Here is a 50,314-nt window from a genome sequence, read left to right as displayed (position 1 = left end):
ATTGCCAAATACGCCGGGCTGTATTGGCGTAAACATCAATCAGGACGATTCACGGCAGACGATACTTCCTTGTCGCGGAACGGGAACCAATATTTGAGATATTATCTGGTTGAAGCCGCCAACTCGATAAGAAGGCAAATTCCCGAATACAGTGCCTATTACGCGAGAAAGTATCAGGAAGTACCCAAACACCAACATAAAAGAGCACTCGCCCTAACCGCAAGAAAATTTGTGCGTTTGGTTGATGCGCTACTACGCAAAAACCAAATTTACACGCCAAAAGGAGCGTTGATAGATGAAGCATAAAAACTGCTTCTGCATCCTTTGAATATCTTCCAGTAAATCCCAAATATTTACTGGTCTAGCTTAGTACAGAACCTTTTCACCTCGAAAGTCGGATAATCTTACTGTTTCCCCACTGACTGTCTGTAACTCAAAGTCCGGTGCCAATTGTCCCGCATCCAAACCAACCTCAATCTCTGACTCGGAATCAGCTTCTTCAGATGTTGAATTATCGGAATTGCTGTTTGTAATAAAATCGGAAATGACCCAGGCAACTGCTCCCAGCAAAACAATAATAATCATCCATTTTTTCACGTTAATACCTCCAGTTGGATTCTCTTTTAACATTTCCAGGCTTTGTAATCATTTCACTGACCATGCATGTGAAAAAACCCCTTAAGTTGGAAATGAAAATTAAATTCCCTGCTCTATAAAATCGTTGTGAATCAGCTATTTTTTCCATCAGTTCCTATCATATTTGCCGAATGTGAAATTTTGATGAAACCATCTTTTTCTTTTTAAAAACAAGGCATATTATTTTTCCTTGTCTTTTAATACAGCAGGAAATCCTCTTATGAAAACTTAATGCCGGCTGTTTCAGGTGTTTTTTAATTTAATGTGGTTAAAAAAATGAGCTGGAAGAAATTCCTCCAACTCATTTCAGTTAAAATTTATTTAAATAAGAGCTTATTTATATGCTTCATTGGACAACTTCACTTGGATATGCATACAATACATAGCGGTCAGGCGCACTTCCGACCATCGAAAATGGATAACATGTTGAGACGGTCAAATATTCGTCTTTGCGGGATGGATCGATCACTGTCGTGTTATCTGCTTCAACGATTTCATGGTCTCTTATTTCATATATATACGTTCCATATTCCATCTTCACATGAAATTTGTCACCATGCTCCAGTTCGCCAAAATCCCTGAAAACAGTATCTCTGTGACCTGAAAGAAGAATTTGCCGGTTTTGACCGGGTAAACCAGTGTCATGATAATGGCCGACGCCCTGAGCAAGTTCCTCTTCGTCTGTCCCTTCAACAATCGGAATTTCACGATCCAATTTAGGTATATAAAGTAAGCCAATGGTTTCCCCATTTTCATACACTATGTCTTCCACGTTTTCTTTTTTAATTTCCCCGGATGCTTGATTATCTGTTGAAAGCATCGCATGTGCTTCAGCAAGTCTTTCTTCCTCTTTTTGCGAAGAACTCCACAGTTGATAGCCGCCAAATGCTAATAAGGAAACCCCCGCAATAATGAATAGGCGGGAAAAGAATTTTAGCACTGCACCACCTCATTACAATTAAATTATTAATTCTAATGTACACTTTTCTTTCTTTCTCTGCAATAATATTTTTATAAATCACACAATACAATATGAAATAGTCATATCAAGTTTTTTTCAAAAACCAGCACTTGTATTTTCAATCGCTTCATAGGTTTTTGATGCAAATATATTTATAAACCCCTGACAGTAATATAAAAAATATAAGGAAGCTATTTATTTGAAACAGACATAACCTACTGAAAATCCCAAAGAAGTAACATTTGTTTTTGGTGCTACTGAGCCCGATGATGCCTCTCTCTGTCTTTGTTTATCTTATTGCAACCATACTTGGAAGCTTTTCTTTTCTTCACATTCTTTTTTTTTGGCATTTTAATACTGGCAATTATCCTAAATTGCTTGAAATTATATGCATGTATTGACGTTGCAGGATAGACTGATTCTCCCTTTATTTATTAAAGTTTATTAAGAACATCTTCTGCGTTAAATAATAGTCCTGCTAAAATGTTCCAATAAGGAAAAAGGGAACCATTACGGTCCCCATTCCTTTAATTCTTTTTAACCCAAAATTTGAATACGCCGCCTTCATCTGTATCTTTGAGCAGCTCATGGCCGCTGGATTTTGCCCATGCAGCGATATCTGTCTTTGACCCTTGATCCGTTGCATGAATTTCCAGCACCTGTCCTGCTTCCATATCTGTGATTGCCTTTTTCGCTCTGACGATCGGCATCGGACATGCCAGACCTTTTGCATCCAATACTTTATCTGAATTCATCCTTACAGTCACCCCTTTCAAATTTAAAATAATTATCTTACCGCACAACGGTTAGGACCAATTTCCATTTCCCGTTGTGTATCCTCATCTGGAGTAATTTTGCCCATATTTGTCTGACGGATTTCTTTATAGGCATTTGGCTGCGGTGGCAGATTTTCCGTAACAATTTTACGAAACTTCTCTTCATCCTCTATATTTAACCCGTGGTTCTCAGCAAACAAGGTTCCGAGCTTCTCTGCTACGCTGCCATCATCATTTAACTCTTCAATAATCATGAAGTGGGCAGGAAGTACAATCAGTTCTTCCGAGAGCTCACGGTAACGCTTGTAAAGTGTTTCCCTCAGGTCACCAACCCAGTCATCAGCCAAACCTGCAAGGTCAGGTCTTCCGATGGAATCAATAAATAGAATATCTCCGGTCAGCAAATATTTTCCATCCACAACAAATGATGTTGAACCGATCGTGTGTCCCGGTGAATACAATGCATGAATGTTAATGGATATATTGCCAATCGTAATCTCATCATTATCGTTTAATGGCTGGTAATCAAAAACCACTTCCCCGGCATCTTTCGGTGGCAGCCAGTACGTTCCCCCAGTTTCTTTTGCAATGGCTCTACCGCCTGAAATATGATCGGCATGCAAATGCGTATCCAATACATGCGTGATTTTTACACCTTTTTCTTTTGCAAATCCTGTGAAAATATCTGTCATACGTGTAGCATCAATAACTGCAGCTTCTCCACCGGATACGACCATATAGGACAAGCAGCCTTTTCCAAGACGGACAAATTGGTACATTTCACCGCCATTGCTCAGTTCTCCAACTTTAACCGGCTCCATATGCTCGCTCCATGCCTTCATGCCACCTTCCAGATAGGACACGTCAAGACCTTTTTCGGCAAGCATTTCTGCCACCATGATAGATGACCCTTCTTTGGCACAAACGACCAATAATTCTTTATCGTCAGGAATCTGATCCATGATTCCATCCACCCCATCAAGCAGTTCAAAATACGGCACATTCAAATGCTGAAAATGATCCCCTTCAATTTTCCAATCCTCAAATTCATCCGCGTTGCGTACATCCAGTATAAAAAGTTCCTCTTTGTTCATCACTTTTTTTGCAACTTCTTTTGAGCTCATTGCTTTCATAGACATTTACTTTACCCCCTAAGGTATATTTTTAATTAAAAATTTTTATTTTCTTATGCTACTTTCCGATTAAATTACTTATCCCATTTATTTATTTATTTTAATTCCTCTTTTATACGTTCCGGATCAAACCCAATAACCCATGACCCGTTAACTTCTGTTTGCGGCACACCCATTTGACCTGTTTGGGAAACCACATATTTCATCATTTCCGGACTGTGCTCCACATTTATTTCTTTAAAAGGTATATTATTTTCGGATAAAAAGTTCTTCGTCATGACACAAAATGGACAGGTGGTTGTTGTATATACTGTAATCTCATTCAAGTTTTATCCCCCCTTTACTGATTATTTTCCCACTGACTCATCCCGGGAATGACATTTGTTACCTTTGAGAAACCTTTTTCAGCAAGCTTTTGTGCAGCTAAGTCACTTCGGTTGCCCGTACGGCAAACGACATATACATCATCCTCTTTATTCAGTTCTTCCAGACGGCTTTCCAGCTCCCCAAGAGGTATGGAAATCGCTCCTGGAATATGATGGAATGCATACTCTGCCTGCTCGCGGACGTCAACAACAACAATATCTTCTTTAGCATTCAATTTGTTCTGCAACTCATCATTTTTAATGACATGAGGATGTTTTATTTCCTCTTTTTCTTCTGCACTGCTTGCTTTTCTTACATAATGTTTTAATACGTTACCTTCCTCCACTGTTCCCAAATACTGATGTCCGGCGCTTTTGGCCCATGCCTGCAAATCTGCGGTGGATCCTTTATCTGTTGCCTGGACTTCCACTACCTGACCCGGCAGGAGTTCCTTCACCGCTTTCTTTGTTTTAACGATCGGCATCGGACATGCCAGACCTTTTGCATCCAGCACATTGTCTGTTTTAATCATTTTCTATAACCTCCCAAGTCTGAATTATTTTAAGGGACCCTGCCAATCCAACATCCCGCCAACCATATTTACCGCGTTATATCCTGCTGCATTCAGCAAGTGTGTGGCCAACCCACTGCGGTTACCAGATCTGCATACAATAATATATTCTGTGTTTTTATCCAGCTCCGGCATCCGTGTTTGCAATTCTCCCAAAGGAAGGTGTTTTGCTCCCGGGATCATGCCTGCCGCAACCTCATCTTTTTCACGAACGTCCAGGATTATTGCATCACTCGAGTTCTCTTTCAATAAATTCTCTGTCTCTCGTGCTGTTATTTCTTTCAAATTTTAATCCCCCTTCTTTCATTTGTTTATCTTTAAATAAACAGATTTACATTTCCGTTTTCCGCTTCTGACAAGTATGCCGCAACCCCTGCATATTCCACGCCTTCTATTAATTCTTCTTTTTGCAGACCCAATAGATCCATCGTCATCGTACAGGCGACGAGATTCACTTCCTGCTCTTTTGCCATATCAATTAAATCCGGCAATGGAACCGCGTTATGCTTTTTGATCACATTCTTTATCATCTTAGGTCCCATACCGCCAAAGTTCATATTGGAAAGACCCATGTTATCTGCACCTCGCGGCATCATTTTCTCAAACATTCTCTCCAGTTTCCCTTTTTTCGTAATCACCTGTTCATTCTTTCTGAAGGCGTTCAGCCCCCAAAATGTTGCAAAAACTGTCACATCATGATCATAAGCTGCAGCTCCATTTGCTATAATGAATGCTGCCATCGCTTTATCATAATCTCCGCTGAACAAAATAATATTAGTTGATTTCTTTTCTCCCATTTTGTACACCTCTCTGTTTTACATATCTAGTATTTATATTTCTTTATTTCCCCATACGCCTAAGGGTATGTTTCGGCTTAAAAAAATATAGTGAATGACTATATTTTATCTGCTTTTTACCAACAGGTTAACAGCTTCCTGTATATGATCTTCTGTACTTTCCCCTTTTTCTATCTGATCTCTTACACACTGCTCCAGATTTGAGCTTACAACAAGGCCGATGGCGCGATCCAGTGCATTTCTTGCAGCAGACATCTGTACGACAAGATCTTTGCATTCTTTATTTTCTTCCATCATTCTCAGGATTCCTTTCACCTGGCCTTCTACTCTTTTCATTCTATTCTTCATTTGTTCAGTATATTCCATGCTGTATCTCTCCTTTTTTAAACCAGCATTTTTCATTGTTTTTTTAGATTGGGGTTTAATATAATATCCATTGACGTTGAAACCCTTTTTAATAAGGAACCGTGCACTTAAATTGATACCCATCATCGTTGAAGCCATGAGATAAATTTCTTTGTTCTCCATTTCACCATGGTTTCTTCTTAAATAAGCATATGGGATATTTACTGTCCCTTCAACCGGTGACCGATGGGCTGCCTGATAATCTCTGACATCAAGTAAAATTTCATCTGTGTTCCTATATATCTTATCAAAATCAATGTAGGCAATTCCATAAACAGGTATATATCTTTTAAAAATGGAGTTGATTATTAATCAATAGCAAACCCAAGACGATCATGCTCATTTTAACACCCAGGTGCTCACCCGCCTTTTGTTTTTTGGCTAACATTAGCTTATACCCCATCGGGTATTTTGTCAAGGGTAAATTATTTTCTTTTTGCTGTCAAAATTTAAATCAATCTTTCCAATTCCCCTGACTCCACATGAAACAAACAGCCCCTTACTTCCACTTTCTTACCATAAGCTTGATAAACAGGATGATTTTTCAGATGTTCCACTTGCTTTAATACATTTATCTTTGAGAGTTCATTTGTAGAATTAACCACTTCACTTTTATCCGGCAAACTGCTCCGAATCTTCGAGACCCATCCCTGCAGCTCTTCGTCAGCCGTTTCCGACCAGGCTGCTTTAATTCCCCCACAGTCGGTATGCCCTTTAATGATAATTTTTTTCACCTTAAGATACTTCAATGCGTAATAAAGACTGGCAGAGAAACTTTCATCCCTCGTATCCACCTGATTCGCAATATTCCGGTGCACAAATATATTTCCCAGCGGCATCTGTGTTATTACGGAAGGGCTGACACGTGAATCACTGCAGGACAGCATAAAAAACTCCGGTGTTTGTCCTTTCTTTAATTCATCAAAATATAACGGATCTTCTTCTATTATTTTACGGACAAATGCCTCATTTCTTTTGCGCAATTCCTGTTTATCCAACTGTTCCGCCTCCCTTATTTGCCGATTGCTTTCAGGGTATTCCTCAGGGTTACATATTCTATTTGACCTTTAAATTTCTCATCCCATTCCGCTTTCTTCAAAAGATCCATCACGGGGCCCTTAATGCCGGAAAATAGAAATTGTACATTTCCCCTGCTGCATGTTTCCATCATTTCTTCCAGCGTTTGAATAGCAACTGCATCCATTGAATTGACGCCGGAGAAATCTAAAATGAACCATTTCAAATCCGTTTTTTCAGCTGCGCGCTGACATAATTTATCCTCTAAAAAAGTCATATTTGCAAAATAGAGAGAAGCATCCACCCTGAATATTAATACTTCCGGGTCCACTTCTGCTTCCGGATATCGTCGAATATTACGAAAGACATTTTTTTCCGGCAAATAACCTAATTCAGCTACATGCGGATAAGCACTTCTTGCAATAAAAACAATTAATGAAAAAGCCAATCCGATTAATATGCCCTGTTCAATGCCGATGAGAAGTGTCGCCAAAAAGGTAACTGCCCAGATCCATCCATCTGCACTGCGGACTTTAAATAAATGTCTGGCTTCTTTTAAATCTATTAAACCGTAAACAGCAACCATAATAATTGCTGCCAAAACTGCCTGGGGCAGATAGTAGAAAAATCCGGTAAAAAATATAAGAGTGAGTATGATTAATACCGCTGTAATAATGGAAGCAAGTGGTGTCCTTGCCCCTGATTCGTAATTAACTGCAGAACGGGAGAATCCACCTGTTACCGGATAGGCTGAAAAGAAGGATCCACCTACGTTGGCAAGCCCCAGACCAACCAGCTCTTTATTCGGCTCAATCTTGTATTTTTCCTTTGCAGCAATCGCTTTTCCCATGGCAATAGATTCCATGAAACCAACAAATGATATCGTTAAAGCAATCGGCAGTAATGCAATGACTGCATCGATGCTGAACGTCGGTATGGAAAATGCCGGCAAACCTTGAGGCACCTCTCCTACAATGGATAGACCGAACCTTTCAAGGTTTAATTGGGAAACAAGCAGAATACTCACTGCCACAACCACGATGGGGCCCGGAATTTTACGAACGTATTTTTTAAAGAGAATAAGAAGTGCAATACTCCCCAATCCTACCCCAAGTGTAACCAGGTTAATTTCCGATATGTTTGCCACAGCTTCCCAAAGCTGCATGATTGCATGGTCTGCTTCCAAATTAACACCAATTAAATCTTTTAATTGACTGATTCCGATGATGATCGCTGCAGCAGAGGTGAATCCGCTGATGACGGCATGGGATAAAAAGTTGACCAGAAAACCGAGGCGCAATACTCCCATCAGAAATTGTATCAATCCAATCATCAGCATAAGCAGCAGTGTTAAAGAAATATACTCACCGGACCCCGGTTCCGCCAAGGTAGATACCCCGGCCAGTACCAGTAAGGAAACCATTGCGACCGGCCCAACAGCAAGCTGGCGTGAAGTTCCAAATAATGCATAAATAATTAAGGGGATCGTGGAAGCATACAGACCAACCACTGGAGGCAATCCAGCCAACATCGCATAAGCCATTCCCTGTGGGATAAGCATTACTGCTACAATTAATCCAGCTGTTAAATCCCCGCTTAAATCAGACTTTTTATAAGAAAGCATCCAGTCCAGTGCAGGAAAAAATTTTTTCAGCATGCCTTCTCTCCCTTTCTTTTATTGACATAAAACTAACTCCTTCTCTATTTATCTTAAATTGAAATTCATTTATACCATTACCCCTATGGGTATAGTAACAAGTTGATATACAAATGTCAAGAACGGAAAATGGGTGGGAAATAGATCGATACAAGATTGTTGCCATATAACTGGTGCGTAATTTTACTTCAGCAAGTTCCTAATACTTTCCGAGCCAGTTTTTTTTACGTACCCATTTATAAACAATGATATTATTGTAAACAAAACCACCAGATAAAATGTTCCGGCATTTCCTGAACGAGACAGCTAGGTAAATGAAAAGGACAATCAGGCACATTTGACCTTAATTGCCCAATTAACTATAGCTACTTTATACTTTTATCAATCGCATGAATCAGTTTATTTTCCACATCCCGGGCAATGTCCATCAGTGCATCGTCTTCTGCCAATTCAATCAAAGCAGTAGGCTTAGGCATGCCGATTTTCACTTTTCCATCCGCTTCATAAACGACAATTTTACATGGCAGGAAATAGCCGACCATCTGATTTTTGGTTAATATTCTCTGAGCCTCTAGCGGATTACAAACTTCCAGTACCCTGTACGGCTGCTCAAACTCAAACCCTTTATTATTGAGTGTTTCTTTCAAGTCAAATTGCCATAGGACACCGAATTTATCTTCTTTTAAGCTTTTTTCCAGTGACTGTATCGCTTCCTCCATCGTTTGGTCTGTTTCCACTGTGTAATGAAACATATAAGTCAGCTCCTTTTTTATTTTAATTCTATTTTTTAAACAATAACTGCTTTTACACCATAGTTTTCAGGATTCAATGAGATAGCTTCTGCCCCAAAACCTTTTTTCTCCAATATCTTCACCATTTCATCTGAGGAAATTCTTATATGAACAGGTGGTCCGGATCCTGTTTCTACAGCTTCCCATTCTATGATAAGCATCGTGCCTCCCGGTTTTAGGATCCGCCTTATTTCACTTAATGTTTTATTTATATCGGGTACCTCATGCATGACAAAAGAGATCATTACCTTGCTTACAGAATGATCTTCAAGCTGAATAGGATCAAAGTCACTTTCCACATACGTAATGTTCTTCACTTGTTCTTTTCGGGCATTTTCTCTTAACATTTCAAGCATTTTCGGTTCGATATCAACGGCATACAGCGTATCCTTCGATTGTTTTGCCATGGGAATTGCAAAATAACCATTCCCTGCACCGAGATCTGCAATCGTATCGTCAGGTTCAATATTCAACAAACCCACGATTTTATCAGGAGGTAAAAGTTTTTTACGCTCCAAACCTATCAACATATCTGCCTTCTCAGGATTAAACCGCTTTTCAGACATCATTTTCACATCCCTTCTCTAGACCCAGGTACTCATGCCGCCTTTCACAATGGTCACTTTCTCAAAGTCCTGTCTCTTTAATATTTTTGCAGCTCGCATGCTTCTCATTCCTGTTTGGCAAATGATGACTACTTCTTTACTTTTGTCCAGTTTCTTCGTTTGATTCGCAAGCTGTGCCAGCGGAATATTTTTAAATGGCTTCCTGTGATTTGCTTTATATTCAACTGGAGTACACACATCGATAAACTGTATGTTTTTATCCTTCAATTTAGCTTTTGCATCCTGTACTGTAATATGACCCACTCCTTTTACAGGCATAAACCTGCTCATGACAAACCATATTACTGCAATAATGATCAATATTCGAATTATTGTCTACACTTCAGTAACCCCCTCTCCTCATACCCCACACCGTATTATATAGTTTAAAAAAATAAGCTTATAATAAAGCGACATCCATCCTATAATCTTCTGTTTGCGACTCAATAATATACCGGTATAGGTATTTTGTCAACTTATCATCCCGATGTCCTCCTGCCGAAATTCCAATACAGCAATATGAAGTTGTAATTGACTTGAAACAGGGTTACATTCCAGCTTTACTTTATAGTTTTTGGCAGCAACTCTGCATCAGGATGACGTAATCATACTACATGTTATTCACCAAATATGATTTTAAAAGAGGATTAAGTGATTTAATTGATCTTAGTTATTATATTCTATTTCTTAACAAACACGAAAAAAGGGACCCAAATTGACCCCCTTCATTTACTGTAGATTATAGTTCTGTTGTGAACCTTGCATCTTGTTGAAGTATTTGTCACCTATCTACGGGTGTTCCACTTCATGTCAATGCTTTTACTACTATAAAATGCTAAGTTATTACCAGAATCGGATTACTGTATTAAGATCCGGAGTTATGACATATTTCCAATACAGCAAGAACTGATTTTGCATGTTTTTCAACAATATCCTTTTTCTCCTCTTTTGTCAGTTTATTAAATGGCTGGCTGCCGGGCAAGGCAATATAGCTTAAAAAAATACCTGACAGCTGTCTGGCACAAAAATCTACATCCACTTTCTGCATATTAGATTGAAAATGATGTTCCAAACCCTCCTTTAAACTTGAAAAAATAATTTCCGGCAGATTTAATTTACCAGATAAATTTCCTCTTAAACTTTCCGATAAAAGCATTTTTACGAGCTGTTCGTTTTTCGATAATATTTCCAATCGGTTTTCAATAATCTTTCTAAAAAATATTTCCGTGTCGTCCTCTTTGGCCATTTCCAATACACGGGAATGAAACTTCTTCTCCAATACATTTTTGAGCGCAGTAACAAAAAGATTTTCTTTTGTGGAAAACTTCCGGTATAATGTTACCTCAGCAACATCAGCTTCTTCAGCTACTTCCTGCGTTGTTGCCTGCAATCCTTTTTTTATAAAAACAGCTATTGCTCCTTTAAATATCTGCTCTGTTTTGTCCCGCAAATTACTCACCTTCTGTCTTATTTGTAACCAGGGCTTTCCTCGAAATCCATAGTTGCATAAAAACTACTTTATATTCTTTATTTTTACAAATCGATCCAAAATAATCAAGACGGATGGCAAAATAACCACTGTAGAAAATAAAGCAAGGGATATATTAATCAATGTCATGATCCCAAAATTGTTCAGAATAACGAAGTCAGAGGCGAGCAGTGCACTAAATCCGCCAATCGTCGTTAAAGCGGAAGCAAAAACAGCTTTACCGATTGTTTTATTCGTTGTTTGAATCGCATGAATGCTTTTATGACCTTTCTTTTTCTCTTCATAAAACCGTTCCATGGACAATACCGTAAATTCTGTACCAATCCCGATGATTAACGCTCCCAATGTAGCAGTCAGCGGTGTGTAACTTATATCAAAACAGTACATGATCAATCCTGACCAGCCTACAATAAATAAAATAGGCAATAAAGGAATGAATGCCTTCACAGGATGCCTGTAAATAATGAATAAACTTAAAAATACTAATCCCATACCAAGTAAAGTCATTTGATACCTTCCCGTGGTAAGCCCCTGCATCATCTCCACATCCAAAACCGCTTTTCCTGTTATGGTTGTATCCACAGCATCCGTCTCATTTTCTTCCAGATAAATAGCTAATTCGTCGATGAATAATTCTAAATCCACTGCTTCCATCTTAATAATTCCTAAGGTGATGACCCCTTTTGTCTCGGATTCATTCAAAAAAAGTTTCAATTGATCTTCGGGTATATCAATCAGCTGTTCATAAAATTCCTCGCTTTCAGGCAGTTCCCCATCATTCATTTGTTTTACAATATCCGTAATGGACTTTGTGTCTGCAACAGTATCGGAAAATTCCTCGGGGAGCGATTCCGTCAGCTCATCCACCCATAAAAGTACTTCATCTGAAATAAATTCCTCCCCTTCATATACAATGGATAATTGCTCTGTGGTTCCGACAATATCCCGTAATTTATGAATATCTTCCAGCGCTTGTAAATCTTGAGGCATAAAACTTTCCACATCTGTCTCTGCGGCTGCATCAACATCGATCCAAATTCCAAATGCGGCTGTAAGCAGTGCGAGCGGAATGATGATCCAGCGTATGGTTATCGATTTTTTTGTAATCCAATCAAGCGTTTTGTTCATTCTTGAATCTGTTCTTTTTTCTTTTTGTTGTTTCTTTTTTCCTCCTTCGCTAAAGAAATAATCACTCGCGAACAATAATGTTATTGAAAGAAAAATACCAAGAATAAAACTAACAACCAATCCGATGGTTAACATTTTACCAAAGTCCTGAATCATAGGTACAGGTGAGGTGTATAAGGCTACAAAACCCAGGGCGGTAGCAATCATGGCGGTAAATACTGCAGGAACCATTTTTGTTATCGTTTTTGTTAATGCTTTTTTTACTCTGTTTTTATGATTATTCATGTGAATCCTCCTCAGTCGTCTCCTCAGCATACCTATTTTGGAACTGAATGGCATAATCAATTCCAAGCCCAATTAAAATGGGGAAAACAGCCATGGATACCATGGTAATTGGTATTTGCATCCAACCCATTAAACCGACTGTTACGATAACTGCAATAAGAACAGTTATTAATGGCAATAAACGCCAACGAACTTTAAAGACGAGAAATAATACAATGACCATGACTACTAGTGCTGTCGCCATCATTTTTTGTATGCTTTCCTGCATAGAAGACCGAATTTCATTATCGAGTACTGGCTTTCCTGAAACCAGTGTATCTGCAGTTTCAAGTTCTTCCGATTCAAAGTAGGCATTTATTTCATTGACGACTTCCCCTTTATCCGCATCATCTGTTTCTCCTTCCAGCCGGATCATCATAAGCATATATGATTCGTCAACAACCACTTCTTCAAACATTGGACGGAGTTCGTCATCATCGTCGTAAATCATATTATCCAATGTATCCTGGCTTTCAGGTAAGCCGGGAGTCATGATGTCGGAATAACCATACATCGTATCGATATTTTCACTAATCGATTGCAGGCTTTCTCCCATTTCAACGAGGCCGTCCCTAAGTGTACTTAACATCTCCGTCTGTTCTGCCTGTTTTTCTTCCATCTCATCTTGAAAATCTTGCATTTCTGCTTCCCTTTCAGCCTGTTGAACTTCCATTTCCTCTTGCATTTCTACCTGCTGTGCATCTTGCTGTTGTTGCATTTCCTCTCGCAATTCTTTTTTTTGGAACTCCTGCTGCGCCTCCATTTCACGCTGCAATTCCTCCTGCTGCGCTGCCTGCTGTTTTTGCATCTCCCGTTTCATTTGTTCCTGTTGTTCCTTCATTTCCTGCTGTACTTGTTCTTGTTGTGCCTGCTGCAGAGCTTGCATTTCTTCCTGTTTTTGCATATGAACCTGTAATTCTTTTTGCTTTTGCAGCTGTTCATTCAGGTTTTGTTGTATATTGTTTAAGCCTTCTATAGTTTGTACTGAGATTTGGGAAAGCTGACTTGTCTCTTCAGATATTTGGGACATTTGCTCTGATAGGACAATTAACTCCTGGCTTCGCTCTTGCAACTGTTCCCTTTCAGGGGAATCTTCCATATTCTCTGCCAGTTCATTCAGACTTTGACCTAATCCGTTTAATTGCCCGCTAAATGCGGCATACCCTTCAACAAGCCCTTCCGTACCATCCTCCAATTGTTGCTGAGCACCGATCATATTTGAGAATCCTTCATCTAACTCATCCATTTGATCTTCCATATCCGGCATTTCCATATCATCAAGTTCCGGGGGGCGAATCCCAATCCAGGAGGATCAAATTCTGCTAACTCAGGAAAATTGGGGTCATCCATGCCGGGAAATTCCACACCAAACTCCGGAAGTTCCGGACCTTCCACTTCAGGGAGTTCCGGTTCATTGAATGCAGGAAAATCCATTCCTGGGTCACTTTCCGTATTTTCTTTCAGCTCACTTCCAATGTCTTCTAATTGACTTCCCATTTCATTCAGTCCATCAATTATTTCCAATATGCCATTCTGAAACGTTTCAGATTGATGATTGGCTATTTCTTCTACGAGTGTGACCGGACTAATGATACTGTAAATGGCATCATTCATTTCAAGTATATTCTCCAGCCCTTTCATATGCTCTAAATGATCAGGTGTCAGCAGATCGTTCGATTCGTACAAAACCATAATCGTTTCGCCGCCAAATTCTTCTTCTAGCATTAAATTATCCTGATATACATCTGAACTGCTTTCCACCAACGTGTCATTACCGGTAGCCATGAAAATGTTTGATACACCAACTGCCGACATAATCACAATGGTAACCGTGATAAATATAGATTTTATAGGATATTTTCTTATTAAACTTGCAAGCCTTTCTAACACCCTCATATACATCCTCCTGTGAATACCTTTGTAATTTTAATAAATGTAAGTTATAACTAACATACATATTACCGTAAATAATTAATATGTAAAGTGGTAATATTTTTCTAAAACGATGGATGGTAATGCAGGAAGGTCATTTTGTTAGCAGAAACTGACTAGAATGGCTTTTGAATCCTGATAGTTTAACATTTCAAAGGGATCCTTTCATTAGCATTAAATTCATGATAATTAATACAAACCCAAACTGGTGGTAGTGGAATTTGTGTCTCTGCACGTAAATAACTAGTTAGCGAACCTTAGGAATTCCCGAGAGAAATCCTAAATGTTTAATCGCTACATTCTCTATTTCGCTTCTTCTTTTCGTATAACTACGCCAAAATTCCATATAATATCGAATATAGTTTGTCAATTGAGGTGTGAATGTTGTTTAAGCAGAATAAATCCCAAACAAAAATTCAAAAAAAATCATCCATAAATCAATCCGTTCTTTCTATAGAAAATATTAAAACTCAATTAAATCATTCTGACGATATAATGGAACGTGAATTACATAGTTATAAAAATCATTCATATATCATCCTTTACCTTAGCCCATTAGTAGATCAGGACATTCTCGAATCAAAAATAATTAAACCACTTATAAAAATGGAAAATAATGATATACAAAATGAAGTCCACAATGAGGAGATTATTCGCACCAATAGTAATGAAGAGGTAATTAAAAGGCTATTGGAAGGTTATTGCCTAATTTTAGAAAAGAGTGGAAAAAAAGAAGGGTTTCTGTTAAAAGCCCTAGCCGCATATGATAGGGAAGTTACCGAACCTAGTATCGAACAGACCATCCAAGGGGCAAATGTGGGTTTTGTTGAAAGTATCGATAAAAACATTTTTTTACTCCGGCAGAATACGCGAACTCCAAAGCTAACAGTTAAAAGCTATACATTTGGTACTGTAACAACAACAGATGTACGTATCGTTTATGTAGAAGGTTTGGCAAACCCGGAAGTCATTAAAAAACTTGAGAAGCGTTTAAAATATTTTAATGTTGACTCCATTCGTTCGCCAGGGGATATAACAGATTCCATTGAAGATCATACATTTACTCCTTTTCCGCAGCTTTTACTTACAGAACGGCCGGACCGAGCTTCAGCTAATTTAAAGGATGGCAAAGTTGTGTTATTAATAGATGGAAGTCCTGTCGCCATTGTTTTACCAGCAACGTTTATGAGTTTTTTTTCAACGCCGGATGACTATATAACCCGTTGGGAATTAGGTTCATTTTTTCGGTTTCTCCGATTATTCAGCTATATGAATGCACTTCTGCTGCCGTCCTTATACGTAGCTGTAGTGTCATTTCATTATGAAATGATTCCGTTGGAACTTGTATATTCTTTGCAAACGTCAATAAGCTACGTTCCATTTCCGCCAGTAATCGAGTTATTGATTTTACAGCTTTCCTTAGAGTTGCTGAGGGAGGCTTCTATTCGGCTGCCTCCTTCTGTAGCCACAACATTCGGTATCGTTGGAGCGGTAGTAGTAGGAACGGCGATGGTTGAAGCCGGAATTGTATCTTTTGGTGCACTGATCATTGTTTCTATAACTGCAGTTTCTTCCTTTGTGCAACCAAATATAGAAATGCGTAGTTCTATCCGTGTTTTAGGATTTCCCCTAATGATATATGCTGCAATATTTGGCTTTACGGGAATTTGGGTTGGATTATTAACTATCTTTATCCATTTGTCACGCATTCGTTCATTTGGTGAACCATATTTTGTGCCATTTGCCCCATTGAAGGTGAGGGATTTTAAAGATACCATTGTTCGAGTTCCATCATGGATGAGGAATAAAACTCATGCTTTCAAGAAAGTCAAAAAATCAAGGAAGTGGAAACTAGATGAAAGTGAAGAGCCGTATTAGTTCCTTCGAGTTATTTTTCGTCTTAGTACATACGATGGTAGGCGTAGGACTATTATCCTTACCATATAGAACAAATATTGCAGCTGGCAATGATGGATGGATTTCAGTTTTAATTACCGGGATAATGATTCAACTTATTGTACTCATCATATGGTTTTTGTGCAGAAAGTTTCCCAATCTCACCTTATATGATTTTTCCCAAGTAATTTTAGGAAAAACCCCTGGGTCGGTAGTCAATTTATTATATATTTTGTATACCTTAATAGTAGTTAGTTATGTTTTCGTTATATTTTTAGAAACACTGAAACGATGGATCCTTCCTGAAACTCCAGCCTGGATATTATTCTTGATGGGAGGCTTTTTACTAATTTATGGTGGTACAAGTACAATTAAACAAATGGTAGCTTTATTTTCATTTCTGTTCCTGTTTATATTACTTTTATGCTTTATTAAAGTTTTAGTTTTTCATGATTCCCCAAAGGATATACGCTATCTCTTGCCTATCGGTTCCAACGGGGCATGGACTATTCTTAAAAGTACAAGTTCTACATTTGTATCTTTCTTGGGATTTGAAACATTATTGATTTATTACGCTTTTATGAAGCAACCTAAAAAATTATCAGCAATGAAAGGGGCATTTTTGGCAGTATTATTTGTAATACTAGTTTATTTGTTCATCGTGATTTCAAGTACAATCTTACTTAGTCCTGACGAAATAAACCATACTCCTGAACCGGTTTTATATATATTAAGTGCAAGCGGTATGACTTTAATCAGCCGATTCGATTTAATATTTCTAGCTATTATGAGTTTAATCGTTGTTACTACTATAATTAGTTATACCTTTTCAGCAAGCATCGGAATAAGCAAATTAATTCATGTTAAACATAAAACTTCTGTGATTTTATTTGGTGTGTTCGTTTTAGCTGTATCAGCTGCATTTTACTACTTGGAACTTGCTATTCCCGGCCAATGGATAAACCTATTAATAATTATATTTGGTTTAATTATTCCAATCATTCTCCTTTTCATCACTATTATTTTTAAAAGAGAGGAGTCTTCTATCCATGAAAAAAACTAAACTCCTAATCATTCTCCTTATTCTTCCTTTAATTACAAGTTGCTGGGACGAAAGACTATTAAAGGATACTCGAATCGTGTATTTAGCGGGTTTTGATACAGCTGAGAATAATAATTATTTAACCACTACGATCATTAGAGATATAATTATTAGTGAATCCAACAGAGGACATACGTCCGTATCAGATGAACTCGTAATGGGAAAAGGTAGTACAATGAGTGAGACTGGGTTGAAAATTAATCGAAGTGTGACAGGTGATTTCGATCTTGCAAAAGCAAGAGTAATTATGTTTGGAAAGGAAGCTGCCGAAAAAGATATCTACAGATTGCTGGATGGCATTTATCGCAATCCAAGGGTAAATTTACATTCTAAGTTTGCATTAGCAGATAACACGGCAAATGAAATAATTACACATTTGGCCAATGATGAAATGCAAAAAGGAGAATTTTTATATGAAATGATTGCTTCTGGTGAAGAAAATACTGAGATTCAGGAAATTACACTCCGATCCATCCGAACTTATTTGTTTGATGACGGAAAAGATTTTACAGTACCTGTATTAAGTCTGGACGAAGAAGATAGCAAAGTTAAAGTAACAGGTGCTGCTCTTTTTCATGACCGAAGTTTTACTGGGGAAACCTTAAATCCTGATGAAATAACTATGTTGCTGCTTTTGATGGGTAGAAGATCTGAACAGGCAATATTAACAAAAAAATTGGATGGAGAAGATAATGTACAGGTGAGTTTTAATGTGAGAAACGTATCGAAAAAAAAGAATCTGGAAATAAAAGAAAAGATACATGTTGATATCGAACTGGAATTGGTTGTAGAAGTCGTTGATTATCCACCGGATCACTTAGAAAAGCAAGAAGCCATCGATCATTTAAATAAGCAATTATCAGAAATCCTTACGGAGAGAGCGGATGCTTTGTTTAAAAAACTACAAACGAATCAAAGTGATTTGCTTGGATTGGGAAGAGATTTAATGGCATATCATCCAGATATTTGGAAAGAAATTAAAGGAGAAAATTATTATGAGGAAATTGTCGTTAATCCAAAGGTAAAAGTTAAGGTTGGAAAAATTAATGTCGTGAATTAAACCGTCTTTACTCAGTTTAAATAAAAATAGCAGAAACAGTATCCAAGACACTCTTTCTGCTACTAAAAAACGATGTAATTTCCCATGTGAAATTGTTAAACTTTAGGATACGTAATCGGTCCGGCGGGTCCAAGAGGAATTCCGAGCAGCATCCAAATAACCAGCATAATCGTCCACCCGATCAGAAAGACAATGGAATACGGCAGCATCGTTGCAACCAATGTACCAATCCCCAGATTTTTATCATATTTCTGGCCGAATGCAATAATGACAGCAAAGTATGGCATCAATGGTGAAATGATATTTGTCGCTGAATCGGCCACACGATACGCCATTTGGGTTAATTCCGGCGAATAGCCCAGCTGCATCATGATCGGTACAAATATCGGCGCCATCATTGCCCATTTAGCTGATGCACTTCCAATAAACAGGTTGATAAATGCTGCAATAAGAATGAATAAAAGAATTAACGGTATGCCGGTGAGATTAATGCTATTTAAAAACTCTGCACCATATACACCTAATATAACTCCCATATTCGATTCATTAAAGTAAGCAACAAACTGACCCGCTGTAAATGCAAGAACGATAAACATTCCCATGGAAGCCATGGTATCCGACATTTGACCAGCGACATCCTTATCATTGCGGATACCCTTTGTCACTACACCGTACACCAAACCCGGGATAAAGAATAAAACAGCAATAATGGGTACAAGGGAATCCATAAAAGGTGATTGGACAATTTGATCCATCGTATTTCCTTCTGTTCCCCTTAAAGGCGCGTTTGGCGGGATAATCAAAAGAGAAATTAAAGCTAAACCAATCAGTAAACCTACACCTGAAGCAATAAGCCCTTTTCTCTCCACTGCAGTTAACCCTTCCAGGCCTTCTTCATTATATGCGCCTTTATACGTTCCCAAACGGGGCATGACAATTCTTTCTGTAACCCAAGTGCCTAGTATGGTAAGTACTAATACACTCACTGCAATAAACGCCCAGTTCATGGCTATGTTCATTCCCTCTGCATAGGCAGGGTCAATTGTTGCGGCAGAAGCAATGGTCAATTCACCCAATAACACGTCCGTACCAGAAAGCAGCAGGTTGGCACTATAGCCTCCGGAAACACCGGCAAACGCAGCTGCCAAACCGCCGAGCGGATGTCTGCCCATCGCAGCAAAAATTAATGCACCCAGCGGCGGGAGCACAACATAACCTGCATCAGAAGCAACACTGGACATAATAGCCGCAAACACAAGTCCAATCGTAATAAACCGATCCGGCACGGATAATACGAATCCCCGCAGGAGTGCACTGATCAGGCCGGTTCGTTCAGCAACACCAATCCCAAGCATCGTAACAAGTACCACGCCAAGTGGGGCGAAACCAATGAAATTATCCGTTACGCTGCCAAAAATATATTCAAGTCCCTCGGCAGTCAGGAGATTATTAATTTCTACTGTTTCTCCATCTCCGGGATGTTCGACACTTATTCCCAACGGTGACAGGGCGGCAGATAAAATCAGCACAAGCAGCGCCAAAATAGCAAACAAAGTAACGGGATGCGGTAAAAAATTTCCTATCCGCTCTACCCAGTCGAGCGCACGCTGAAATATGCTTTTGCGTTTTTTTGCCATAAAAAATGTAACCCCTTTCATGCTCTGAAACTAAAATGAAGTTTTATCTATAGAAACAGATATTAAAATTCCAAAACCCATTATAAAGGCATGGCCCACTTTTTAAAACCCTTCTTATACAAGTAAAAATACTAGAATTTTTCATAAGATTACTCATTTTAGCTGAAAAGGGACCGGTTTCCATGTAGACCGAAGCAGAAGCAGTGAACTCCTCTGCAGAAGCGCACCTGCTTCGCTATTCTCTACAATCCCTCAAAATAAGGATTTCCATTTATGCCAATCCATAGATCTGAACTCTCAAGATGACGCGCCAGCTGCAGAAGCCGATGCTCCTCACCTTTTCCTGCCATGACTTGCACCCCAATCGGCAATTTCTCCTCCGTAACATGAACCGGTACACTCATGGCAGGTTGTCCGGTCAAATTGGCGAGCTGTGAAAATGGAGTATATGTCAAACTCGGCAGAAACATTTCATAAATGAGTTCCTGCTGTTCTTTCTTCGCCAGTTTATCTATTTGGTCACACAATTTTTCTTTTTCATCCTCGGTATGTGTCAGCTCACCAATTTCTGGTGCAGCATAGGCAGTTGCCGGTGTAATATAAAAATCATAAGTTTGATGAAGCTCTGCCATCTGAGCAGCAGCTATGTCCCATGCAGATAGACTCGCTGAAAATTCCGCTGCAGAAACGGCTTTCCCTGCTTGATTCAACAGCCAAGTCTCCACTTCCACATCATCTTTTGTAATCGGACGTCCAAGCATATTTTCCATTCCGTGCATAACAGAAGCTATTTCCCCGCTGTTCATCAGATAATAATTTCGCATCAATTGTATACCATCTACCCCATTTTCCACTTCCTCAACCGTATGTCCTGCTTCCTCCAGCCAATGACTCACTTTCTCCACTGCGTGGACTGCTTCTCCGGAAACAGGCGTATCTACTGGCGATTGAACAGAAAATGCAATGCGCAATGGTTTCTTAAAATCTTTCATCACCGCCTCAGAATATATCCCGGAAAATAAAGGTGTCTGAAAAGCTGCCTCAGGCTGAAGCACTTGCAGCATATCCAGCATAGCAGCACTATCCCGAACGCTTTTGCTTAACATAAAATCAATGGCAGCGCCCTGCCACTGTCTGCCTGTCCCGGGTCCAACCGGTGTTCTGCCGCGAGTCGGTTTTAGTCCAAAAAGCCCTGTAAAGGAGGCAGGAATCCGGATGGAACCACCGCCATCACTTGCACCGGCAAGGGGTACAATTCCCGAGGCAACAGCCGCAGCAGCACCGCCGCTTGACCCTCCCGGAGAATGATCCGGATTCCACGGATTTCTTGCTGGTCCATGCAATACAGGCTCGGTAATATTCTTCAGCCCAAATTCCGGTGTATTTGTGTGACCCATAAATTGAAAACCTGCTTCACGCAATCGTTTCACAAAATGGGAATCTTGTTTAGCCATGTTTTCTTTTAATAGTCTGGCACCTGACGTAAGCAGCTCCCCTTGGATAGCCTGGGAAATATTTTTTAATAACAGAGGAACACCCGTAAAGGGCCGGCCCTTAACATTGACCTCCTTTACCTCCGCCAATGCTTTCTCTTTCCTCTCATGAACAACAGCATTCAGCAAAGGATTCACCTTCTCCAGCTGCTGAAAACCCAGTTCCAGAAACTCTGCCGGTTTTATCTCTTTACTCTGAATCATTTCGCTCATATCCGTTGCATCCAACTTTATAAAAGTCTCCAGTTTCATCTTTCCACCCCTTTGGGACACAGGGACAGGTACCGCGTCCCACTTATTATGGGACAGTTGACCTGTCCCTGTGTCCCTGTCTCAAGTGTAGCATTCCATGAAATGGGAAAAAAGAAATTATGTTTTTGCGGGTGACGATATGCAAAAAAATTGGACAAGTTGTCTATACCGTGGGTTGAGCCATCCTTAACCACGGGACGCTGGGACAGTTGACCTGTCCCTGTGTCCCTATTGTTCTCTTGTATCGGTTCCTTCTTTTTTCCATGGGGGGTCGCCTCTTTTGTGGAGTAACTGATTTATTTTGTAAGTCCCGTATGGAATGGCAAAAGCTAAAGCAGTACAAATTACAGTGATTTGATCAGGAAGGTTATTTAATATAAAATCCCACATTAGTTTATCTCTTCCCCTTCTTTGTCTATCACATCTGAAGCACCAACACGCTCTATTTTCACATCCGCGGAGACATTGATATCCATTTGACTGAAATAATTCTCTCCGTATTCCCAATTCCCTTCAATCTCTTTCCACAGTTCATAATGACTGCGATATAAAATGTCACTCATTCCCAATACATCTGCCTGCATCTCTCCCTGAACCCGGTCAACCGTAAGTTCCATAAGATCTTCTACTTTTTCTTTCGTATGCTCTTCAACTTTGACGGCATATTCTTCATTTAACAAAGTTTGACTGCTAAAGCTTTCCACAATATTACCGGTAATCTCCACTGCTACTTCAGCCTGCAGGTTTTCTTTATCTTCGCCTTTTATTTCCGTATTGCTTCGATAATCAATGATTTCGACCGTTGTTAATTCCCCATCTACTTCCAATTCAAGGGTGCCGCCTTCGATCTGCTGTGTGATAAAATTTAAACCTTTAGTTTCCTCCCCGTCCAATACACCAATCAGCTGATTCGTTTTTCCCTTAAACACGCCCACTTCTTCGTACTTAATATGCTCATCCATTAATTCGATTTTTGGTACAATAAAGCTCTTCTCCATCAGTAATTCACCGTGAAGATCTCCTATTATCACCGGTTTTACCGTGGCGTTATTCACAAAGCTTGTGTCCATTAAGTTATTAATATACATTGCCGGCAGCGGAGACTCTTGCTGTCCCGTTTCCAGAAGCTTTTTTGCTTTCCCTTCTGTAATCAATAATTTTACATTTCTGCGCATATCATGGTCGCGGATAAACACATCCATCATGTTTGTCATTAGATGCGGTTGCTTTACCACGTCCTCCGAAAGGATAATCACTTTTAAATGCTGATAAAAAGGCACGAGGTTTGTTGCTTTACGCATTTCTCTGTTTATGGAAAACAAACTTTTGCCAGTCTCCGAAAAGTTCATGTATGGAGATTGATCTTCTTTTCCTCCCTGGGTTGGCGCACCTATTCCTCCTGGAATTACAAATTGACTTGTAAGCTCAACCGTAGGATCATTATTATCCTTATCGACTAAATCAATGGCGACCCCGATCACAAAACCGCGCGCTTCGATTTCCAGCCGATCCCAGCATCCTGTCATGAAAAGCAGAAGGGGGAGTAAAACAGACAAATGAAAAAAAATGCGTTTAACCACGCTTCTTCACACCCTTTATTTTTAAAGCAACCGTTAGCAGAATCATAGTAGTCAGTACCAATGTTACTCCATAGTGGCTAATAAAAGAGCCGAACTTTTCCACCTCATAGTAGCTTGCCGGAAACATTGACAGAAAGAAGATTATTGGTGATAAGATGAAAATAAGCTTTATTTTTTTTACCGGAAAAACGGACTTTAACGAAAATACAGTGACATCAAACGCCATACACATCGTATTGAAGATGGCCATAATCCAAATAACAAAAAATATCGAATCAAACCGTTCAAAAAAACCACCGGGAACTTCAACCTCCTTTGCTATTTCAATGACCGGAAAGATTAAATTGGATGCAGTAATATTGCCAAATACTCCGATACTGATAATAAACGTAATTAAATAGATCAAAACTGTCATCCCCATACCCAGCGCGGCCATTTTCGGTGTCTTTTCCGGTTTCCTGACAAGTGCTATGTAAAAGAATAATATATAAAACCCGATATAAGAAAGTGTACTGGCCCTTATCCCTTGCACATAACCACTCATGTCTGTTTTTAAAACAGGGAAAAAATTATCCATCTCAAATAACCCGAATGAAAACACAGTAACCAAAAACATAATAAATGAAATAATCGGCAAAAACATCATATTCAAACGAAATAATCCTGCTCTTGACCCGGAAACAGCGTAAACGACAGTTAATAAAAAAGCTAATCCAATAACTTCTACCGGTGTCCGGTCAAATAAGTATTCTTCGGCAATGTCAGAAATAACTCTGACAACATAGGTACAGATAAAAACTCCCTCTAAAGAAAAAAGGATCGTTAACACAGTTGCAACCGGCTTTGTAACTAAGGCAGATGCATACGTAATAAATTCCTGGTTTGGGAAACTGGCAGCAACCTTTGAGATCAGCCAAACTACAAATATAATGAGAATTCCGCTGACAGCAATGGCGACCCAGCCATCTGCAGCAGTCGTATAACCTGCCAGTTCTGCAGGCAGAGAGAGGATTCCAATTCCAATTAAAGTGGAGGGGATTACAATCAGAATTTCTTTTTCTGAAATTTTTTCATCCGCATATTCAAAATGCTTCAAGTCGAGGATCCTCCTTTATTCCCTGCCCTGCTGTCTTTTGTTTGCATATGCTCCGGCCGCTTCGTCATCATTGGAACCGGAACGCGAAGCACAAGGTCCTTCCAATCATAGAGAAAGCCTGGTGCAAATGGTGCAGCATAAGGAACACCAACACTTTTCAAATTGACAATGTGAATATTAATCATGATATAGACAATCACAATACCATAGAGCCCCAAAAAAGCAGCAGCAAACATAAAACCGAAGCGGAGTATTCGAAATGAAATAGCAGCACTATAAGAGGGGATGGAAAAGGAGGATATAGCTGTTACTGCAGTAACAACTACCATAACGGGACTTACAATTCCTGCGGATACGGAAGCTTCTCCAATAACCAATCCTCCGACAATGCCAATTGTTTGACCGATGGCCTTAGGAAGCCTGGCACCCGCTTCACGCAGCAGTTCCATCGTTACCCCCATCGCTATTGCTTCCACAAAAGCAGGGAAAGGGACACCTTCCCTTGTTGCTGCAACAGAAAACGCCAATTCAGACGGAATCATTCCTTGGTGATACGAAATCAGTGCAATGTATAAAGAAGGTGCAAACATGGCGATAAAAGCAGCGATATAACGCAATACCCTTAGGAGCGTACCGATCAGCCAGCGCTCATAATAGTCTTCCGGCGACACCATATGATTCTCAAGTGTTGTAGGTGCAACTAATACGTACGGTGTTCCATCCAGCAAAATGGCAACCTTTCCCTGCAGAATAGCTGCTGCTACCTTATCCGGTCTCTCTGTATTATCCATTTGTGGAAAGGGGGATAAAAAGCTGTCTTCAATCCATTGTTCTATAAAACCGGATTCCGGAGCATCATCCATATCAATTGTTTCCAGCCGCCGATTTATTTCTTTCAAAATATCCGGATGAACGATTCCTTCCACATAAGTAACAGCCAGATTCTTTTTCGACCGTCTTCCCACTCTATGCATTTTAAAGCGAAGATTGGGGTCATTAATTTGTCTGCGCACAAGTACCATATTTGTTTGCAAACTCTCTACAAAGCCTTCCCTCGAACCGCGAATTAACGCCTCTGATTCGGGCTCTTCGATTGATCTCGTTTCAAATTCAACCGTATTCATGACCAGTGCTTCCGCAACCCCATCTATAAAGAGCACCGTGCTTCCACCTAGTAAATCTATCGTCATATCATCCCACTCTGCAGTTTTTTCTACACTGCTGACAGAAATGATATTATTTTTTATTTCATCAATCAGTTCTTTTTTATCAGCTGGCAGATCTTTTTTTTCCGAAATAATTTGCAGGTTTTTTATAATACCTTTATTTACCAGGTCCTTATCCACCATGCCATCCAGATATGCCAGCGCATAGTTATGTTTTTCCTCGTCAAGTGATAACTCCCGTATGTCGAGGTCGCCCGGCTCACCGAGCATTATTTTCAAGTTCTCTATATTCTTTTTCAGATTTATATCAAATTCAGCAGAGAAGGAATTCTCGTCTTTTTGTGTTTGCTTCTGTTTTTTTATAACACTGCGCCTTTTCAATTAATACACCTGCCTTTTGGGAATTTTAGAAAGGAGGGTGAAGCGGAAAACAGCAGGTATTATTCTCTAAACCTTTTACTTCCTTGGAAGCTTTGCAGCTTAAGCTAATTTTTAAACTGCCGGGATCCGCCACGTAATCTTTGTATTGTTGCATAAAAGCAACCATAGTTATTCAGGATGCAAATCATCATCTCCCTTCTTTTTCCCAAGTTGATATTTTTTATACAGTTTGAGCAATGTATATCCCATGTAATTTTCAGACAAACTAAAAGAAGCTAAAATTGAGGAGGGAAATAAATTGCCTATGGAAAATCAAAAAAGTTTAACTTCAGCAGAACTATCCCAATTGTGGGGGTCATATATGAATGCCAGTTTAATCAACACTGTTCTCACTTACTTTCTGGAAAAATCAGAAGACGAAGAAATAGTACAAGTGATTAAAGAAGCGCATACTCTTTCGGAATCAACCCTGCAGTCAATTGCAAATATATTCGAACAGGAAGGAGAGCCGCTGCCGGTGGCTTTTACGGATGAAGATGTGAATCCTGAAGCTCCCCGTTTATACACGGATAATTTTTTCCTGCAATATATTAACCAGTTAGGTATGCTCGGAATGACAGCAACTACCGCTGCCATAAGTATGGCAACAAGAAAGGATATTTACCGGTTTTTCTCTGAATTATACCATTCTTTTAATGTGCTTCATGAAAACTCAGTCTCGGTATTATTATCAAAGGGATTGCTGACTGTACCGCCAACCATACCTACGCTGGATACAGTGGATTTTGTGAAAAAGCAAAACTTTCTCACCGGCTGGTTTGGAGAACGCAGGCCGTTATTGGCTCAGGAAATTGCTTTGCTATTTACTAATATTCAGCGAAATGCACTAGGTACAGCTGTACTAATTGGATTCAGCCAGGTAGCAAAGTCGAAGGAAGTAAGAAAGTACATGTTAAGAGGCATCGATATTGCCAAAAAGCAGGTAAATGTGTTTAGTGAACTTTTAGAAGGAAGCGATGTTCCTGTTCCAATGGGAGGAGACGCTATGGTAACCAATTCCAATGAGGTCTCTCCTTTCTCGGATAAGTTAATGATGTACCATACAACCGGTATGATTGTTCAGGGAATCGGATTTTACGGCTTCAGTATATCCACAAATACAAGAAGAGATATTGCTGCAGCCTATACACGGCTAACAGGTGAGATTTTATTATACGCTGAGGATGGAGCCAATATGATGATTGAAAATGAATGGCTTGAAGAGCCGCCGAGGATGGTAGACAGGGAAGAATTGGCGAATACCCGGAATCGAAAGGAATGAGATACCCATGGAAAACCACCATCATATAGAACTCACCGCAGCAGAAATATCCACACTATGGACTGCCTATCAAAGTGACACGATGGCAGTATGTGGTTTAAAGCATTTTTTGGTTCAGGTAAAAGATGAAGAAATTAAAGCACTGCTGGAGGAAATATTATCAACGGTACAAGTGCATATCGAGAGGCTGACTGATCTTTTTCATAAAGAGGGGTATCCTGTACCGCAGGGGTTTACGGAGCAGGACGTTAATTTAAGTGCACCGCGGATATTCTCCGATAAACTATACCTAGAGTATGCTGTAAACATGACAACGATGTCGATGGCTACATATTCCATGGGTGTAGCTGTGGTTGCCCGGGAGGATATTGCAGATTACTTTGGTGAAAATTTAGTTATTGCCAAGGATCTCCATAGAAAAGCAAAAAAACTCTCCCTGGAAAAAGGAACATTAATACGAACGCCCACGGTTCCCAAACCGAAACAGATTGATTTCGTAAAAAAGCAAAGTTTTCTGGCAGGCTGGTTTGCTGATCGGAGACCGCTATTGGGGACAGAAATAACAAATCTTGTGTTTAACGCAAAAAGAAATGCGGTTGGACAAGCCGTCATTACGGGTTTTAGCCAAGTAGCCAAGTCAAAGGAAATACGAAAATATTTTGAAAGAGGACGGGATATTGCAGGGAAACACACAGAAATTTTTTCTTCCATTTTACATGAAGAGAATCTGCATGAAGGAACCTTATTAATGACATCAGAAGTAACAGATTCCACAGAATCTCCATTTTCCGATAAACTCATGCTGTTTTTGGTAACAACTTTAATTGCATCTGGTATCGGTCAATATGGCACTTCCATGTCTGTAAGTCCAAGACGCGATTTAGGTGCACATTTTACTCGATTAACCGCAGAAATTACTAAGTATGCTGAAGATGGGGCAAATATTATGATAGACAATGGCTGGATGGAGCAGCCTCCAATGGCAGCAGACAGAAAAGGATTAGCGAAATAGGTAAACAACATGGAGAATAACCTAAACAGGAAAAGCAGAAAATTGGAAGCGATCCTCTGGAGTATTGCCCTGCCAGGTTTTGGACAGCTTCTGAATCGAAAATATATTAAAGGTCTTTTTTTAGTCATTTTGGAGATTATCATTAATGTTATGGGGAATTTCAATCGTGTTATTGTACTTAGTTTTAATATGGAAATTGGAAGAGCGATTGCGGAAACAAATTATTTATGGCTTATGTTTTATCCTTGTCTATACTTTTTTTCCATATGGGATGCTTATAAAGATGCTGGAGGCGGACAAAAGGCTTTCGCTTACCTCCCACTTGTATTTTCCGCCTATTTTGTTACAGTAGGCCTTATTTTTTCAGCAAGACTTACATTATTTGGATACCTAATCGGGCCTATGTGGCTGCCGATTATGTTTCTGCCCATTGGATTGGCAGTCGGCGGTTTCATAAGGTGGATTTTATTAAAAGTATACTTGGATGAGACGGAGCCGGATAAGCCATCATAAAAATACTCTCAACTTAAAAGAAGAGAGTATTTTTATATTCCTTTTATTTAGGATCGAGATATACTTAGTTTCGGGGTGATAAACAGTTCCGGTCTGACCAGGCAGCTACTTTTTCTTTTTATGCTGTTTGCTGTCCAAAGGCTGAAAAGAAAAAGGAATGCCAATCATTTTTGCGGTTAAATGATCATACGAAACTAAGTCTTCTTTTGTTAATTCCTTTAAGGAAGACTTTCCCATTGCCCGTAATCCTTCCTTGATTTCTTCTGTGCTTGCTGTAAGGAACTTTTTTGCTGCATCTCCTCCTTTTTCTGCCTCAAATTTGTCTTTGAACTTGCCCTCATTCCACACCACCTGTGTAGGAGGTTCGAAGGGGAGTGCATGGTGTGTCTGATTATGTGCTACCGTAAATAACAAAGCAGACCCCACGTAAACGGCATCTGCTCCCAATGCAAGTACTTTCAAAAAATGCCCGGGTGTAAACAAACCGCCTGACACTACCAAGCTGACTTTATTTTTCATCTTTCTCTTTTCCAAATGGCTGGCTGCCCTGACTACCGCATGCAGCGTTGGGATCCCAAAATCATCTTCTAAAATCGGCGGACCTCCGAGGGTGGCGGCCTGTCCTCCATCAATGGAAATATAGTCTACCCCCATTTCCAGTACATTATCTATATCTTCTTCCAGTCTTCCCCCTGCTCCCATTTTCACACCAACCGGAACCCCTTTTGTATTTTTTCTAATATCGGCTACGAGTTCCTTCAAATCCTGTTTCGTCTGTTTTTCAAAGAAATGTTCATGTACGATAGCTCTCTCATTTTCTTCCAGCCCCATCACTTCCCTGGCTCTTCCGGTTAAGTTTTCGGGTGAAATATTGGTTCCCATACCCATCAGGGCTCCCTGCCCCAGTTTAATTTCCACCATTTTTGCTTTTTTAAATTTATCCTCTTCCTTTGACCATTCTGTTTTTGAAACTTGCAAAATAAACTTATCTGCTTCAGCAAGTTCTTCGGGCAAAACGCCGCCTTCCCCTGAATTAATAGCAGTACCAGTCTGATTGGCCGCTTTTGTTAATGCCATTCTTACTTCTTCACTTAATGCTATCCCATACGCCATACCGCTGACCATCATAGGAATTTCCAGCTTTAAAGGTTTCTTTGCCTTAGGCCCAATCACTACTCTCACATCCACTTCTGTTTTGCCGCTAACCGGAAAGGGGTCAGTTTGAGCAGGAATAAAGGTAATCTCATCAAGATGTGGCCAGTTTTTTGAGGATCCGAGGGGACGGTGCAGCATGTCTCCTGTTTCAGCACGAAGCATGTTTTCCAGCACATGTTGTACACCCATATGGCGTAAACCTGGCATCAATTCCAGGAGGTTTTCCTGGTAGCTGTCTGTAAATATAATCTTGGATGTCTTATTTATAATGGTTTTTATTATTTTGCGCCAACCAATAATAATAATTAAGAAAAAAATAAATAATACGAGCAGAATGGCAAAAGATATATAGGAAAGAATCTCTGACATGAAATACACCATCTTTTTATATGTTATTTATATTCTTGCCGTTGAAATTAATAAATATGTGTCAGGAAGGTGCTTATATTATGGAGTGGATTAAGCGAAATGAGCAATTTGAATATTTGGCTTCAAAAGCGTGGATCATGAAACAGGGATGGGAAAATGTATTGTTTTTGCATTGGCCAATATCCACTGAATATTTACGTCCCCTCATTCCGGATGCCCTGGAAATCGATACATATGGCGGACAGGCCTGGCTGGGAATCATTGTTTTTGAAATGGAAGGAATTTATCCGCGGGGCTTTTCCCGGCTCTCCCTTACTCCCCGGTTTTCAGAAATAAATGTAAGGACCTATGTTACCTATAAAGGGGAGCCCGGCATTTATTTTTTATCCATTGATGTTAATAATTGGGCATCCCTGCATATTGCAAAAAGATGGTATCGTTTGCCATATCATCCTTCTAAAGTTTCTATCCAAAAGGAAGGGGATTCCATTCATTTTGAGGGTGTCCGCAAAAAAGAACCTTTGTATATAAAAGGATCCTATTCTCCAAAAAATGAAATTTTTTTCAGCCGGGCGGACAGTTTGGACTACTGGCTCACTGAAAGGTATCGTTTATATAGTACAGATATTTTTTCGAATCTCTACACAGCCAGCATAGATCATCCTCCCTGGATACTACAGAAAGCGGATGTTACTCTCGGCAAAAACACCCTGTTTTCCCCATTTAATTTTAATTTAGCAGGGAATACTCCAGTTGCTCATTATTCCAGTGGGGTGCAAACAAATTTTTGGAATATCAAAAAACTCACATAGAAGTTTAGTATGTTACTCGTACAGTATAGAAGAATAAAACTGTGTTAGCTGAGGCCGGCAATTGTCCTTATATGGTGCAGAACGACGCTGCAATGATAACGGATGACTGATAACATTGTGATTAAATATGCCATTTTCGGGAATAGCACAAATAGGATTTCTGAAAGGAGTGGTATGGTTGAGTCAATTAAAAGCTGTCATTCTAAATTGCTCTTTAAAAACATCTGATGAAGAATCAAATACAGATGCGTTGATCGAGAAGTTTACCTCCACATTTGATAAGAAAAACGTGGAGTCGGAAGTGATCCGGGTTGCTGACTATAGTTTGGGATATGGCATCACGGACTATACGGGTGCCGGAGATGAATGGCCGACGATTTTGGCCAAAGTAAAGCAAGCGAATATTGTAATTCTGGCCAGTCCTGTATGGCTTGGGGAAAAAAGCAGCATTTCCAAGCTGGTATTAGAACGCTTGAACGGATCCAGTGATGAAACGAACCAAAAAGGTCAGCCTATTTTTTATAATAAGGTTGGCGGTGCTGTTGTTACCGGCAACGAAGACGGGGCAAAAAAGTCTGCAGGCGAATTAATTTTCGGGCTTGCCCAGCTCGGTTTCATTATCCCTCCTAACCCGCTCGCGTATTGGGTTGGCGATGCAGGACCAGGTCCATCCTATATTGAGGCTGAGGGCTATAAAAGTGAGTTTACCCGGGAAAATGCCACCATGGCCAGCCACAACCTGGTTCATTTGGCAGAAATGTTTCAAGCGCATCCTATACCGACAGAAGGAAATGCCTCCTGACATTAAGTAAGAGCGTCCAGGGATTGCTTGCCTTGCCCAGTGCATGGCAAGCAATCTTTTTTTTGAGAGTAATTTATCGTATAAGGAGTATTTCTCCTACTTCCACTCTGAAAATGTCTTTTATGCCGGTAAATTTAAATAGGTTAGTATGTACAGGACATATTTTCTCCATTATCCAGCAAATCCTGCCCATCGTAAAAGTTAAGTTCCGGCAACTATTTTGACAAACTTCCGGCGAAACTGCACAATGAATACTAAATACTTTGCTGAAAAAGGTGAAAAGCATGCGCGCTGCCATATTTGATTTCGATGGAACATTATATAAAAAAGAAACTTTCCCTGTTTTAATGAAACATTTAAAGCATCATCCCCTCTATCACAATAGGTATAAACGGTTTTTCCGTACGATTCTTCCTCCGTACATAGGTTATAAACTGAAGGTTTACCCGGAACATAGAATGAGAGAACGTTCGATGCAAATTTATTTATCTTCATTGAATAATTTATCAACAGAAGAAGTGTATTCGTATTTTGGAGAGCTCGCCGACAAAATGCAAGATGATTACAACACGAAGGTGCTGGAAAAATTGAATAGCCACATAGCAAAGGGTGATAAGGTTATGATTGTATCCGGCGCCTTTACCCCGCTTCTGGAAGCAGCCGCCAATAAATACAATATTGATAAAATCATCGGTACTGAAGTGCCCTTCGTAGAGAGTAAGTTTGACAGCAAGGCACCTATTTATCATATCCAGGGCGCACGTAAAAAAGAAAAGATTCAGGAAGCCTTTAAAAATTCAGAGGTTGACTGGGTAAACAGCTACGCTTACGCGGACAGTCTCTCTGACCTCCCTGTACTGGAAATGGTCGGAAACCCGGTAGCTGTCCAGCCCGAACCGAGATTGCTGACAGTAGCCGAAGAACGTAAATGGGAAATTATTTAAAGGGAAGGGAAAATGGCCGGAGCCTGTGAACGGAAGGTGTAAGGACATTTTCCAGCTTTATGTACAGAAGAGGCCTATCCCCTTCCTACGATTTAGAAAAGCTGCTTCAATCGGACGTCAAGCTTGCCACCAGAGCGTTGAACATGAGTTTTTCTGGATATGCCCTTGTAAGATAAATGCAGACCCTGTTCCTGACATTTCTGCAGCACAGAATAAAAAGCACGTATTCATCTCTTAAAAATTAAAGCATGAAACCTGCCCCCTCCGAATAGGATAAAGATAGTTGTCCAATTGATATAACAGCAGTTCCTGTTAGAGGGGGAACCATATTGAACGCATTCTTGTCAAAGTTTGGACTGGTTATATTAGGGGGGGTTATTCAAGGCGCAGGGATGGGATTATTTTTATTTCCCCATTCCATTCCTTCAGGCGGTGCAGGCGGGTTGACCGTGCTGTTTAACTATTGGTTTGGTATAAGTATGGGACTTGCCCTTTGGATCATAAACTTTTCCTTCTTACTATTGGGAATGAAAATTTTGGGCAGGCGGTTTGCTGTGTGGACAGTTGTTGCAATTACAATGACTTCCGTATCGGTTCAATTGTTTGAACAGATTTCAATGGTGAACAGAAGCCTCGTTTATGACCTTACAGCAGGCTCTATACTTTTAGGGACTGGAATCGGTATACTGATGCGGCAAGGAGTGTCTAACGGCGGAATTGGGGTGGTGGCTTTAATTATTTCAGTAAGAAGAAAGATACTTCCCGGTAAACCACTATTTATTGTTAATATGATTATATTCCTATTTACGGCTCTCATTATTGATTGGAAATTGATCTTTCTCGCATTGATAAGCCAATGGATCTCAACAAAATTAGTTGATTTAACAGCAACAATGTCCTTACAGGAAACGTATACACTTGATTGGAGAAAAAAAACATAATCTCCCTTACATATACTTATACGTTATACGGCTCTTTCTTTTTTTTCCTCCATCTTTCCCATCCACATGAACAAGCAGCAGAACAGCTAAACCAACTAGAAAGGTAAAAGCTGCAATGGATAAAAACATGCCTGTTGTAGACCAGCCCATCAGCCAGGTAAAAACGGGCGGACCTAGTGCCACCCCTAAAAAACGAACGGAACCATACAGAGATGAGACAAAACCCCTCCGCTCTTTTCCAACAGCACCTGTAATAAAACTGTTCACACACGGTAAAACAAGCCCCGCACCTACACTGCTTAATGCAAGCACAATTAAAAAGAGAACCAGCTTCTCAAACATAACCAGGGATGCAAAGGAGACAGTCATTAAAGTCAGGCCGATCACAGACAGCCTCTTCATTTTTTCCAGATTCTGCCCTATCCTGCTTCCGGTAATATAGGATGTCACTACCATTACCAGTAAAGGAATGGCTAAGATAAGTCCCTTAAGCACCCCATCGATATGATAATTTTTCTCTAAAACATCCGATAAATAAAACAGGATTCCAAAAAGGGTAAATAAACAGGTTCCCCCCGCAATATAGATGGTAAACAGCCATCTTCCTTCATGTTTAAAAACACTAAGCAGCCCCTTGACATATTTGCGAAAAGGAGGCGGCATTTGCCGATTGCTTTTTTCCTTCACAAAAATCCATACGAGCAAAGCGGACAAAAGACTGATTACAGGGAAAGCAAAAAATACGGAATACCAGACAATTAAAGCCAGCAGTGAACCGAGAATCGGTGATAGTACTTTCCCTAATCCATTGGAAGCTTCAAAAATGCCCAGCACCCTGCTTCGTTCCCCGCTCCTGAATAAATCCCCTATTAAAGCCATGGCAATAGGGGCTGTTCCTGCAGCCCCAATGCCCTGCAATATTCTTCCAATAATAATCCAAACATAGGAATGCGAAAAAACTGCTGCACCCAAGCCTGCAAGCAGTGCGCCGCCTCCAAATAAGATAAGGGACGGAATAATAATGATTTTTCTTGAAAAACGGTCAGAAAGATAACCGACAATCGGAATAAAGATGGCGGCGGCGATGGAAAACACGGTAATTGTTAAGCTCACCTGTAATTGGGAAAGATCCAGCGAAGACTCCATTTCCGGCAGTATGGGAATTAACATGGAATTGCCCAAGGTCATCATCAGCGGGATGGAACCAATGGAGGCAATAACCATTCCCTTATTTTTCTTCTGCAACATCCCTGCACTCCTTATGTTATTAACTATTTTACATTTATGGGCGGATCAACAATCCACCCCTTTTGTTTGCATAAATCCAAAAGTTTTTGTTCATACTCTTCCTTTTCTGCGTGGAATTCTCCAAACATCGTACGAATATCCCCGCGATGAGCAGTTCCTATCATATAACTGGAAAGTACTCTTCCTGTCATTAATTCCTTTTGAACAAGCACGGCTATTTCCGGATCATTAAACCTTGCTCCGGACGGAATATCTTCCACTTCTACATCGGGCCTGTCCGGCGGTGCGGGCGGCAATCGAATCCCGGCTTCTTTTAATACTGCTTCCACCTGTTGTTCCTCTTGTCTAAGACAGCTTTCCACAAGATCCTCCAAATATGTTTTTAAATCATGATCACCTGTATGATTAATCAGTACCTGCATTGTCACTAATAGATTTTTTGACTGGTATAAAGAGGACCACAGCTGATAAACCTCCCCGCTATGAAAAGGCTCCTCCGGCTGTTTGTTATTTATAATACGCATAAAATCTCTCCTTTTGATGTGCTCATATAGTTTTCCTTATATCCATAATAATTATCCTTGATAAAAATAAAGAATCCAATTAAAGGAAATTTACCGGGACAGGAACCTGGCATAAATTTAAACATAGGCTAACATGGAATGGAATCTAGAAATTTTAGGAAAGGGTTTGGACTAAATGGGGAAAAAAACCGCATTACTTATGGCAACTCTCTTTTCAATCATTTTGTTTTCCGGCTGCAGTGTTAACAGTAATGCCTTTTCTGACTCGGAAGATGACAATGTCATGCGTATTGGCTATCAGAAAAACGGTCCATTAATTATTCTAAAATCACTTGGTACATTGGATGAAAGGCTGGAATCTATAGGCTATGCTGTGGAATGGAATGAATTTCAAGCTGGGCCATTATTATTGGAAGCGCTTAATGCAGAAAGTATTGATTTTGGCAGAACCGGCAATACGCCTCCTATTTTCGCACAAGCCGCTGATTCCCCTTTTCATTATATTGCAGTAGGGTTTTCAAAGTATGAAGGGAGCGGGATACTGGTTCCGCAGGATTCTGACATTGAGGAATTGACAGATTTAAAAAATAAAAAAATCGGATTTGCAAATGGCTCAAGCTCCCATTATTTAATCGTAAAAGCTTTGGAAAAAGCAGGTCTTGCTTACTCGGATATTGATCCCGCATTTCTTAACCCGGGTGATGCAAGAGTAGCTTTTGAGCAAGGAACGATCGATGCGATGGTAGTCTGGGATCCATATGCTGCTTCCACAGAGCTTCATTCTGATGGGAAGATGCTTATTAACGGAGAGGGATTAACAACGGACAGGGACTTCTTTGTGGCAACAACCGAATTTTCGGAAAACCACCGGGAGGCAATCGAGATCATTTTAGAGGAAATAGAAGCTTCTTCAGAATGGGCGAATACAAACCATGAAGATCTTGTAGATATGCTCGCTCCTATTCTTAATCTTGATAAAGATTCGGTCAAAAAAACGGTGGAACGCCGTGTATACGGTGTGGAACAAATAACAGAAGAAATTATTGAGGAGCAGCAGCGTATTGCAGATAAATTTTACGAACTGGACATCATACCCAAAGAGCTGGATGTAAAAGAATTTATGGTGAACTAAGCTAAAAAGGGGGCAAAACATATGAATTGGAGAACAAAAGGTCCTGCAGAACAAATCCTCCCATGGTTTATCCCCTTCCTGGTGCTTGCCGGATGGCAATACTTGTCATGGACAGGGGCAATCCCGGAAAGAATACTGCCTGCCCCTACACAAATAGTTGAAGCTGCCATTGAACTTACGGCGTCAGGGGAACTGTACGATCATATGTCCATTAGTTTGGGGAGGGCATTGGCAGGATTTTTAATAGGAGGTATCCTGGGGTTTTTACTGGGCCTGTTTAACGGAGTTTTCCGATTTGCAGATCTTTTTTTCGATACCTCTATTCAGATGCTGCGCAATATTCCCCATCTGGCATTAATTCCACTCGTTATTTTATGGTTTGGAATCGGGGAAACATCCAAGATTTTTCTCGTAGCACTGGGTGTTCTGTTTCCGGTATATATCAATACTTATCACGGGATCAAATCAGTCGATAAAAACCTGATTGAAATGGGCAAAGCCTATGGGCTGAAAGGAAAGGAACTCTTTTTTCATGTCATACTGCCCGGGGCTATGTCATCTATTTTGGTAGGTATACGGTTTTCCCTGGGCGTAATGTGGTTAACGCTAATCGTCGCCGAAACCATTTCAGCCCAAACAGGTATTGGATACATGGCAATGAATGCCCGTGAATTTATGCAAATGGATGTAATAGTATTAAGCATTGTTATTTATGCTTTATTCGGAAAATTATCCGATGTCATTGCCAGATGTTTTGAAGGAAAATTATTAAAATGGAATAACTAATTGGAGGGGTAATCATTGAACACAGAGGATTATGAAGAAATCCATGTATCCATCCATGATATCGAAAAAAGTTTTGATGAGCGGGAAGTGTTAAAGGGACTTAACCTTCAGATAAGCCAGGGAGAATTTGTAGCCGTTGTAGGAAAAAGCGGCTGCGGCAAAAGTACCTTGCTGCGCATCATCGCCGGCCTGGAGGATTTTAATCAGGGATCAGTTGAATTAAACAGGAATCCACTAAGCGGGTTAAATAAAAAAGCAAGAATGATGTTTCAGGATGGCCGGCTCCTGCCCTGGAAAAGGGTGATAGACAATGTATGTTTAGGCCTTGGGATGGCGTCCAGGCAAAAAGCAATCCAAACATTGGAACAAGTTGGGCTGAAGGAACGAATCCATGACTATCCATCCAAACTATCAGGTGGTCAGAAACAACGTGTTGCTTTGGCGAGGGCTTTAGTTCATGATCCATCCCTGCTGCTTCTGGATGAACCATTAGGGGCACTGGACGCACTTACCCGTCTGGAGATGCAGGATTTAATAGAATCATTATGGAAAAACAGAAATTTCACCGCAATCCTTGTCACCCATGATGTGGAAGAGGCAGTCGCCATTTCAGACCGGGTAGTCTTAATGGACAACGGAAAAATCAGCCTCAATCAGCCAATTCATTTATCAAGACCGCGCCAGCGCACGGATCCGGTTTTTTCTATGTATACCGAAGAAATCCTGGCCCATATTACAAATCGAAAAAGTAAAAATAATTATAGCATGGTACTTAACCAGGATCCCGAATCACTTCTTAACACCATAAATAATTAGAAGTATACCAAGAAGAATCCAAAAGAACTTACCGAAGGATAATTTATCTGACATGCCTATTACACCGATGGTCGTTGTAAAAATTAGTATTAATGGACCAACGAACGCAAGAGAGCTGTTTATAATTACAGCTTTGTCCACTTCGTTGAATTTCACCATCAAATATGCCGCAAATACCTCAATCGATCCTGAAATTAATCGCAGTAAAGCCATCCAAATAACCGCTTTTTCTAGTAAGGTGAACATTTTTTCCTCCTGTAACAAGTAATCATGAAATTATATGCTTGACTTGGCCATTTAAGGACATGTTTTCACCTTTTGTAAACCGGGATGAAAATAGGGTAGTCATACGTGTCCCAGAACATCTTGTATGAAATAATAGTATATAGATTATAAAAATTAACATACAGAAATTGCGGATAAGGACGCACCGGAATGAAAGTTATGCTGAAAAAACAAGGCAGTTCACACTATAAATAATAAGTGGGAACTGCCTTAGTCTAAAATTGATTGACTATGGAAAGAGCTTGAAGCGATTCACTTCTTTATTGTGCACTATCTTCTCCTTCTATTTTTCGGTTTGCCTTCTTCTCTGACGTTTGTTTCCCATGCGCGGTCATTGTCCATCATCTTTTTGGCGGCATATATTAAGATGAATTGCAGTGCGATAATCGGAATGCCCATAATGCCTGAAAGGACTTCAAGCGGCGGCAGTCCCCCAATACGCATCAGCAGCAATGCCAGACCCGTAATGACTGCAGCTACAATAAGGCGCAAGTGCTTGGATGGTTCATATTTGGCCATGTTTTCCCTGCTTGTATAAGATGCGATGGTGTAGGTGGTGGAATCAAGTGTTGTCACAAGGAATACCATCGCAATAATAACAAAACCTATCATGACAATTGTCCCCAGCGGCAGACTGCTTAAAATTGCCGGAATGGCCGCCATGACATCTTCAGCAGCTATATCAAGCACGGGAACTTCACCTGTAATATATCTGTGTACCCCGAGCCCGCCCAAAACTGCTGTGGCAATCCAGGAAATAAGTGTTGGTGCCAGCAAATAGGTCATAATCATTTCCCTGACCGTCCGGCCTCGGGATATTTTCGCTGCAAATACACTATGCAGCATAGCCCAGGTTGCACTGTAGGCAAACCAGAACACCGTATTGCTTTCTATATGCGTCATCTCTCCCAATGCAAGAGAATTAGTGGACAGGGACATCTGAAGATAGTTGGAAAATAAAAATGCAATAGTATCCGAAAAATAAGAGAGAATAAAAATCCCCGGGCCAATGACCATAATAAAAATAGCAAACACTGCAGCAAAATACATATTAAATGTACTTAACCTTTTTATTCCCCTTTCAATACCTAAATAGGCACTGATAGAGAACAGAAACACCCAAATTAAGGTAACGATCAATGTCAGCATAAAGGTTATCTCTATGTTAAAAATCTCTGCAATGTTATAGGTTACAATTGGTGCGCCCAAACCAAGTGTTACTGCCGCTCCTGCAAGAATACTGATCAGAAACAGGATGTCCAGCAATCTTCCGCCAAGGCCATCGGTAAATTTATCCCCGAACAGTACCCTGGTTGCTTCGGAGACCCGGATGAGCGGCCTTTTCTTTACGTGCAAAATGTAAGCGAATGCCGGTGCAGCCATCACAAATATGGCAAACACTTGCACACTCCACATGAACATTCCATAAGCATTTCCCCATAGCAGCGCTTCTGCAGATTCCGGTTCTACACCAAATGGCGGATCGAGTGCTACTTGTGTCCACTCCGTCATTCCGGTGCGCATAATAGTTGAACCCAGCCCCATCGCGATGAGAATGGATGCATATTCAAACATGGTAAATCTCGGTTTTTCCATGGGGTCGCCCATGACCACGTCCCCATATTTGGAAAAAGATAAGTATAAACCCGCTGCCACGAGAACAATGGCATACCAGATATAACCCCAGCTGAATGTATTAACGATAAAATCAAATATATCATTCAACAGATCCAATGAAGCCGTCTCATAAAGAGAAAAAGGAATACTGATTGCAATAATAATGATGAGGGATGGAATAAATATCTTATAATCGATTAAACTTTTTCTGTTTGTTGTTTTACTGTTTTGCGCCATTTTTCTTCCTCCTGTTTTTTCCTGGTAACCCTGCATAATAACTTAATAAATGAATACCTGGTGGTCTTTATTTTTCCTATTGGCAGGCAGGCTAAACATAGATGAAAAAAATTGGTTTAATCAAATTTACGCTATACAGGAAACAACAAAATTTCCTCCTTTCTTCTGTTTCAAGCTCTACTATTACGGTAACATATTTAATATCAGGGAAGGTAAGAAAGGATGGATGAAATGACATCTGAAGTAGTTATTATGAATAAAAAAGGTATGTCCTTAGCAGCTGACAGTGCAATCACCAGCGGCAGGGACGGGATTCAAAAGGTGTATAACTCTGCCAATAAATTATTTTCCTTATCCGGCAGCCATCCTGTGGGTATGATGATTTATGGTGCAGCTTCTTTTATGGAAGTACCATGGGATATCATTATTAAATCCTACCGCGAACATTTGGGGGTTAAAAAATTTGCCGACCTGACAGGGTATGCAGAGGGATTGCTTCAATTTTTAAACGATGATGTGCGTTTCAAAAACAAAGAAATTGAAAGTATTATCGTCGACCGCACTTACTCTGACATCTTAAAAAATATAGTAAAAGAAGTAGAGGAAAAAATGGAGCAACACCCGGAAGAGGATAATATGGATGACAAAATACAAGTGTGGCTGATGGAAAGAACTGAGGCCAGCTTAAAGGCAATGAAAGAGATGGAAAAGTGTTTTTTGGATATAGATTATGCTTCTTTTAAGGAAGCTTTCCTTCCGCTCATAAAAGAGATAACTGCTGAATTGGTATCCAGTCCAATTTCCCCTGCTTTAAAGGAAAAATTATGTGAACTGGCATTTGAAGCAGTGAGAAAAGATTTTTTCAGTGCGGGGAGCAGCGGTGTAGTCATTTGCGGATATGGAGAAGAAGAAATTTTCCCGCATTTGCTGAATTACAGACTGGAAGGGTTCGTCTTTGGCCAATTGAAATATAAGAAACTGAAAGAACGAAAAATCAGCTACACCCCTGACAAAAAAGATGGAACCGCAAGCATCACTGCCTTTGGCCAGACAGAGATGGTTGATTCGTTTATGCACGGGATAGAACCAACCATGGCAGATGCCATGTTTGAAATCATCCATAAAGTATTCATGAACTATCACGAACAACTTAAGAAGCATACAGGTATTGAATTAACGGATGAACAGGTTACCTCCATGAAAAACTTGGGTAAAGAAGTGTATACCTCCATTCATGAGGCTGTAGATGAATACCAGCAGCAAAATTACATCTATCCGCTGTTGGGAGTCGTCAGATCTTTACCCATAGAGGAACTGGCGGAAATGACGGAAGCACTTGTAAACCTGACTTCCTTCAAACGCAGGGTGACCAGGGCCACAGAATCTGTTGGACCGCCAGTAGATGTAGCTGTCATTTCAAAGGGCGACGGCTTCGTATGGGTGAAAAGAAAAAACTATATTGATCCCAAAATTAATTACCAGTGGAAAGGAGGCTAGTTTGCGATGACATCAAATAAAAAAGAACCTCCAAAAAAAGAGCGGTATTTCAATTTGACGAAGGAAGACAGGCTGGAATTTGAATTAAAAGATAAAGAAAAAAAAGAAAAAGAAAATGTAGCCAAGAACGTGATGGACAAGCTAAACGGAAGACATAAAAAATAGTTTTTAAATAAATCTCAACAAAATAAGGTTTAGAAAATACCATACGTGGAAAACAAACAAATGTAAGGCGATCTCACCGCCTAAACTATCGAAAGGAGATGTTACCGATGGCTCAAAACAAAAAGAACAATAACAACAAAATGTCCCGTGAGGAAGCAGGACAAAAGGGCGGAAACAAAACAGCAAGAAATCATGATCAGGAGTTCTATCAAGATATAGGACAAAAGGGCGGTAATGCCACTTCCAAAAATCATGATCAGGAGTTCTATGAGGAAATCGGGCAAAAAGGCGGAGAAACTACTTCTCAGAAATATGATCAGGAGTTTTACGAAGAGATCGGCCAAAAAGGCGGGGAAAAAACCTCACGCAACCATGATCAGGAGTTCTATCAGGATATAGGACAAAAGGGTGGAGAAACTACTTCCCGCAACCATGATCAAGAATTCTATGAGGAAATCGGCAAAAAAGGCGGAAGAAGCCGCCAGCAAAATAACAACAACAATAACAACTCTTAAGAAAATGGGACGAGGGGACAGGTACCTCGTCCCATTTTTCATATGTAAACAGGACCTAAACAGATAACAGCTCAATAGACTAAAAATCCCTTTTTCCTTTTCCCGCTGAGAATCAGCAGTTTGGCAACAACACTCAACAGCATCCCTCTAAACCAAAAAGAGGCATCCCGCAAATCGCTGCATTTGCTGATGCCTCTTTACTTTTATTTTCCCTTGCCGACATCTAAACCAATTGCTCTTCCCGGTCTTGGTGAATCTGCGGTTCCGTACAATTTTCCGTTCCATGGATTAATCATAATACCTTTGACATCCCCAAGCCGGTCATCTGCGGATACTTTTTCAAAACCTCTATCCAGTTTGTATCCCAATTCCGTTAATTTCTCCATCGCCTGTTCATTAATGCCGTCTTCCCATTGCCAGGAAAGCTGTGGGTTATTGAATATCCGCGGTTCATCAATGGCCTCCCCCAGATCCATTTTATAATCAAGGACATGCAGCAGCACTTGTGCAACAGAGCCGACAATCGTTTCCGCACCAGGTGAGCCGAGTGTGAAAAACGGCTTGCCTTCATGAAAAACAATCGTCGGAGACTTGGAACTCACTGCAAATTTGTTTGCCTCCGCTGCATTTACCGTTCCAGGCTCCGGATTAAAATCCGTTAAATCATTATTCATCATGAAGCCATAGCCGGGAACCATAATCCCCGATCCGAAAATCCGCTCAATAGATGATGTGCATGCAGCAACATTTCCCCATTTGTCTATCGCTGTGAAATGTGTAGTTTCCATCCCATGGAAGCTTTTATCCTGTTTTTGTTTATAATTTGGCCTGCTTTCTTCATATTTCCACGGGTCGCCGGGTGCTATTTCCTGTTTCCGTTCCTTAAAATCAATGAGTTTTAATCTCTCTTCTATATATTGATCCGCAAATAAACCCCTTAATGGTATTTTAACGAAAGAAGGATCCGCTATATGTGTCTGCTGATCAGCCAGTACCAGCCTGATTGACTCTGCAACGAGATGATATTTTTCCCAGGAATGCACACCATATTGGCTGATATTCAGCTTTTCAAACATTTTCAGCAGCTGGGATATGGCTAATCCTCCTCCATTTGGCGGTGCAGGAAATGCCAGTTCATATCCTTTGTAGCTCCCCCATAATGGTTCCTCAATAGAAGCCTTATAGTTTTTTAAATCCTCCTTTTTCATAATGCCGCCCATTTTTTCTAAAGTCTCTACGATCGCATCGGCAATTTCTCCTTCATAAACAGAAGAAAACCCTTCTTTTCGAATGATTTTCAAAGTCTTGGCAAGATCCGGCTGGCGAATGACATCCCCTTCTACCAACGGCTTGCCGCCAGGAACAAATATCTTCCTTGCTTCGTCTCCCATTCGGTCTTTAAAATTATCTATCGTCCGCTCCCACAGGCTGCTGACACGGTAATCATTTTCCGCCAGCCCAATAGCCGGGTCAATGAGCCGTTCCAGCGACTTGCTTCCATAAGTTTCATGGGCCAATTCCAGGGCTTTCATAATTCCCGGAACACCTGCCGATTTTGCGCTGACAGACCGTTCATCAAAGGGAGCCAGTTCCCCGTTTTTATTGTAAAATATATCAGGTGTTGTGGCTCCCGGTGCTTTGCTGTGACCGTTTATCACCTTTGTTTTCTTCGTTTTATTATCGTAATATAAAATATAGCCGCCCGCAGCAATACTTGTATTCATTCCTTCCACTACAGTTAAAGCAAGCTGCATGGCAATGACAGCATCAATCGCATTCCCCCCTTCTTTCAGTACTTCTTCCCCTGCCTCTGCAGCTTCCTTAACCGGGGAGGATACCATGCCATCCTCTCCCCTTGCCGTATAATATTTCGCAGTATCTCCAACTGGTTTTTGATTGTCAAAAATTTCTTTTAAACTCATATGCCAATCACCTCTTTTTTTAAAATGACCTCACAGTCAGCCCTTCATGACTCAGGACTGCCCGCATCTGGTGTTCAAATAGGAATACTTTCCTTGTACCCTTTCCAGCCATTTTTCATTCGCGGTATGCAAATTTCATGTTCGGCCAGCCCAGCCAAAGCACTATTGTATTTTCACATGCTTCCCCTGCCCAGGTGATTTTATTTCTTGTATGCAGCATATAAAAACGATAAGCATGTTCCCTGCCGGCATTCGCGTGCAATTTATAACCTCATTTCCATTTCTCCTGCAGGTAAAAACTTTTTCAAAATTTTATTTGTCCTGGGGTATAAATAATCAATAATAGCAAAAAATTGAAAGGAAGACGTAACTTCTTTTCACATAAAAGCTTTTTGGAGGTGAAAATTATGGAAGTGTTAAAACGAATAGCGCTCACATTATTAATTATAGGTGGAATAAACTGGGGTCTGATTGGGTTCTTTCAATTTGATCTGGTCGCTGCCATTTTTGGCGGTCAGGAATCAGCGCTTGCCAGACTGGTTTATGCTTTAGTTGGTTTAAGTGCGCTGTATTGTATAACTTTATTATTTGAACCAATGGAAGAAGGAAACACTTCAAGAAACGAACAACGAAATTTAAGTTATGGAACAGAGTTTGGAGAAGAAAGAAACGCATCGGACATCCGAAGCGAGGACGATGACACCTATAAAAGATAGCAGACATTGATTCAGGAAGCCATGCATTTTTTTGTATGGCTTCTGCCTTTCCTTTTTTATATATAAATTTTCATACAAGAGTTATGGACATTATTAAAAAAGCAAAGTCCTGTCATCCATTATCCCTGACATAAACCATACCATTGCGTTTGCCTATGATTTCCTTCATAATAAATGTAAAGCCTATCATTTAAGGGGATAAATATGGAATTAAGACAATTGGAGTATTTTATGGTGGTAAGTAAAGAACTGCACTTTACAAGGGCAGCCGAAAAGCTGAAGATCTCACAGCCCACACTGAGTGAACAAATAAAGCGATTGGAAGATGAAGTGGGGATTCCTTTATTTGACCGGATCGGCAAAAAAATTGCCTTAACCGAGGCAGGGAAAATTTTATTAAAACATGGCCAATCCGTATTTTTTGAAATCGAACAGGCCGAAGCTGCACTGAGAGATTTAAATGAACTTCAAAGAGGTAAACTGGAAATCGGCTCCCTTCTGACATGTGTAAACTATTTACTTTCGCCTGCAATCAAACAATTTAAGCAGCTATATCCGAATGTGAAGTTGTCTGTTTATGGACTTAAAACCAATGATATCAAAAAAGAATTACTTGAAAACGAGTTAGATCTGGGGATTACATTTTTGCCTGTGGAGGAAAAGGAATTTGATTCCATGCCACTATTTACAGAAGAATTATCTCTCGCAGTTTATTCAGAGCATCCACTGGCTCACTTAAAAGAAGTGGATATGAAGACGTTAGAGAATGTGTCCACTATTTTATTTCCGGAAAGTTATTATCTCCGTCAGCTTATTGACACTTACTGCAGGGAACTCGGTTTTAAACTGAATCCTGTCTTGGAAATGACCACCCTGGAATCTATCATCCAAATGGTTTCTGAGGGGATTGGTGCCACTATTCTGCCTGAACCTTATCTGGACACACTTAATAACCCGGGGGTTGTTAAAGTAAAATTAATAAACCCGACACCCCAAAGGGAAATCGGCTTTATATATAGAAAAAATAAATTTATATGTGCAACCACCCAAACATTTATAGGGCAAATCATGAAAGCAATCAAAGCTGTTTCCTGAACTTAAATCCTGAAGCCGGACTGAACAGGAATGATGAAAATGCAAAAAAACGAGAGGTGCTGAAAATATGCCTCCCGTTTTTATTTTTATTAACCGTTTTTAACTTCTTCCATACTTGCTCCGTGATTGATATGATATGTTTGTCCATTTAATACAAGGGCAGGTACCGATTTTACCCCTGCAGATTCTGCTTCGCTTATCTTGGAAGCATCATTATTAAAATCAACCACTTCGACGTCTACCTTGGATTTATCCAAATAATCCAGGACCATTTTCTCTGCATCCACACAAACAGGACAGCCGGCATGATAAAATACTGCTTTTTCCATTCATAAAACCTCCTTATATTTACCTTATATTTAAGGATAGATCATGAGTGGTGCATGATCAATAAGGGGTTCCCTATAGTTATCATAGGTCTCAGCTATAGAACCTGTACATCTATCGAAATTACTTATGTTACCATGAAAAAGCAGGAAAATGGCCCTCCGGCACATTCCCCTGCTTTTTTTGCAGCATATGTTACTACATAGCTTCTCCGGCATCTGATTCAGATGACCATAAATCAATTAACTCATTTGAGTAGCCTTCAATAATTCGATAGGCTTTACCGGAGATTAAATCATTGTCATTCTGATGATTCAGCAGCAGCAAGAAACTGTTCATATGCCTTAAGACTTTGTCCGCATCACCCTGCTTTTCAAACAGATCCACTGCGGATAAATGGGCTTTAAGCGTACGAGGTGCTGCTTCATCAGCAAAATCCTCTTCGTTTTCAAAGCGTTCTACAAGCGACTTAATGCCTGCTGCGCTTACACCTTCAGGAAGATAGTCAATAACAATTTCAGCTTCATTATAGTTATTGTCTTCTCCTTCAGGGTCATAATTGTTTTCAATATTTCCTGCCGGGTCTACGGAGAACCATTTGATCGTTGTTGATTCTTCAATCGTCAGTTTTTCTCCAGCCATTCTTGTTCCGGCCACATTAATTACGTCGGAATCAAATGTTGGTCTGGAACCGTCCAGTGTATAATATACCGTAGCCGGTTCACTCATCTCAAAGTCGACCTCCACAGGATCATTGTATGTTCCTGCTTCCGGTGAGATCCAAGTTTCCGGGTTTACATCATCATTGGCATTTTCAAGCGCAACCTCGAATAAACCAATGAGCCCGTTTGCAAATTCCATTGCTTCTTCATGGCCTTCTTCAAATTCAGGCTGGAAACCAACACTTACCCATCGATCTCTTTCCTCATCCCATAGTTGTGCACCTACTTCAAAGTTCCATGCATATATGTCATGGTTATACCATAACGCATCGGCAGAGTTGCCCCCTGCTGAATACAGCACATCCGGAATCGGACCTGTTCTTCCCGGATGAATGACAGTGCCGCGATGGTTTTTGATTTCAGTCAATATATGTTCTGAAGCCTGCCAGTAGTAAGCCTCTTCCCCTGCTGTAGGGCGCGGTAATGGATTGCGGTCTGCATCATAAGCTCCTGGAGACCACATAAAGTAACCGCCATGGGCATGAATATTCATCGCAAATTCAATATTTTCAAATTCCTCAGCCAGCCAGACGATATTCTTTGCTTCCGGCTCAGATTCTATTTCCGGCCCGGCATACGTTCCGGAAAGACAATTAGTTGAACCGCCAATCCATCCATCATAAACAGAGCCGACTGCATGGTTTCTGTTTAGATCAACGCCCCACTGGTTGCGATAGCCTGGATCTCCAGTTTCAGCAGGACAGTGATTCGTCATATTTTTACGCTGCATGTTGTAATCATAGAATGAAAAGATCCCGCCATCCGGATTCACTGTTGGTAAGATAAAGATATCAAGATTATCCACTAATTCCCTCGTATCCTCATCAATATAATAGTTCCGCAGCAGTCTTTCCGCCGTCTCCACAGAAACCAGCGGTGTTACCCACTCACGGGCATGTTCCTGAGAATATCCCAATACGCCTGGCTTGGATCCGTCACGTTCTTTACCAATACGGATTGCCTTGACCGTGCGTGGTTCTCTGGAAATTTCATCTGGTGCATTTAATCCATCAGTTAAAGTAATGCCTGTTTCAGCCTCAACAACGCCATCGCCGCTGGAATCTCTGTAATTGGTTGCAGTTACCAGGTCACCCGCCTGGTCATTGATTGCATTAATTACATCATTTGCTGTGCTATTAGGCTCACCAGCATCATCTGTCCCCAGGGCAACCGTGATCTCATTGCCTTCCACGGTGACTTCCAGCTCCTGATTTTCTCCTTCTGCAGCTTGAACGTCCACCGTAATATCATTGCCGCCTTCATGGCCCCATGCTTCTGATGTCAGGACAAATGCAGCCTCTGCCGTATTTCCAAACGTAGCCTGGGCATGCCTTCTGTAGCCATTTGTTTCATAAGGCAGCTCAATTATTTCCGCCAGTTCCGGAAACTCCTCCGCTAAAGAAAGGATTCTATCTTCTATTTCTATTGGATCCATATAATGGTCAACAAAATCGCTCAGGTAGTCATCCCCTACTGGAGTACCATCACTGATCCATTCGGTTAATTCTGTTTCCACAGACCCTTGCTGACTGGTAGTAATCACCACATTTTCCGGTACAGAATCAATTTTCGTCAGCACATAGTGATATAAATATTCCCCATAATCCACTTTACTTCTCATGGATGCCGTTTGGTCTTCCCCATTTTCATCCACCCATGAAGCATTCATCGACACATGAGAACCGGCACTTGACTTTGCTTCCAGGTATAAAAATGTGCCAAACTGATTGGTGAAGTAATCTGATCTGAAGACGTCAATATTGTCCTCAGCACTAAGTAAAGACATTCCCTGATTTAATTTTCTTTCCCGTTCTGCCAAAATTCTTTCAACATCTTGAGATGTTTGAATGACGGTCAGTTCATAACCCTCCATTTCAAGCATCTCCATTTCTGCTTCTGTGACAATCGCATGAACTTCAAGCTGCCCATTTTTATCACTGGCATAGCCTGTTAATTCATAGCCGCTTTCTGCCAGATTGTCCACAGCTTCCCCGTCCGGCACGACAATTTCAACGACTGCCGTTTCCGGCGGTTCTTTTTCCACGGCTGTAGGTGACGCGGAAGTGGAGTTTAATTCCAAGGAAGTAAAAATAATCATGACTACCCCCGCAACAGCCAGAAAAGCCCACATAAATCTTTTCAGACTCATTCCCTTTTCCTCCTCTATCATTTTTTTGACTTTCTATTAAATTATATAACTATTATCTGAAGATTGGAATGATTAAGCCGACAATTGATTCTAAAGGTACAGATATTTTGGAAAATTATTTCATTTAATAATAGAATAGTAACGACTGTTTTCCTCTTCATAGGAAATAATAATTATGGAAATATATTTAAAAACGTGAGTTCTTACACGGGCCAATGGTAGTACAGATTAATAGAGTTGGATACCGAAGCAATGATTTCCTGATTTTTTTACCCTGTCATCTATAAAGTAGAGGTGGATGCTATATTCGGCTCGATCGATTTTTGGGGTAGCTCGATCGATTTTTGGGGTAGCTCGATCGATTTTTCGGGCAGCTCGATCGATTTTTGGGGTAGCTCGATCGATTTTTGGGGTAGCTCGATCGATTTTTGGGGTAGCTCG

The 50,314-nt window shown here is 40.3% G+C and carries 51 protein-coding genes; 19 read left to right on the top strand and 32 right to left on the bottom strand.

Annotation, left to right across the window (positions count from 1 at the left end):
• On the top strand, positions 1–306 hold a 306-nt coding region (locus GHD25_RS17375; protein ID WP_164219217.1), incomplete at its 5' end, for a transposase.
• Positions 307–366: 60 nt separating this feature from the next.
• On the opposite strand, the gene GHD25_RS17370 is transcribed toward GHD25_RS17375, so the two are convergent.
• The 18 genes from GHD25_RS17370 to GHD25_RS17285 all read right to left on the bottom strand — a co-directional run bounded on the left by GHD25_RS17370 (position 367) and on the right by GHD25_RS17285 (position 14,552).
• Complete coding sequence (locus GHD25_RS17370) at positions 367–597, bottom strand: redoxin domain-containing protein (protein WP_164219216.1); 231 nt, start codon at positions 595–597, stop codon at positions 367–369.
• A 385-nt stretch (positions 598–982) separates the two neighbouring features.
• A complete protein-coding gene (locus GHD25_RS17365; protein ID WP_164219215.1) occupies positions 983–1,576 on the bottom strand; it encodes a class D sortase in 594 nt (197 codons plus the stop codon).
• Between the two features lie 548 nt (positions 1,577–2,124).
• Complete coding sequence (locus tag GHD25_RS17360; protein ID WP_164219214.1) at positions 2,125–2,352, bottom strand: sulfurtransferase TusA family protein; 228 nt, start codon at positions 2,350–2,352, stop codon at positions 2,125–2,127.
• Positions 2,353–2,384: 32 nt separating this feature from the next.
• A complete protein-coding gene (locus GHD25_RS17355) occupies positions 2,385–3,512 on the bottom strand; it encodes an MBL fold metallo-hydrolase (protein ID WP_164219213.1) in 1,128 nt (375 codons plus the stop codon).
• Between the two features lie 89 nt (positions 3,513–3,601).
• Positions 3,602–3,832: a glutaredoxin family protein gene (locus GHD25_RS17350; RefSeq protein WP_164219211.1), complete on the bottom strand. Its 231-nt coding sequence runs from the start codon at positions 3,830–3,832 to the stop codon at positions 3,602–3,604.
• Positions 3,833–3,846: 14 nt separating this feature from the next.
• Positions 3,847–4,404 (bottom strand): sulfurtransferase TusA family protein, encoded by a 558-nt coding sequence (locus GHD25_RS17345; RefSeq protein WP_164219209.1) that lies wholly within the window; start codon positions 4,402–4,404, stop codon positions 3,847–3,849.
• A gap of 24 nt (positions 4,405–4,428) precedes the next feature.
• A complete protein-coding gene (locus GHD25_RS17340; protein WP_164219208.1) occupies positions 4,429–4,728 on the bottom strand; it encodes a rhodanese-like domain-containing protein in 300 nt (99 codons plus the stop codon).
• A gap of 32 nt (positions 4,729–4,760) precedes the next feature.
• A complete protein-coding gene (locus tag GHD25_RS17335; RefSeq protein ID WP_164219206.1) occupies positions 4,761–5,240 on the bottom strand; it encodes a DsrE/DsrF/DrsH-like family protein in 480 nt (159 codons plus the stop codon).
• Between the two features lie 105 nt (positions 5,241–5,345).
• Positions 5,346–5,606 carry a metal-sensitive transcriptional regulator gene (locus GHD25_RS17330; RefSeq protein WP_164219204.1) on the bottom strand — a complete coding sequence of 87 codons (261 nt, stop codon included), beginning with the start codon at positions 5,604–5,606 and terminating at the stop codon, positions 5,346–5,348.
• Between the two features lie 488 nt (positions 5,607–6,094).
• Positions 6,095–6,643, bottom strand: coding sequence for a carbonic anhydrase (locus tag GHD25_RS17325; RefSeq protein WP_164219202.1), 549 nt, complete (start codon positions 6,641–6,643; stop codon positions 6,095–6,097).
• A gap of 14 nt (positions 6,644–6,657) precedes the next feature.
• On the bottom strand, positions 6,658–8,319 hold the full coding sequence (locus tag GHD25_RS17320; protein WP_164219200.1) for a SulP family inorganic anion transporter: 1,662 nt from the start codon (positions 8,317–8,319) through the stop codon (positions 6,658–6,660).
• A gap of 365 nt (positions 8,320–8,684) precedes the next feature.
• On the bottom strand, positions 8,685–9,071 hold the full coding sequence (locus GHD25_RS17315; protein ID WP_164219198.1) for a DUF302 domain-containing protein: 387 nt from the start codon (positions 9,069–9,071) through the stop codon (positions 8,685–8,687).
• 35 nt (positions 9,072–9,106) lie between these two features.
• Positions 9,107–9,676: a class I SAM-dependent methyltransferase gene (locus tag GHD25_RS17310; protein ID WP_164219196.1), complete on the bottom strand. Its 570-nt coding sequence runs from the start codon at positions 9,674–9,676 to the stop codon at positions 9,107–9,109.
• Positions 9,677–9,694: 18 nt separating this feature from the next.
• Positions 9,695–10,006, bottom strand: a complete 312-nt coding sequence (locus GHD25_RS17305) for a rhodanese-like domain-containing protein (RefSeq protein ID WP_164219224.1) — start codon at positions 10,004–10,006, stop codon at positions 9,695–9,697.
• Between the two features lie 574 nt (positions 10,007–10,580).
• Positions 10,581–11,174, bottom strand: a complete 594-nt coding sequence (locus GHD25_RS17300) for a TetR/AcrR family transcriptional regulator (RefSeq protein WP_240452406.1) — start codon at positions 11,172–11,174, stop codon at positions 10,581–10,583.
• Positions 11,175–11,228: 54 nt separating this feature from the next.
• On the bottom strand, positions 11,229–12,617 hold the full coding sequence (locus tag GHD25_RS20275) for an efflux RND transporter permease subunit (protein WP_276207850.1): 1,389 nt from the start codon (positions 12,615–12,617) through the stop codon (positions 11,229–11,231).
• Positions 12,610–13,929, bottom strand: a complete 1,320-nt coding sequence (locus tag GHD25_RS20270) for an efflux RND transporter permease subunit (protein WP_205601382.1) — start codon at positions 13,927–13,929, stop codon at positions 12,610–12,612. The genes GHD25_RS20275 and GHD25_RS20270 overlap by 8 nt, the downstream gene beginning before the upstream one ends.
• Positions 13,890–14,552: a hypothetical protein gene (locus GHD25_RS17285; RefSeq protein ID WP_164219189.1), complete on the bottom strand. Its 663-nt coding sequence runs from the start codon at positions 14,550–14,552 to the stop codon at positions 13,890–13,892. The genes GHD25_RS20270 and GHD25_RS17285 overlap by 40 nt, the downstream gene beginning before the upstream one ends.
• A gap of 417 nt (positions 14,553–14,969) precedes the next feature.
• Between GHD25_RS17285 and GHD25_RS17280 the strand changes: the two genes are divergently transcribed.
• From GHD25_RS17280 to GHD25_RS17270, 3 genes are read left to right on the top strand one after another with little or no spacing between them, the layout of a single operon-like run.
• On the top strand, positions 14,970–16,466 hold the full coding sequence (locus tag GHD25_RS17280; RefSeq protein ID WP_164219187.1) for a spore germination protein: 1,497 nt from the start codon (positions 14,970–14,972) through the stop codon (positions 16,464–16,466).
• Positions 16,444–17,547, top strand: coding sequence for a GerAB/ArcD/ProY family transporter (locus tag GHD25_RS17275; protein ID WP_164219185.1), 1,104 nt, complete (start codon positions 16,444–16,446; stop codon positions 17,545–17,547). The genes GHD25_RS17280 and GHD25_RS17275 overlap by 23 nt, the downstream gene beginning before the upstream one ends.
• Positions 17,534–18,646, top strand: coding sequence for a Ger(x)C family spore germination protein (locus GHD25_RS17270; protein ID WP_164219183.1), 1,113 nt, complete (start codon positions 17,534–17,536; stop codon positions 18,644–18,646). Before GHD25_RS17275 ends, GHD25_RS17270 begins: the two co-directional genes overlap by 14 nt.
• Before the next feature lie 95 nt (positions 18,647–18,741).
• On the opposite strand, the gene GHD25_RS17265 is transcribed toward GHD25_RS17270, so the two are convergent.
• From GHD25_RS17265 to GHD25_RS17245, 5 genes are all read right to left on the bottom strand, one after another.
• Complete coding sequence (locus tag GHD25_RS17265; RefSeq protein ID WP_164219181.1) at positions 18,742–20,283, bottom strand: AbgT family transporter; 1,542 nt, start codon at positions 20,281–20,283, stop codon at positions 18,742–18,744.
• A gap of 242 nt (positions 20,284–20,525) precedes the next feature.
• Positions 20,526–22,028 carry an amidase gene (locus GHD25_RS17260; RefSeq protein ID WP_164219179.1) on the bottom strand — a complete coding sequence of 501 codons (1,503 nt, stop codon included), beginning with the start codon at positions 22,026–22,028 and terminating at the stop codon, positions 20,526–20,528.
• A 389-nt stretch (positions 22,029–22,417) separates the two neighbouring features.
• Positions 22,418–23,608: a Ger(x)C family spore germination protein gene (locus GHD25_RS17255; RefSeq protein WP_164219176.1), complete on the bottom strand. Its 1,191-nt coding sequence runs from the start codon at positions 23,606–23,608 to the stop codon at positions 22,418–22,420.
• On the bottom strand, positions 23,601–24,704 hold the full coding sequence (locus GHD25_RS17250) for a GerAB/ArcD/ProY family transporter (protein WP_164219174.1): 1,104 nt from the start codon (positions 24,702–24,704) through the stop codon (positions 23,601–23,603). Before GHD25_RS17250 ends, GHD25_RS17255 begins: the two co-directional genes overlap by 8 nt.
• The gene (locus GHD25_RS17245; protein WP_164219172.1) at positions 24,701–26,251 is read right to left on the bottom strand and encodes a spore germination protein; all 1,551 of its coding nucleotides are present in this window, start codon (positions 26,249–26,251) and stop codon (positions 24,701–24,703) included. The genes GHD25_RS17250 and GHD25_RS17245 overlap by 4 nt, the downstream gene beginning before the upstream one ends.
• 304 nt (positions 26,252–26,555) lie before the next feature.
• Here GHD25_RS17245 and GHD25_RS17240 point away from each other — a divergent pair, with 304 nt between their 5' ends.
• Genes GHD25_RS17240 through GHD25_RS17230 form a run of 3 tightly spaced genes read left to right on the top strand, consistent with a single transcriptional unit; the run spans position 26,556 to position 29,097 of the window.
• Positions 26,556–27,572: a DUF3231 family protein gene (locus GHD25_RS17240; RefSeq protein ID WP_240452407.1), complete on the top strand. Its 1,017-nt coding sequence runs from the start codon at positions 26,556–26,558 to the stop codon at positions 27,570–27,572.
• Between the two features lie 7 nt (positions 27,573–27,579).
• Complete coding sequence (locus GHD25_RS17235) at positions 27,580–28,584, top strand: DUF3231 family protein (RefSeq protein ID WP_164219165.1); 1,005 nt, start codon at positions 27,580–27,582, stop codon at positions 28,582–28,584.
• 9 nt (positions 28,585–28,593) lie between these two features.
• Positions 28,594–29,097, top strand: a complete 504-nt coding sequence (locus GHD25_RS17230; protein ID WP_164219163.1) for a hypothetical protein — start codon at positions 28,594–28,596, stop codon at positions 29,095–29,097.
• A gap of 105 nt (positions 29,098–29,202) precedes the next feature.
• On the opposite strand, the gene GHD25_RS17225 is transcribed toward GHD25_RS17230, so the two are convergent.
• A complete protein-coding gene (locus GHD25_RS17225) occupies positions 29,203–30,621 on the bottom strand; it encodes an FMN-binding glutamate synthase family protein (RefSeq protein WP_164219161.1) in 1,419 nt (472 codons plus the stop codon).
• A 20-nt stretch (positions 30,622–30,641) separates the two neighbouring features.
• Between GHD25_RS17225 and GHD25_RS17220 the strand changes: the two genes are divergently transcribed.
• From GHD25_RS17220 to GHD25_RS17205, 4 genes are all read left to right on the top strand, one after another.
• The gene (locus tag GHD25_RS17220) at positions 30,642–31,433 is read left to right on the top strand and encodes a YqjF family protein (RefSeq protein ID WP_240452405.1); all 792 of its coding nucleotides are present in this window, start codon (positions 30,642–30,644) and stop codon (positions 31,431–31,433) included.
• 178 nt (positions 31,434–31,611) lie between these two features.
• The gene (locus tag GHD25_RS17215) at positions 31,612–32,235 is read left to right on the top strand and encodes a flavodoxin family protein (RefSeq protein WP_276207849.1); all 624 of its coding nucleotides are present in this window, start codon (positions 31,612–31,614) and stop codon (positions 32,233–32,235) included.
• A gap of 284 nt (positions 32,236–32,519) precedes the next feature.
• Positions 32,520–33,179, top strand: coding sequence for an HAD family hydrolase (locus GHD25_RS17210; protein ID WP_164219221.1), 660 nt, complete (start codon positions 32,520–32,522; stop codon positions 33,177–33,179).
• Positions 33,180–33,508: 329 nt separating this feature from the next.
• Positions 33,509–34,120 carry a YitT family protein gene (locus tag GHD25_RS17205; protein ID WP_164219157.1) on the top strand — a complete coding sequence of 204 codons (612 nt, stop codon included), beginning with the start codon at positions 33,509–33,511 and terminating at the stop codon, positions 34,118–34,120.
• Between the two features lie 6 nt (positions 34,121–34,126).
• Here the strand turns inward: GHD25_RS17205 and GHD25_RS17200 are convergent, their stop codons facing one another.
• Complete coding sequence (locus GHD25_RS17200; RefSeq protein WP_164219155.1) at positions 34,127–35,368, bottom strand: MFS transporter; 1,242 nt, start codon at positions 35,366–35,368, stop codon at positions 34,127–34,129.
• Between the two features lie 23 nt (positions 35,369–35,391).
• Entirely contained in the window at positions 35,392–35,892 is a 501-nt protein-coding gene (locus GHD25_RS17195) for a DUF3231 family protein (RefSeq protein WP_164219153.1), read from the bottom strand.
• Positions 35,893–36,067: 175 nt separating this feature from the next.
• Here GHD25_RS17195 and GHD25_RS17190 point away from each other — a divergent pair, with 175 nt between their 5' ends.
• Genes GHD25_RS17190 through GHD25_RS17180 form a run of 3 tightly spaced genes read left to right on the top strand, consistent with a single transcriptional unit; the run spans position 36,068 to position 38,626 of the window.
• Positions 36,068–37,024, top strand: coding sequence for an aliphatic sulfonate ABC transporter substrate-binding protein (locus GHD25_RS17190; protein WP_240452404.1), 957 nt, complete (start codon positions 36,068–36,070; stop codon positions 37,022–37,024).
• 21 nt (positions 37,025–37,045) lie between these two features.
• Complete coding sequence (locus tag GHD25_RS17185; protein ID WP_164219151.1) at positions 37,046–37,810, top strand: ABC transporter permease subunit; 765 nt, start codon at positions 37,046–37,048, stop codon at positions 37,808–37,810.
• A 15-nt stretch (positions 37,811–37,825) separates the two neighbouring features.
• On the top strand, positions 37,826–38,626 hold the full coding sequence (locus tag GHD25_RS17180) for an ATP-binding cassette domain-containing protein (RefSeq protein WP_205601381.1): 801 nt from the start codon (positions 37,826–37,828) through the stop codon (positions 38,624–38,626).
• Here the strand turns inward: GHD25_RS17180 and GHD25_RS17175 are convergent.
• Both GHD25_RS17175 and GHD25_RS17170 read right to left on the bottom strand, forming a co-directional pair.
• Positions 38,600–38,872 carry a YqhV family protein gene (locus tag GHD25_RS17175; protein ID WP_164219149.1) on the bottom strand — a complete coding sequence of 91 codons (273 nt, stop codon included), beginning with the start codon at positions 38,870–38,872 and terminating at the stop codon, positions 38,600–38,602. The two genes, GHD25_RS17180 and GHD25_RS17175, sit on opposite strands and share 27 nt — an antisense overlap.
• Positions 38,873–39,181: 309 nt before the next feature.
• The gene (locus GHD25_RS17170) at positions 39,182–40,765 is read right to left on the bottom strand and encodes a BCCT family transporter (RefSeq protein ID WP_164219147.1); all 1,584 of its coding nucleotides are present in this window, start codon (positions 40,763–40,765) and stop codon (positions 39,182–39,184) included.
• Positions 40,766–40,987: 222 nt separating this feature from the next.
• Here GHD25_RS17170 and GHD25_RS17165 point away from each other — a divergent pair, with 222 nt between their 5' ends.
• From GHD25_RS17165 to GHD25_RS17155, 3 genes are all read left to right on the top strand, one after another.
• A complete protein-coding gene (locus GHD25_RS17165; RefSeq protein WP_240452403.1) occupies positions 40,988–42,262 on the top strand; it encodes a hypothetical protein in 1,275 nt (424 codons plus the stop codon).
• A 6-nt stretch (positions 42,263–42,268) separates the two neighbouring features.
• Positions 42,269–42,427, top strand: a complete 159-nt coding sequence (locus GHD25_RS17160; RefSeq protein ID WP_164219145.1) for a hypothetical protein — start codon at positions 42,269–42,271, stop codon at positions 42,425–42,427.
• Positions 42,428–42,534: 107 nt separating this feature from the next.
• Positions 42,535–42,942, top strand: coding sequence for a KGG domain-containing protein (locus GHD25_RS17155; protein ID WP_164219143.1), 408 nt, complete (start codon positions 42,535–42,537; stop codon positions 42,940–42,942).
• Between the two features lie 203 nt (positions 42,943–43,145).
• Here the strand turns inward: GHD25_RS17155 and ggt are convergent, their stop codons facing one another.
• The gene (gene ggt, locus GHD25_RS17150) at positions 43,146–44,864 is read right to left on the bottom strand and encodes a gamma-glutamyltransferase (protein ID WP_164219141.1); all 1,719 of its coding nucleotides are present in this window, start codon (positions 44,862–44,864) and stop codon (positions 43,146–43,148) included.
• A 115-nt stretch (positions 44,865–44,979) separates the two neighbouring features.
• Entirely contained in the window at positions 44,980–45,126 is a 147-nt protein-coding gene (locus tag GHD25_RS17145) for a hypothetical protein (RefSeq protein ID WP_164219139.1), read from the bottom strand.
• 145 nt (positions 45,127–45,271) lie between these two features.
• On the opposite strand from GHD25_RS17145, the gene GHD25_RS17140 reads away from it, so the two are divergent.
• Positions 45,272–45,580 (top strand): DUF378 domain-containing protein, encoded by a 309-nt coding sequence (locus tag GHD25_RS17140; RefSeq protein ID WP_164219137.1) that lies wholly within the window; start codon positions 45,272–45,274, stop codon positions 45,578–45,580.
• Between the two features lie 204 nt (positions 45,581–45,784).
• On the top strand, positions 45,785–46,675 hold the full coding sequence (locus GHD25_RS17135; protein ID WP_164219135.1) for a LysR substrate-binding domain-containing protein: 891 nt from the start codon (positions 45,785–45,787) through the stop codon (positions 46,673–46,675).
• 89 nt (positions 46,676–46,764) lie between these two features.
• On the opposite strand, the gene GHD25_RS17130 is transcribed toward GHD25_RS17135, so the two are convergent.
• The gene (locus tag GHD25_RS17130) at positions 46,765–47,004 is read right to left on the bottom strand and encodes a glutaredoxin family protein (RefSeq protein WP_164219133.1); all 240 of its coding nucleotides are present in this window, start codon (positions 47,002–47,004) and stop codon (positions 46,765–46,767) included.
• A gap of 196 nt (positions 47,005–47,200) precedes the next feature.
• On the bottom strand, positions 47,201–49,873 hold the full coding sequence (locus GHD25_RS17125) for a M14 family metallopeptidase (protein WP_164219131.1): 2,673 nt from the start codon (positions 49,871–49,873) through the stop codon (positions 47,201–47,203).
• Positions 49,874–50,314: the final 441 nt, after the last annotated feature.

Origin of the sequence: Virgibacillus aidingensis, from assembly GCF_010994035.1 — a bacterium.
GTDB lineage: Bacteria > Bacillota > Bacilli > Bacillales > Amphibacillaceae > Virgibacillus_N.
Note: the sequence above shows the minus strand (reverse complement) of the source record. Positions and strands in the feature narration are given on the sequence as shown.

Excerpts from the sequence above, each read along its gene's own strand:
- GHD25_RS17275 (WP_164219185.1), top strand. The coding sequence starts at position 16,444 with ATGAAAGTGAAGAGCCGTATTAGTTCCTTCGAGTTATTTTTCGTCTTA.
- GHD25_RS17190 (WP_240452404.1), top strand. The coding sequence starts at position 36,068 with ATGGGGAAAAAAACCGCATTACTTATGGCAACTCTCTTTTCAATCATT.
- GHD25_RS17135 (WP_164219135.1), top strand. The coding sequence starts at position 45,785 with ATGGAATTAAGACAATTGGAGTATTTTATGGTGGTAAGTAAAGAACTG.
- GHD25_RS17260 (WP_164219179.1), bottom strand. The coding sequence starts at position 22,028 with ATGAAACTGGAGACTTTTATAAAGTTGGATGCAACGGATATGAGCGAA.
- GHD25_RS17185 (WP_164219151.1), top strand. The coding sequence starts at position 37,046 with ATGAATTGGAGAACAAAAGGTCCTGCAGAACAAATCCTCCCATGGTTT.
- GHD25_RS20275 (WP_276207850.1), bottom strand. The coding sequence starts at position 12,617 with ATGAATAATCATAAAAACAGAGTAAAAAAAGCATTAACAAAAACGATA.
- GHD25_RS17230 (WP_164219163.1), top strand. The coding sequence starts at position 28,594 with ATGGAGAATAACCTAAACAGGAAAAGCAGAAAATTGGAAGCGATCCTC.
- GHD25_RS17160 (WP_164219145.1), top strand. The coding sequence starts at position 42,269 with ATGACATCAAATAAAAAAGAACCTCCAAAAAAAGAGCGGTATTTCAAT.
- GHD25_RS17125 (WP_164219131.1), bottom strand. The coding sequence starts at position 49,873 with ATGAGTCTGAAAAGATTTATGTGGGCTTTTCTGGCTGTTGCGGGGGTA.
- GHD25_RS17285 (WP_164219189.1), bottom strand. The coding sequence starts at position 14,552 with ATGAGGGTGTTAGAAAGGCTTGCAAGTTTAATAAGAAAATATCCTATA.
- GHD25_RS17155 (WP_164219143.1), top strand. The coding sequence starts at position 42,535 with ATGGCTCAAAACAAAAAGAACAATAACAACAAAATGTCCCGTGAGGAA.
- GHD25_RS17170 (WP_164219147.1), bottom strand. The coding sequence starts at position 40,765 with ATGGCGCAAAACAGTAAAACAACAAACAGAAAAAGTTTAATCGATTAT.
- GHD25_RS17280 (WP_164219187.1), top strand. The coding sequence starts at position 14,970 with ATGTTGTTTAAGCAGAATAAATCCCAAACAAAAATTCAAAAAAAATCA.
- GHD25_RS17240 (WP_240452407.1), top strand. The coding sequence starts at position 26,556 with ATGGAAAATCAAAAAAGTTTAACTTCAGCAGAACTATCCCAATTGTGG.
- GHD25_RS17130 (WP_164219133.1), bottom strand. The coding sequence starts at position 47,004 with ATGGAAAAAGCAGTATTTTATCATGCCGGCTGTCCTGTTTGTGTGGAT.
- GHD25_RS20270 (WP_205601382.1), bottom strand. The coding sequence starts at position 13,929 with ATGGAAATGCCGGATATGGAAGATCAAATGGATGAGTTAGATGAAGGA.
- GHD25_RS17330 (WP_164219204.1), bottom strand. The coding sequence starts at position 5,606 with ATGGAATATACTGAACAAATGAAGAATAGAATGAAAAGAGTAGAAGGC.
- GHD25_RS17140 (WP_164219137.1), top strand. The coding sequence starts at position 45,272 with ATGGAAGTGTTAAAACGAATAGCGCTCACATTATTAATTATAGGTGGA.
- GHD25_RS17270 (WP_164219183.1), top strand. The coding sequence starts at position 17,534 with ATGAAAAAAACTAAACTCCTAATCATTCTCCTTATTCTTCCTTTAATT.
- GHD25_RS17265 (WP_164219181.1), bottom strand. The coding sequence starts at position 20,283 with ATGGCAAAAAAACGCAAAAGCATATTTCAGCGTGCGCTCGACTGGGTA.
- GHD25_RS17360 (WP_164219214.1), bottom strand. The coding sequence starts at position 2,352 with ATGAATTCAGATAAAGTATTGGATGCAAAAGGTCTGGCATGTCCGATG.
- ggt (WP_164219141.1), bottom strand. The coding sequence starts at position 44,864 with ATGAGTTTAAAAGAAATTTTTGACAATCAAAAACCAGTTGGAGATACT.
- GHD25_RS17210 (WP_164219221.1), top strand. The coding sequence starts at position 32,520 with ATGCGCGCTGCCATATTTGATTTCGATGGAACATTATATAAAAAAGAA.
- GHD25_RS17335 (WP_164219206.1), bottom strand. The coding sequence starts at position 5,240 with ATGGGAGAAAAGAAATCAACTAATATTATTTTGTTCAGCGGAGATTAT.
- GHD25_RS17355 (WP_164219213.1), bottom strand. The coding sequence starts at position 3,512 with ATGTCTATGAAAGCAATGAGCTCAAAAGAAGTTGCAAAAAAAGTGATG.
- GHD25_RS17345 (WP_164219209.1), bottom strand. The coding sequence starts at position 4,404 with ATGATTAAAACAGACAATGTGCTGGATGCAAAAGGTCTGGCATGTCCG.
- GHD25_RS17165 (WP_240452403.1), top strand. The coding sequence starts at position 40,988 with ATGGATGAAATGACATCTGAAGTAGTTATTATGAATAAAAAAGGTATG.
- GHD25_RS17200 (WP_164219155.1), bottom strand. The coding sequence starts at position 35,368 with ATGTTGCAGAAGAAAAATAAGGGAATGGTTATTGCCTCCATTGGTTCC.
- GHD25_RS17220 (WP_240452405.1), top strand. The coding sequence starts at position 30,642 with ATGTTATTTATATTCTTGCCGTTGAAATTAATAAATATGTGTCAGGAA.
- GHD25_RS17320 (WP_164219200.1), bottom strand. The coding sequence starts at position 8,319 with ATGCTGAAAAAATTTTTTCCTGCACTGGACTGGATGCTTTCTTATAAA.
- GHD25_RS17225 (WP_164219161.1), bottom strand. The coding sequence starts at position 30,621 with ATGTCAGAGATTCTTTCCTATATATCTTTTGCCATTCTGCTCGTATTA.
- GHD25_RS17195 (WP_164219153.1), bottom strand. The coding sequence starts at position 35,892 with ATGCGTATTATAAATAACAAACAGCCGGAGGAGCCTTTTCATAGCGGG.
- GHD25_RS17310 (WP_164219196.1), bottom strand. The coding sequence starts at position 9,676 with ATGTCTGAAAAGCGGTTTAATCCTGAGAAGGCAGATATGTTGATAGGT.
- GHD25_RS17175 (WP_164219149.1), bottom strand. The coding sequence starts at position 38,872 with ATGTTCACCTTACTAGAAAAAGCGGTTATTTGGATGGCTTTACTGCGA.
- GHD25_RS17235 (WP_164219165.1), top strand. The coding sequence starts at position 27,580 with ATGGAAAACCACCATCATATAGAACTCACCGCAGCAGAAATATCCACA.
- GHD25_RS17305 (WP_164219224.1), bottom strand. The coding sequence starts at position 10,006 with ATGAGCAGGTTTATGCCTGTAAAAGGAGTGGGTCATATTACAGTACAG.
- GHD25_RS17315 (WP_164219198.1), bottom strand. The coding sequence starts at position 9,071 with ATGTTTCATTACACAGTGGAAACAGACCAAACGATGGAGGAAGCGATA.